51 protein-coding genes, 2 tRNA genes, 1 pseudogene and 1 riboswitch (2 of these 55 cut by a window edge) are annotated in these 56,570 nt (G+C 55.5%); of the genes and pseudogenes, 31 read left to right on the top strand and 23 right to left on the bottom strand.

The window, feature by feature from the left end:
• Positions 1–795: the 3' portion of a pyridoxamine 5'-phosphate oxidase family protein gene (locus tag ACMGG1_RS08370; RefSeq protein WP_409324899.1), read on the top strand. 126 nt of this gene lie to the left of the window's left edge; 795 of the gene's 921 nt are visible here — the last part of the coding sequence; its start codon lies beyond the left edge, outside the window; it ends in the stop codon at positions 793–795.
• 30 nt (positions 796–825) lie between these two features.
• Here ACMGG1_RS08370 and ACMGG1_RS08365 read toward each other — a convergent pair whose 3' ends face one another.
• Complete coding sequence (locus tag ACMGG1_RS08365) at positions 826–1,041, bottom strand: glycogen synthesis protein (RefSeq protein WP_128865337.1); 216 nt, start codon at positions 1,039–1,041, stop codon at positions 826–828.
• A 228-nt stretch (positions 1,042–1,269) separates the two neighbouring features.
• Here ACMGG1_RS08365 and gabD point away from each other — a divergent pair, with 228 nt between their 5' ends.
• Both gabD and ACMGG1_RS08355 read left to right on the top strand, forming a co-directional pair.
• Entirely contained in the window at positions 1,270–2,745 is a 1,476-nt protein-coding gene (gene gabD, locus ACMGG1_RS08360) for an NADP-dependent succinate-semialdehyde dehydrogenase (protein WP_142814943.1), read from the top strand.
• A gap of 75 nt (positions 2,746–2,820) precedes the next feature.
• A pseudogene (locus ACMGG1_RS08355) lies at positions 2,821–3,195 on the top strand (glyoxalase superfamily protein); the annotation flags it as partial.
• A gap of 12 nt (positions 3,196–3,207) precedes the next feature.
• On the opposite strand, the gene ACMGG1_RS08350 reads toward ACMGG1_RS08355, so the two are convergent.
• Positions 3,208–3,618: a cupin domain-containing protein gene (locus ACMGG1_RS08350; RefSeq protein ID WP_046375018.1), complete on the bottom strand. Its 411-nt coding sequence runs from the start codon at positions 3,616–3,618 to the stop codon at positions 3,208–3,210.
• 120 nt (positions 3,619–3,738) lie between these two features.
• Positions 3,739–4,728, bottom strand: coding sequence for an aldo/keto reductase (locus ACMGG1_RS08345; protein ID WP_046373192.1), 990 nt, complete (start codon positions 4,726–4,728; stop codon positions 3,739–3,741).
• A 459-nt stretch (positions 4,729–5,187) separates the two neighbouring features.
• Here ACMGG1_RS08345 and ACMGG1_RS08340 point away from each other — a divergent pair, with 459 nt between their 5' ends.
• Positions 5,188–7,563, top strand: a complete 2,376-nt coding sequence (locus ACMGG1_RS08340) for a glucose/quinate/shikimate family membrane-bound PQQ-dependent dehydrogenase (protein WP_046373191.1) — start codon at positions 5,188–5,190, stop codon at positions 7,561–7,563.
• Between the two features lie 321 nt (positions 7,564–7,884).
• Positions 7,885–8,079 carry a hypothetical protein gene (locus ACMGG1_RS08335; RefSeq protein WP_044552266.1) on the top strand — a complete coding sequence of 65 codons (195 nt, stop codon included), beginning with the start codon at positions 7,885–7,887 and terminating at the stop codon, positions 8,077–8,079.
• Positions 8,080–8,091: 12 nt separating this feature from the next.
• Here ACMGG1_RS08335 and ACMGG1_RS08330 read toward each other — a convergent pair whose 3' ends face one another.
• Both ACMGG1_RS08330 and ACMGG1_RS08325 read right to left on the bottom strand, forming a co-directional pair.
• Entirely contained in the window at positions 8,092–9,348 is a 1,257-nt protein-coding gene (locus ACMGG1_RS08330; protein ID WP_261286806.1) for an MFS transporter, read from the bottom strand.
• Positions 9,349–9,429: 81 nt separating this feature from the next.
• Positions 9,430–10,737 (bottom strand): alpha-glucosidase/alpha-galactosidase, encoded by a 1,308-nt coding sequence (locus tag ACMGG1_RS08325; protein ID WP_020827625.1) that lies wholly within the window; start codon positions 10,735–10,737, stop codon positions 9,430–9,432.
• Between the two features lie 200 nt (positions 10,738–10,937).
• Here ACMGG1_RS08325 and ACMGG1_RS08320 point away from each other — a divergent pair, with 200 nt between their 5' ends.
• Positions 10,938–11,795 carry an AraC family transcriptional regulator gene (locus tag ACMGG1_RS08320; protein WP_048762298.1) on the top strand — a complete coding sequence of 286 codons (858 nt, stop codon included), beginning with the start codon at positions 10,938–10,940 and terminating at the stop codon, positions 11,793–11,795.
• A 3-nt stretch (positions 11,796–11,798) separates the two neighbouring features.
• Here ACMGG1_RS08320 and ACMGG1_RS08315 read toward each other — a convergent pair whose 3' ends face one another.
• The 3 genes from ACMGG1_RS08315 to ACMGG1_RS08305 all read right to left on the bottom strand — a co-directional run bounded on the left by ACMGG1_RS08315 (position 11,799) and on the right by ACMGG1_RS08305 (position 15,123).
• Positions 11,799–13,262 (bottom strand): EmmdR/YeeO family multidrug/toxin efflux MATE transporter, encoded by a 1,464-nt coding sequence (locus tag ACMGG1_RS08315; RefSeq protein WP_020827627.1) that lies wholly within the window; start codon positions 13,260–13,262, stop codon positions 11,799–11,801.
• Between the two features lie 145 nt (positions 13,263–13,407).
• Positions 13,408–13,770: a diacylglycerol kinase gene (locus ACMGG1_RS08310; RefSeq protein ID WP_020827628.1), complete on the bottom strand. Its 363-nt coding sequence runs from the start codon at positions 13,768–13,770 to the stop codon at positions 13,408–13,410.
• A 228-nt stretch (positions 13,771–13,998) separates the two neighbouring features.
• A complete protein-coding gene (locus ACMGG1_RS08305) occupies positions 13,999–15,123 on the bottom strand; it encodes an N-acetyltransferase (protein ID WP_116690213.1) in 1,125 nt (374 codons plus the stop codon).
• Between the two features lie 790 nt (positions 15,124–15,913).
• Here ACMGG1_RS08305 and ACMGG1_RS08300 point away from each other — a divergent pair.
• The 4 genes from ACMGG1_RS08300 to spt are packed head-to-tail and all read left to right on the top strand — an operon-like array spanning position 15,914 to position 20,016.
• Positions 15,914–17,653, top strand: coding sequence for a fatty acyl-AMP ligase (locus ACMGG1_RS08300; RefSeq protein ID WP_185959386.1), 1,740 nt, complete (start codon positions 15,914–15,916; stop codon positions 17,651–17,653).
• Positions 17,650–18,564: an NAD-dependent epimerase/dehydratase family protein gene (locus ACMGG1_RS08295; protein ID WP_176983371.1), complete on the top strand. Its 915-nt coding sequence runs from the start codon at positions 17,650–17,652 to the stop codon at positions 18,562–18,564. Before ACMGG1_RS08300 ends, ACMGG1_RS08295 begins: the two co-directional genes overlap by 4 nt.
• A 32-nt stretch (positions 18,565–18,596) precedes the next feature.
• The gene (locus ACMGG1_RS08290; RefSeq protein ID WP_020827632.1) at positions 18,597–18,857 is read left to right on the top strand and encodes an acyl carrier protein; all 261 of its coding nucleotides are present in this window, start codon (positions 18,597–18,599) and stop codon (positions 18,855–18,857) included.
• Positions 18,844–20,016 (top strand): serine palmitoyltransferase, encoded by a 1,173-nt coding sequence (spt, locus tag ACMGG1_RS08285; protein WP_046373186.1) that lies wholly within the window; start codon positions 18,844–18,846, stop codon positions 20,014–20,016. Before ACMGG1_RS08290 ends, spt begins: the two co-directional genes overlap by 14 nt.
• A gap of 127 nt (positions 20,017–20,143) precedes the next feature.
• Here the strand turns inward: spt and ACMGG1_RS08280 are convergent, their stop codons facing one another.
• Positions 20,144–20,875 carry a thymidylate kinase gene (locus ACMGG1_RS08280; protein WP_414161283.1) on the bottom strand — a complete coding sequence of 244 codons (732 nt, stop codon included), beginning with the start codon at positions 20,873–20,875 and terminating at the stop codon, positions 20,144–20,146.
• A gap of 373 nt (positions 20,876–21,248) precedes the next feature.
• On the opposite strand from ACMGG1_RS08280, the gene ACMGG1_RS08275 reads away from it, so the two are divergent.
• The 7 genes from ACMGG1_RS08275 to lptG all read left to right on the top strand — a co-directional run bounded on the left by ACMGG1_RS08275 (position 21,249) and on the right by lptG (position 28,208).
• A complete protein-coding gene (locus ACMGG1_RS08275; protein ID WP_232807852.1) occupies positions 21,249–21,959 on the top strand; it encodes a hypothetical protein in 711 nt (236 codons plus the stop codon).
• Positions 21,960–21,989: 30 nt separating this feature from the next.
• Complete coding sequence (locus tag ACMGG1_RS08270) at positions 21,990–22,745, top strand: hypothetical protein (RefSeq protein WP_414161282.1); 756 nt, start codon at positions 21,990–21,992, stop codon at positions 22,743–22,745.
• Between the two features lie 445 nt (positions 22,746–23,190).
• Positions 23,191–24,528 carry a lipopolysaccharide biosynthesis protein gene (locus tag ACMGG1_RS08265; protein WP_046375017.1) on the top strand — a complete coding sequence of 446 codons (1,338 nt, stop codon included), beginning with the start codon at positions 23,191–23,193 and terminating at the stop codon, positions 24,526–24,528.
• A complete protein-coding gene (locus ACMGG1_RS08260) occupies positions 24,525–25,361 on the top strand; it encodes a hypothetical protein (protein ID WP_082144857.1) in 837 nt (278 codons plus the stop codon). Before ACMGG1_RS08265 ends, ACMGG1_RS08260 begins: the two co-directional genes overlap by 4 nt.
• Before the next feature lie 63 nt (positions 25,362–25,424).
• On the top strand, positions 25,425–25,991 hold the full coding sequence (locus ACMGG1_RS08255; RefSeq protein ID WP_041414735.1) for a YtfJ family protein: 567 nt from the start codon (positions 25,425–25,427) through the stop codon (positions 25,989–25,991).
• 70 nt (positions 25,992–26,061) lie between these two features.
• A complete protein-coding gene (lptF, locus tag ACMGG1_RS08250; protein ID WP_414161281.1) occupies positions 26,062–27,132 on the top strand; it encodes an LPS export ABC transporter permease LptF in 1,071 nt (356 codons plus the stop codon).
• On the top strand, positions 27,129–28,208 hold the full coding sequence (gene lptG / locus ACMGG1_RS08245) for an LPS export ABC transporter permease LptG (protein WP_149572703.1): 1,080 nt from the start codon (positions 27,129–27,131) through the stop codon (positions 28,206–28,208). The genes lptF and lptG overlap by 4 nt, the downstream gene beginning before the upstream one ends.
• 59 nt (positions 28,209–28,267) lie before the next feature.
• Here the strand turns inward: lptG and ACMGG1_RS08240 are convergent, their stop codons facing one another.
• From ACMGG1_RS08240 to ACMGG1_RS08215, 6 genes are all read right to left on the bottom strand, one after another.
• Positions 28,268–29,137: a MipA/OmpV family protein gene (locus ACMGG1_RS08240; protein WP_414161280.1), complete on the bottom strand. Its 870-nt coding sequence runs from the start codon at positions 29,135–29,137 to the stop codon at positions 28,268–28,270.
• Between the two features lie 436 nt (positions 29,138–29,573).
• Positions 29,574–30,158, bottom strand: coding sequence for a hypothetical protein (locus tag ACMGG1_RS08235; protein ID WP_230090324.1), 585 nt, complete (start codon positions 30,156–30,158; stop codon positions 29,574–29,576).
• Between the two features lie 229 nt (positions 30,159–30,387).
• A complete protein-coding gene (locus ACMGG1_RS08230) occupies positions 30,388–31,215 on the bottom strand; it encodes an acid phosphatase (RefSeq protein WP_130016386.1) in 828 nt (275 codons plus the stop codon).
• A gap of 218 nt (positions 31,216–31,433) precedes the next feature.
• Positions 31,434–32,456, bottom strand: coding sequence for a DUF1254 domain-containing protein (locus ACMGG1_RS08225; protein ID WP_414161279.1), 1,023 nt, complete (start codon positions 32,454–32,456; stop codon positions 31,434–31,436).
• Between the two features lie 331 nt (positions 32,457–32,787).
• A complete protein-coding gene (locus tag ACMGG1_RS08220; protein ID WP_041414736.1) occupies positions 32,788–33,768 on the bottom strand; it encodes an AraC family transcriptional regulator in 981 nt (326 codons plus the stop codon).
• A 270-nt stretch (positions 33,769–34,038) separates the two neighbouring features.
• On the bottom strand, positions 34,039–34,725 hold the full coding sequence (locus tag ACMGG1_RS08215; protein WP_201896244.1) for a cysteine hydrolase family protein: 687 nt from the start codon (positions 34,723–34,725) through the stop codon (positions 34,039–34,041).
• Between the two features lie 162 nt (positions 34,726–34,887).
• On the opposite strand from ACMGG1_RS08215, the gene ACMGG1_RS08210 reads away from it, so the two are divergent.
• Positions 34,888–35,850, top strand: coding sequence for a GlxA family transcriptional regulator (locus ACMGG1_RS08210; protein WP_400826083.1), 963 nt, complete (start codon positions 34,888–34,890; stop codon positions 35,848–35,850).
• A gap of 85 nt (positions 35,851–35,935) precedes the next feature.
• Here ACMGG1_RS08210 and ACMGG1_RS08205 read toward each other — a convergent pair.
• Positions 35,936–36,025: transfer RNA gene (locus tag ACMGG1_RS08205), tRNA-Ser, on the bottom strand.
• Between the two features lie 92 nt (positions 36,026–36,117).
• Here ACMGG1_RS08205 and mtfA point away from each other — a divergent pair.
• A complete protein-coding gene (gene mtfA / locus ACMGG1_RS08200) occupies positions 36,118–36,906 on the top strand; it encodes a DgsA anti-repressor MtfA (RefSeq protein WP_261439359.1) in 789 nt (262 codons plus the stop codon).
• A 101-nt stretch (positions 36,907–37,007) separates the two neighbouring features.
• Positions 37,008–37,083: transfer RNA gene (locus ACMGG1_RS08195), tRNA-Asn, on the top strand.
• 193 nt (positions 37,084–37,276) lie between these two features.
• Here ACMGG1_RS08195 and ACMGG1_RS08190 read toward each other — a convergent pair.
• Entirely contained in the window at positions 37,277–37,894 is a 618-nt protein-coding gene (locus tag ACMGG1_RS08190; protein ID WP_130016390.1) for a dTMP kinase, read from the bottom strand.
• 474 nt (positions 37,895–38,368) lie between these two features.
• Between ACMGG1_RS08190 and ACMGG1_RS08185 the strand changes: the two genes are divergently transcribed.
• The gene (locus ACMGG1_RS08185; RefSeq protein WP_116690198.1) at positions 38,369–38,680 is read left to right on the top strand and encodes a hypothetical protein; all 312 of its coding nucleotides are present in this window, start codon (positions 38,369–38,371) and stop codon (positions 38,678–38,680) included.
• A 247-nt stretch (positions 38,681–38,927) separates the two neighbouring features.
• Here the strand turns inward: ACMGG1_RS08185 and ACMGG1_RS08180 are convergent, their stop codons facing one another.
• Complete coding sequence (locus ACMGG1_RS08180) at positions 38,928–39,332, bottom strand: DUF2251 domain-containing protein (protein ID WP_142814933.1); 405 nt, start codon at positions 39,330–39,332, stop codon at positions 38,928–38,930.
• Positions 39,333–39,607: 275 nt separating this feature from the next.
• Complete coding sequence (locus ACMGG1_RS08175) at positions 39,608–40,648, bottom strand: LacI family DNA-binding transcriptional regulator (RefSeq protein WP_046373171.1); 1,041 nt, start codon at positions 40,646–40,648, stop codon at positions 39,608–39,610.
• Positions 40,649–40,867: 219 nt separating this feature from the next.
• Between ACMGG1_RS08175 and ACMGG1_RS08170 the strand changes: the two genes are divergently transcribed.
• From ACMGG1_RS08170 to ACMGG1_RS08155, 4 genes are all read left to right on the top strand, one after another.
• Positions 40,868–41,896: an ABC transporter substrate-binding protein gene (locus tag ACMGG1_RS08170; protein WP_020827657.1), complete on the top strand. Its 1,029-nt coding sequence runs from the start codon at positions 40,868–40,870 to the stop codon at positions 41,894–41,896.
• Between the two features lie 106 nt (positions 41,897–42,002).
• Positions 42,003–44,231, top strand: a complete 2,229-nt coding sequence (locus tag ACMGG1_RS08165; protein ID WP_201896238.1) for an ABC transporter permease — start codon at positions 42,003–42,005, stop codon at positions 44,229–44,231.
• The gene (locus ACMGG1_RS08160) at positions 44,228–45,289 is read left to right on the top strand and encodes an ABC transporter ATP-binding protein (protein ID WP_198640067.1); all 1,062 of its coding nucleotides are present in this window, start codon (positions 44,228–44,230) and stop codon (positions 45,287–45,289) included. The genes ACMGG1_RS08165 and ACMGG1_RS08160 overlap by 4 nt, the downstream gene beginning before the upstream one ends.
• 24 nt (positions 45,290–45,313) lie before the next feature.
• Positions 45,314–46,102 carry an inositol monophosphatase family protein gene (locus tag ACMGG1_RS08155; RefSeq protein WP_046373168.1) on the top strand — a complete coding sequence of 263 codons (789 nt, stop codon included), beginning with the start codon at positions 45,314–45,316 and terminating at the stop codon, positions 46,100–46,102.
• A gap of 73 nt (positions 46,103–46,175) precedes the next feature.
• On the opposite strand, the gene gap is transcribed toward ACMGG1_RS08155, so the two are convergent.
• From gap to ACMGG1_RS08140, 3 genes are all read right to left on the bottom strand, one after another.
• Complete coding sequence (gap, locus tag ACMGG1_RS08150) at positions 46,176–47,186, bottom strand: type I glyceraldehyde-3-phosphate dehydrogenase (protein WP_044552338.1); 1,011 nt, start codon at positions 47,184–47,186, stop codon at positions 46,176–46,178.
• Between the two features lie 78 nt (positions 47,187–47,264).
• Positions 47,265–48,239, bottom strand: a complete 975-nt coding sequence (locus ACMGG1_RS08145) for a GlxA family transcriptional regulator (RefSeq protein WP_130016397.1) — start codon at positions 48,237–48,239, stop codon at positions 47,265–47,267.
• Between the two features lie 67 nt (positions 48,240–48,306).
• Positions 48,307–49,329 (bottom strand): LLM class flavin-dependent oxidoreductase, encoded by a 1,023-nt coding sequence (locus ACMGG1_RS08140; protein ID WP_400826088.1) that lies wholly within the window; start codon positions 49,327–49,329, stop codon positions 48,307–48,309.
• A 157-nt stretch (positions 49,330–49,486) separates the two neighbouring features.
• Positions 49,487–49,589: riboswitch (TPP riboswitch) on the top strand.
• Positions 49,590–49,654: 65 nt separating this feature from the next.
• Between ACMGG1_RS08140 and tenA the strand changes: the two genes are divergently transcribed.
• The 4 genes from tenA to ACMGG1_RS08120 are packed head-to-tail and all read left to right on the top strand — an operon-like array spanning position 49,655 to position 52,815.
• Positions 49,655–50,335 (top strand): thiaminase II, encoded by a 681-nt coding sequence (gene tenA, locus ACMGG1_RS08135; RefSeq protein ID WP_116690191.1) that lies wholly within the window; start codon positions 49,655–49,657, stop codon positions 50,333–50,335.
• Positions 50,332–51,087, top strand: a complete 756-nt coding sequence (locus tag ACMGG1_RS08130; RefSeq protein WP_115058501.1) for an ABC transporter ATP-binding protein — start codon at positions 50,332–50,334, stop codon at positions 51,085–51,087. The genes tenA and ACMGG1_RS08130 overlap by 4 nt, the downstream gene beginning before the upstream one ends.
• Positions 51,084–51,851, top strand: a complete 768-nt coding sequence (locus ACMGG1_RS08125; protein ID WP_046373164.1) for an ABC transporter permease — start codon at positions 51,084–51,086, stop codon at positions 51,849–51,851. Before ACMGG1_RS08130 ends, ACMGG1_RS08125 begins: the two co-directional genes overlap by 4 nt.
• Positions 51,852–51,879: 28 nt before the next feature.
• A complete protein-coding gene (locus tag ACMGG1_RS08120; protein WP_020827667.1) occupies positions 51,880–52,815 on the top strand; it encodes an ABC transporter substrate-binding protein in 936 nt (311 codons plus the stop codon).
• Between the two features lie 52 nt (positions 52,816–52,867).
• Here the strand turns inward: ACMGG1_RS08120 and ACMGG1_RS08115 are convergent, their stop codons facing one another.
• On the bottom strand, positions 52,868–53,599 hold the full coding sequence (locus tag ACMGG1_RS08115; protein WP_128865313.1) for an ABC transporter substrate-binding protein: 732 nt from the start codon (positions 53,597–53,599) through the stop codon (positions 52,868–52,870).
• Positions 53,600–53,890: 291 nt separating this feature from the next.
• On the opposite strand from ACMGG1_RS08115, the gene opgB reads away from it, so the two are divergent.
• Together opgB and ACMGG1_RS08105 are read left to right on the top strand one after the other, a co-directional pair.
• Complete coding sequence (opgB, locus tag ACMGG1_RS08110) at positions 53,891–56,194, top strand: phosphatidylglycerol--membrane-oligosaccharide glycerophosphotransferase (protein WP_273854385.1); 2,304 nt, start codon at positions 53,891–53,893, stop codon at positions 56,192–56,194.
• Positions 56,195–56,358: 164 nt separating this feature from the next.
• A protein-coding gene (locus ACMGG1_RS08105) for an AMP nucleosidase (protein WP_046373160.1) crosses the window boundary here: on the top strand, positions 56,359–56,570 show its start. Its footprint extends 1,249 nt past the window's final position; only the first 212 of its 1,461 coding nucleotides appear in the window; its start codon is at positions 56,359–56,361; its stop codon lies beyond the right edge, outside the window.

Below are 56,570 nucleotides of genomic sequence, written 5' to 3'. Positions count from 1 at the left end.
TACCTGTTCGTCGCCACCCTGGACGAGCAGGGCTGGCCGGTGGCCACGCTGTTCAACGGCCCCCCTGGATTTTTACGCACGCCGGACAGCAACCACCTGCGCATCAACGCCCCGCGTCGCCAGGACGACCCGGCGCAGGCAGCCTTGCAAACCGGGAGTCTGGTGGGAGCGTTAGGGCTGGACTTCAGCAACCGCCGACGCAACCGAGCCAACGGGCACATTACGCGGACCGATAAAAACCGCCTGGAAATTGCCGTCAGTCAGAGCTTCGGCAATTGTCCGCAGTATATCCAGCAACGCGAGCTGTATCCGGTAGCCACCCATCCCGCGCCGATTGAGCATCTCGCGACGCTGGACGCGGCGGCCCAGGCATTGATTCGCCAGGCGGATACCTGCTTCGTCGCCAGCTGCGCCCACAGCTCACTGGAACAAGGTGGCGTGGATATCTCACACCGGGGTGGCAAACCGGGATTTATCCATCTTCAGGATCGCAGCCTGTGGATACCGGATTTTCGCGGCAACCGCTATATGAACACGCTGGGGAACTTGCTGGCGGAACCCAGGGCTGCGCTGCTGTTTATCGATTTTGAGCGCGGTGATGTTCTGCACTTGCAGGGAGAAACGCAGATCCTCTGGCAGGCGCAAATCGGCCAGGGAGTCACGGGGGCGGAACGTTATTGGCGCTTCGATATCCGCAGCGCGTGGCGTTTTTCACAGGCCCTGCCGTGGCGCGGGCGCAATCTGACGTATTCGCCGGCCACGCTGAGCACCGGCGTGTGGTCACAGCCGGCATAAAAAACCCCGCAGAGGCGGGGTTAGGTAAATTTATACGCTGTGTTCCGCCGCCGCGGCGGCCTGATAAAGCTGGCGGAAATAACTCAGGCGTTCAAAGAACAAGCGGCTTTGCGCTTCGGACATATTGCCCGCCACCTTGCCGGCGTCGATCTCACGCCCCTGCCACTCCATCAGCGCAATGCTGGAAGCCAAAAAATCCATGTTGCTGCTGTAGGCCGCAAGGTGCCGACTCACTGAAGTCATCATGCTGCACACTCCTTTCAGGGTCTTAGGGTCATTTCAAAAAGGGTCATATGCCTGCTGATTTCAGTATCGGCCTGAGCGCGGGCATTTTTTGTACAGAAGGTGCGAATGGCGATAAATTGATCGGTTGCCAAGGATCGGGCAAATGAAGGCGGAAAAATTTGCTAGGGTAAAGGGTAGCCGTTTGGGGTAGGTCAACCCGTGTTGAATTCTGAAAAAGGAAGATAACCGATGAGCACTAACTTCTCCGCCCGCCTGAAAGATCCCACGCTGTTCCGCGAAGCCAACTACATCGATGGACAGTGGTTGGCGGCCAAAGGCGACCAAACTATCAAGATCCACAACCCCGCCACCGGCGAGCTGGTCGGTCAGGTGCCGGCCTTGGGTGCCAAAGAAACCGCGCAGGCGATCGCCGCCGCCAAAAAAGCCCAGCCTGGTTGGCGCGCGCTGACGGCCAAAGAGCGTGCCGGCAAGCTGCGCAAACTGTTCGAACTGATGATGGAAAACCAGGAGGATCTGGCCATTATCATGACCGCCGAGCAAGGCAAGCCGTTGGCAGAAAGCCGGGGCGAAATTGCCTACGCCGCCTCCTTCATCGAGTGGTTCGCCGAAGAAGGCAAGCGGGTTTACGGCGACACCATCCCGCAGAATCTGTCCGGTCGCCGCATTATCGTCCAGAAAGAGCCGATTGGCGTTTTCGCCGCCATTACGCCGTGGAATTTCCCGGCGGCAATGATCACCCGCAAGGCCGGTCCCGGCTGGGCGGCGGGCTGTACCGGGGTGATCCGTCCCGCCAGTCAGACCCCCTTCTCGGCGTTGGCGCTCGCCGTGCTGGCCGAACGTGCAGGTTTACCGGCCGGCGTGTGCAATGTGATCACCGGCCCAAGCCAGGCTATCGGTGGCGAACTGACCGCCAACCCGGACGTACGCAAACTCTCCTTTACCGGCAGCACCGAAGTGGGTGCGCAACTGCTGGCGCAGTGTGCCCCGACCATCAAAAAAACCAGTATGGAACTGGGCGGCAATGCGCCGTTTATCGTGTTTGACGATGCCGATCTGGACGCCGCCGTCGCCGGTGCCGTCGCGTCCAAATATCGCAACGCCGGCCAGACCTGCGTTTGCACCAACCGCTTCCTGGTACAGGACGGCATTTACGACGCCTTTGCCGAAAAGCTGAAGGTGGCAGTGGCCAAGCTGAAAGTCGGTAATGGCATGGATGATGGTGTCACCATCGGCCCGTTGATTAATTCGGCCGCCGTGGAAAAAGTCAGCGAGCATATCGCCGACGCGGTGCAGCACGGCGCCTCGATACTGCTGGGCGGCAAGCCCCATGAGCTGGGCAATAACTTCTTTACGCCGACCATTCTGACCAACGTGCCGCGGCAGGCCAAAATCTTCCATGAAGAAACCTTTGGCCCGGTAGCGCCGCTGATCCGCTTCGACAGCGAAGCCGAAGCCATTGAGTTGGCCAACGATACTCCTTTCGGTCTGGCTTCTTATTTCTACAGTCGCGACATTGGCCGGGTAATGCGGGTTGCCGAAGCGCTGGAATACGGCATCGTAGGCATCAATGAAGGGCTGATTTCCACCGAAGTGGCCCCCTTCGGCGGGGTTAAAAACTCCGGACTGGGGCGTGAAGGATCGAAGTACGGTATCGAAGATTATCTCGAGATAAAGTATCTGTGCCTGGGCGGATTAGGGATCTAGCCCCCGACGCTTTTATGCGGCCCGCTCACGCGGGCCGGTAAAGCCCGATTACCTTTAGCAGCCGATCAAACGAGGTCAACAATGGAGTTATCCCCTGCCGTTCCCATTCTTCGCATCTTTTCGGTTGAAAAGGCCCGGGAGTTTTATCTGGATTTTCTCGGTTTCACGTTGGATTGGGAGCACCGCTTCAGTGAAGATCTGCCGCTGTACATGCAGATCACACGTTCCGGTCTGAGGTTGCATCTCAGTGAGCACTATGGTGACAGCACGCCGGGTTCCGCAGTGTTTATTCCCACCGAGGATATCGACGCGCTGCACCAGGAGCTATCAGCCAGGCAGTACCGCTATGCCCGGCCAGGCGTTGAAACCCTCGACTGGGGGAAAGAGCTTAACCTCACCGACCCCTTTGGCAACCGGCTGCGTTTTTGCCAGCAAATCGGCGACGCCTGACCCTTTTGGCGGCTAGCCGTTCAGGGCAGGCTTGTGGTACTGCGCGTCGCTGACCTTCTCCATCCAGTCTACCGGGCTGCCGTTTAACGATTCGGCGATGGCGATGTGGGTCATGGCGGTGTCCGGCGTCGCACCGTGCCAGTGTTTGACGTCTTCCGGGATCCACACAATATCGCCCTGGTTCATTTCCTGGATCTCTTCACCCCACAGCTGGATCCAACCACGCCCCTGAGTCACGATCAGCGTCTGGCCGAGCGGATGGGTGTGCCAGGCGGTACGGGCTCCGGGCTCAAAGGTCACGGTGGCGCCGCCCACGCGGGCCGGTTCGCTACCGGCAAAAGGCGCATCGATGCGAACTTTGCCGGTAAAGTACTCTTCTGGCCCCGGACGAGAAGGTTGGGAACCGCTGCGTTGAATTTTCACTTGTTTCTCCAGTTCGGCAGAGGCTGCCGACGTTAACATTGACAGGATAATTGTAGAGCGTGCGCGCCTTTTCGCCGGTCGGTGACGGCGGTTCAAAAGCTACCGCGGGCAACGGCCGCATCAACGTCCGACGTTTTGTTGCAAATGCGCCGGATAGCGATCGCCCTGAACCTCAATAACCGCGAGTGCCGCTTCAATGCTGCGCAGTTCTTCCGACGACAATGACAGCGACGCGGCCCCGAGATTTTCCTGCAGGCGATGCTGTTTGGTGGTCCCCGGGATCGGCACAATCCAGGGTTGCTGTGCCAGCAGCCAGGCCAGCGCTATCTGTGCCGGGGTGACCCCTTTTTGCTGAGCTATCTGCCCCAGCACGTCCACCAGCCCCTGGTTGGCTCTGCGCGCCTGCTCGCTGAAACGCGGCACCACATTGCGGAAATCGCTGCTGTCGAAGGTGGTATTTTCGTTGATCGCTCCGGTGAGAAAACCTTTCCCCAACGGGCTGAAAGGAACAAACCCAATGCCTAACTCTTGCAGCGTCGGCAAGATTTCCTGCTCGGGCTCCCGCCACCACAGCGAATATTCACTTTGCAACGCCGTCACCGGCTGCACCGCATGGGCACGGCGCAGCGTCTGTGCCCCCGCCTCGGACAGGCCAAAGTGCTTCACCTTCCCTTCCTGGATCAGCGCCTTCACCGTACCGGCGACGTCTTCAATCGGCACATTGGGATCCACCCGGTGCTGATAAAGCAGATCGATCGTTTCGACGTTAAGACGCTTTAACGACCCTTCCACCGCCTGGCGGATATGTTCCGGCCGGCTGTTGAGCACCTGTTTGCCATCCGGCTGCGGCAGTTCAAAACCAAACTTGGTGGCTATTACCACCCGATCGCGTACCGGCGCCAGCGCCTCGCCCACCAGTGACTCATTGGTGAAGGGGCCATAAACTTCTGCGGTATCGAAAAAGGTCACGCCCTGATCCACAGCGGCTCGGATCAAGCCAATCGCCTGCTGTTTGTCGGTGGCCGGGCCATAGCCAAAGCTAAGCCCCATGCAGCCCAGTCCCAACGCTGATACCTCCAGCCCACTGTTACCCAGCTTACGTTTTTGCATTTTTCCTCCGATGTGTACGAATGGGTCACCGCTTGTGCGGGACGACCAGGTGCGATCACTGTAAGAGGCAACCGGGCAAATAACTACGCGCTGAATATGCATGAGCTTATGAGCTCAATTCATAAACCCGCAAGGCGCTAAAAAAAAAGCACAAGGTATTCAATAAAAGCAGAATAATTAGAGTAACCTAGCCGCGCTTTGGGCGGCGCCGTCACATCCGTGCAACATCATCGAAACGGCTACGCCTGATTCAGCCCGTTTGGGCTTTATCTCTGACGAGAGCGTTTATTCAACGTCCAAAACTGTCCGCCTTATTTTTGATTGCCGCTGCCTTTTAGCCTTGGCAACAGGGGGATATGCCAGACACCGGGGATGGATTTTTGGGGAGAAACCGCGTGTTTTTTTGGATATGGCTTAATCTCTAAATCGGGGACTTTTCATTTTGGTAAGGATAATACTATGCAAAATAAAGCGTCATCATCGCCGCTCATCATCATCACGGCACTGTTCGCCGCGTTGAGTGGGCTCTATCTGCTGGGAGGCGGCATCTGGCTGGCCAAGCTCGGCGGTTCGCTGTACTACATCATCGCCGGCCTGGTACTGCTAATCACCGCCTGGTTACTGGTCCGCCGTCGTGCAACCGCTCTGTTGCTGTACGCGATCTTTTTACTCGGCACCACAATTTGGGCGCTGTGGGAAGTGGGGCCCGACTTCTGGGCACTGACGCCACGTCTGGACGTCACCTTCTTCTTCGGCCTGTGGCTGGTACTGCCTTTTATCTATCGCAAGCTGCACGCCAGGGGCAAGCTGGCCTACAGCGCGTTGAGCCTGGCGCTGGTCGTCACCGTGGTGGCGCTGGCCTATGCGGTGTTTAATGATCCACAAGAGATCAACGGCACCCTCGAACCAGCGCAGGTAAAAGTCGAACCTCAGGCGTCAGACGCCGACTGGCCGGCCTATGGCCGCACCCAGGAAGGCACGCGTTACTCTCCACTGAGCCAAATCAATGATAAGAACGTCGGCAAACTCAAGGAAGCCTGGACTTTCCAGACCGGCGACCTGAAAACCGCCAACGATCCGGGGGAAATCACCAACGAAGTGACCCCGATTAAAATCCGCGACACGCTCTATCTGTGCACCCCGCACCAGAAGCTGTTCGCACTGGACGCCGCCACCGGCAAGCAAAAGTGGCAGTTCGATCCTCAGTTGAAATTTAACCCAACCTTCCAGCACATCACCTGCCGTGGCGTTTCGTATCATGAAATGCCTGCCGCCACAGGTGCAGCCGCAGATGCCTCCCCGGCGCTGTGCGCACGACGCATTATCCTGCCGGTGAATGACGGTCGTTTGTTCGCTCTGGATGCCGATAGCGGCAAGCCTTGCGCCGACTTCGCCAATAACGGCGAGCTCAACCTGCAAAGCAATATGCCGTATGCGACGCCAGGCCATTATGAGCCAACGTCGCCGCCGGTGATCACCGACAAGGTGATTGTGATAGCCGGTGCAGTGACCGACAACTACTCCAACCGCGAGCCTTCGGGCGTGATCCGCGGTTTTGACGTCAACAGCGGCAAGCTGCTGTGGGCCTTCGATCCGGGCGCGAAAGATCCGAACGCCATTCCGGCGGACGAGCACCACTTCACCCCGAACTCCCCTAACTCCTGGGCCCCTTCAGCCTACGATGCCAAGCTGGATATCGTTTACCTGCCGATGGGCGTCACCACGCCGGACATCTGGGGTGGCGATCGCACGCCGGAAATGGAGCGTTATGCCAGCGGCCTGCTGGCGCTGAACGCCACCACCGGCAAACTGGTCTGGTTCTATCAGACGGTGCACCATGACCTGTGGGATATGGACGTACCGGCACAACCGACGCTGGCGGACATTACCGATAAAAACGGTAACAAGGTGCCGGTGATTTATGTGCCGACCAAAACCGGTAACATTTTCGTTCTGAACCGCACCAATGGCGAGTTGGTGGTCCCGGCTCCGGAAAAACCGGTTCCTCAGGGGCCAGCCAAGGGCGACCGTCTGTCACCGACCCAGCCTTTCTCTGAACTGACTTTCCGTCCAGAGAAAAAGCTGACCGGCGCGGACATGTGGGGTGCCACCATTTATGACCAACTGGTTTGCCGGGTGATGTTCCACAGCCTGCGTTACGAAGGCACCTTCACGCCGCCTTCCGAGCAGGGCACGCTGGTGTTCCCGGGTAACCTGGGCATGTTCGAATGGGGTGGTCTGTCTGTAGATACCGACCGTCAGGTGGCTATCGCCAACCCTATCGCCTTGCCGTTTGTTTCCAAACTGATCCCACGCGGTCCGGGCAACCCGATCGAGCCTGACGAAAATGACAAAGGCGGATCCGGCACCGAGTCCGGCGTTCAACCGCAGTATGGCGTACCGTTCGGCGTAACGCTGAATCCGTTCTTGTCGCCGTTTGGCCTGCCGTGCAAACAGCCGGCCTGGGGTTATATTTCCGCCGTGGACTTGAAAACCAACGACATCGTGTGGAAAAAACGTATCGGTACCGTACGCGACAGTTCTCCGCTGCCGTTACCGTTCAAAATGGGCATGCCGATGTTGGGCGGGCCGGTGTCCACCGCCGGTAACGTCTTCTTCATTGGCGCAACCGCGGACAACTATCTGCGCGCCTTCAGCGTGACCAACGGTGAAAAACTGTGGGAAGCGCGGCTGCCGGCCGGTGGCCAGGCAACGCCAATGACCTATGAGGTCAACGGCAAGCAGTACGTGGTGATTTCCGCCGGCGGTCATGGTTCGTTCGGCACCAAGCTGGGTGACTATATTGTCGCTTACGCCTTGCCAGACGAGAAATAATCGCAGAGGATAGTCTTGTGACAGAGCACGCCGGATGGCGTGCTCTGTCACTTTAAAACCACAGTAAAAGCTTTCTCACCGCCCATCCTCATCCTGCAATAAAATTTCACCCCAACCATTGATAATGATTATCATTCGCAATATTATATCTGCGTTGGCCCCGGCAGTGGCCGACAATCATCTTCATATCGCAAGCAGTAACCAGCGGCCGCCTTCGGGCGGCCCTATTTGGAGGCACATGGTCGAGCACAAACACCGGCAAGAAAGCAGCATCGCCCTCCTGCGGGCACCCCCGGTCTACCTCAGCACGGAGACGCCAGAATGAGCCAACAGCCGTTAACCGCCATGCTGATGTTGATTTACGTGCTGCTGATGGTTCCGGCACTGTTCGCCATCGATAGTCGTCTGAGCGCCACCCGCTGGGGCCACAGTCGCCTGATGCGCAAGACGCTGCAGACCGGGTTTATCATTGTTCTGACGCTGCTGTTTTTTAGCCTTATGACGTTGCTGTATTGAGTTGAGCCGGCACTAATTCGCCGCAACCGGCAGTGTGCCCTCCTGCTTGACTACCGTGACCTTACCGCTAAGGGCAAAGGCTGAAATCAACGTGAACAGTAACGCAATGCAGCCGAGGATCAGGTAAGAGGTTTTGAAACCGTAATTGACGTACATCAGGCCTGCCGCATAGGACATACCGATGGCCGAGAGCTGCTTGAAGAAGCAAAAGCCCCACAGGTATATCGACGCCGAAAGGTTAACGTTAAACTGGGTGGTGATGTATTTGAAAATGCCCACCAACAGGAACGGCACCTCAAACATATGCAGGGTTTTGAGAATAATGACCGCGGCGACCGAATCCGCCTGCGATGAACCAATAATCCGCACCGACATAATCACCCCAGCTATCAACAGCGCGTTCTTGCCGCCAATGCGATTAATGATCAACGGCGCAAAGAACATGATGAAAGCGTTAAGAAACTCGCCCAGCGTCGTTACATAACCAAACGCCTGCGTTCCCGCATGTCGGTCGCTGAAAAACGACGTAAAGAAGTTGGCGAACTGCTGATCAAAGACGTCATACACGCAGGCTACGCCCACGATATACATCACCAGACACCAGAATTTGCGCATTTTCAGCAGGTTCAACGCCGCCTTTAACTTGATGGGTTTGTGGTTTAACGCCAAGCCGTCCGCCACCGCCAGCGTGCTGCTCTGATCGGGTTTGAACAAATACAGCAAACCGGCCAGGATCAGCGCAAAGCTGGAGGCCAACCAAAACGCGAACTGGTTGTTGATGGTAAACATATAGCCGACGATCGAGGCGCATATGGCCCAGCCGATACAGCCGAACAACCGGGCGCGGCCATACTCGAACTGACTGCGTCGGCTCACTTTTTCGATATAAGCTTCAATGGCCGGTGAACCGCCGCTGCACACCAGCCCCAGGTAAACCCCGCACAGCAAGGCCCCCCAAACAAAATGGCTTTGCAGCAGCGGCGAAAACACATAAATAAACAGCGGCGCCAGAAACAGCAGCAGGAAGATGATCATCCACAGCAGATGTTTCTTCAGGCCAAATTTGTCGGTGACGAAACCGAAAATCGGCTGAAACACCAGGGCAAACAGCGCCATGCAGGCAAACACCAACCCGGTTTGCTGCTGGTCAAGCTGGTTGACGTCATGCAGCCAGATAGGAAAGAACGGCAGCACCGCCCCCATGATGAAAAAGTAGAAAAAACAGAAGGCCCCAAAGATCCAAAAATTCTTGTTTCTCAAATAAAACATGGCTCACCACCCTATTTTTGATGGCGCAGGAAGCCCCGCGCCTTGTGCGTTTTGAGGAGGAGATACGGTTAAATTCGACGATCAGTGATAGGCAGGGAGCCAACTGCCGTGAGCCTCAATCAGCTCGTCGCACAGCTTACGTATATCATCAATGGAAAGCTCGGCGGAGGTATGTGGGTCCAACAGCGCCGCATGGTAAATCGCGTCGCGTTTGCCGGTCACCGCCGCTTCAATGGTCAATAGCTGGGTATTGATATTGGTGCGGTTCAGCGCCGCCAGTTGCTCGGGTAAATGGCCAACGTAACAAGGGCTGATCCCCTGCCCATCCACCAGACAAGGCACTTCTACGCAGGCCTCTGCCGGCAAGTTGGTGATGAGACCGGTGTTGAGCACGTTGCCGCCAATCTTGTACGGCCGGTCGGTCTCCATCGCTTCGATAATGTACGAGGCATATTCGTGGGTACGGGAATGCGTCAGGTTAGCGTCGTGGGTCAACGCCAGCTTGCGTTGCTGCCACTGGTCGATTTGCTCGATACAACGGCGCGGATACTCGTCGAGAGGAATATTGAAGCGCTCAATCAGCTCCGGGTAATGACGTTTAATCCAATACGGCATGTATTCGGCATTATGCTCGGAAGATTCAGTGACGTAATAACCAAAGGTTTTCATGATTTCATGGCGTACCATGTCGTCATGCTTGCCCTGCAGCGCGTTGGCGCGACGTTTGATTTCCGGGTACAGATCCTCGCCGTGACGGCGAACGTCCAGCAGCCAGGCCATGTGGTTGATGCCGGCAATGTGAAACTGTACGTCGTCGGTAGGCATATCGACGCTTTTCAGCAAGGTCTCCGCACACACCTGAACGCTGTGACATAACCCCACCGTTTTCACCCCGGTATGGCGCAGCATGGCTCCGGTTAAGGCCGCCATTGGGTTGGTGTAGTTCAGCAACCAGGCATCCGGACAGACCGCCTCAATGTCCCGGGCAAAGTCAAACAGCACCGGAATGGTACGCAGCGCGCGGAAGATGCCGCCGATGCCCAGGGTATCGGCAATGGTCTGCTGCAGGCCGTACTTTCTGGCGATGGTGAAATCGGTGATGGTGCAGGGATCGTAGCCGCCGACCTGAATGGCATTTACCACGTAATTAGCGTTTTTCAGTGCCGCCCGGCGGTTTTCTACCCCGAGATAAGGGGTGATCTTCGCCCTGCCCGCATTAATATTGCGGTTGATATTGCTCAGCATGGCGAAAGATTCATTGAGACGAGCGCTGTCAATGTCGTACAGCGCAATATCCACCTCTTTCAGGGCTGGCGTTGCCATGATGTCGCCGAGAACGTTCTTGGCGAAAATGGTGCTGCCTGCTCCCATAAAAGTCACTTTAATCATCGTATTTCTCCGCTGCTGTGGTTTTCGATAAGCTGAAACTACGCGGCAACGCATTCGCAATATAGGGATAAATGTGACCTTGTTATGGCGAAAAATGACGCAGCATGAAAACTGTGAGCCAGGTCTGGATCTGAAGATCGCCCCACCGCCGTGCCACGACTACACTGCTACAGTAAGCGAAAACACAGGGGCCATGACTGATGCATAAGAGTTTTACTCTGAGTCGTACCGACAATATCGAGCTGAACCTGTACCAGTATGGCGAGGAGAACTGTGACAAGGGGCACAGCTTTGGACCGGCGGTACGCCAACACTATTTATTTCATTATGTGATAAGCGGTACCGGAGTACTGAGCAGCGAATATGGCTCTTTTCCGGTGGTGGCCGGAGAAGGTTTTTTGATCCACCCGCACGACGTGACTACCTACCGCGCCGACTCTAAAGATCCCTGGCATTATATGTGGCTGGAAGTCGACGGGCTGGTGGCCGGCAAGATTTTTGAAGAGTGCCGCCTGAGCCGCCAGTTGCCGATTTATCGTCCCCGCCAGAACGAAGACGCCCCTCTGGCGCTGCGCTATCTGCGGCAACTCATTAGCCATGGTGATGAACATCGGTTAAAAACGCTGGGCCTGAGCTATCTGTTTTTTTCTTCGCTGATTGATAACGCTTTGCAAAGTATCGCCGAGCCGCCAAGCGACAAGGCGCAGCATCTGCGCAAGGCGGTAAAACTCATTGAAAACCGCTACCATGAACCCCTCACCATTGAGCGCCTGGCCGCCTACTGCAACATCAACCGCAGTTACCTGTGTCGGCTGTTTAAAGGCACTTACGGCATTGGGCCAAAGGAATATCTGCTGAACTTCCGCATGAGCATCGCCGCCAGCCTGCTGTGCAATAGCCAGACGTCAATCAAGGTGGTGGGAATTTCGGTGGGGTATGAAAACCAACTGCACTTCTCCAAGGCCTTTAAACAGGTCCACGGCCTCTCGCCGGCCAAATGGCGTCTGGAAAATAGTCAGGCATCATCGGTGCCGGGCGAAGTAACAGCGAACGCCTGATGCTTACTCGCCGCTTTTCTCTGCGCGGATATTTTCCGCCAGCGAGTTCGATTTTATGCGCGGGTATTTCCACAGCCACCGTCCGCTGACCATACGCCAGTAGAACAAGACACCGCGTACCGCCCAATCCATAAACATCCCCAGCCAGACGCCAACCACGCCCATGCCCAGCATGATGCCCAGCGTATAACCGGCAACCACGCGGCAACCCCACATGCCCAGCATCGACACCCACATCGCAAAACGGGCGTCGCGCGCGCCCTTCAAACCGGCGGGCAACACCCATGACGCCGCCCAGATAGGCATAAAGGCGGCATTGAGCCAGAGCAACACCTTTACCACCTCCTTCACGTCGTCTTGTTGGGTATAAAACGAGGCGAATACCCCCGCCAGGGGCGCCGTGCCCCAGGCAATCACCGTCAGCCCTATCGTTGCCAGCCAGAAAATGTGGCGCAATTGGCGCTCCGCCTGAGCTATTTGCCCTTTGCCCAGCCGTTTTCCCACAATAATGGTCGACGCCGACCCCAGAGCGTTGCCCGGAAGGTTAATCAACGACGCGACAGAAAAAGCGATGAAATTGCCGGCGATAACGTTGGTGCCCATGCCGGCAACAAACATTTGGGTCAATAACTTGCCGCCGTTGAACAACACCGATTCGATGCTGGCAGGAATACCTATCCCCAGCACTTCCCACAGGATGGTCAGCTTCAACGGGGTAAAGTAACTTTTCAGCGTGATGTGCAGCGCCGGATTAAAGCCGATCATCAGGACATAAACGATCGCGATGGCGCCAATATAGCGGGAAATGGTTAACCCCAGCCCGGCCCCGACAAACCCCAGCCCGTGCCAGCCCAGCATGCCGTAAATCAGTATGCTGCTGATGATGATATTCAGAATATTCATGCCGCCGTTGATCAACAGCGGGATTTTGGTGTTGCCTGCACCGCGCAACGCCCCGCTGCCAATCAACGCAATGGCGGCGGCCGGGTAGCTCCACACCGTGGTTTGCAGATAAGACAGCGCCAACGCCTTTACCTCCGGCGTGGCGGCACCGGCGATCACATCAATAATCTGTTCGCCCGCCAAATGAATGCCGATCGCCAAGGCAAAGGCCACCAGGGTCATTAGCACCAGCGACTGGCGTGCAGCCGCTCGCGCTCTTTTTCTGTCCCGCTTGCCGAGGCTAAAGGCCACCACCACCGTGGTGCCCAGATCCACCGCGGCGAAGAACGAGATGATTACCATGTTGAAGCTGTCCGCCAGCCCCACCCCGGCCATCGCCTCTTTGCCGATCCAGCTCACCAAAAAGGTGCTCAGCACCCCCATCAGCAGAACGCAGGCGTTCTCCATAAAGATCGGCACCGCCAGCGGCGTGATCTCACGCCAAAACAGCACGCGATAGCTTTTGCGTTTTGGGTACCAGGGCGTATTTTCCACGCGCTGGCGCAGGGCGGCGTATAAGTTCAAGATCGGCTCATGAGATAAAAGTGAAACAACATTTCAAATAATGAGCGACAGAACGTTATCCTGCAAAGAATATTTTGCTTCCTTGATGAAGGCAGCCGAAAGCTGGCGTTTCTTCCGGAAAACCTGGGTGCCCCGAGGGTATTAATCAGCCCAACAAGACCACCAGCCAAAGCATTATCGTCATCACCACCGCAACCAACTGCGCAGCGCCGCCCAAATCCTTGGCCCGCTTGGATAAGGGATGTATCTCCAGAGAAATGCGATCGACAACGCTCTCAATGGCAGTATTAAGCAACTCAACAACCAGTAAAATGAAGCTGCTGGCAATCAATAACATCCTTTCTACTTTTGTAATATCTAAAGTAAATGTAACAACCAGTAATATTACGTTAATCACCAGCAATTGACGGAAAGCATCTTCGGTAAAAACGGCATCAACAAGGCCCGCCAGTGAGTTTTTTATGCTACTTATTAAGCGATTTATTCCTTTTTTCTTTTCAAAGGACATGCATCTTACTCTTATAAAAACCGGGTGATTTTTAATACCAATCAATAACGCACAGTAACTTATAACGAAATTGGTTAATGAAATTAAATAATCACCCGTGTGACATTGTTTTTCCGGCAACGTTGAATCGCCAACAACCAAAAGGCAATTTTGGTCATAGGTATTCTCTGAGCGCAGTGCGTTTTACATCCTGTGAAGGGCCGATAAAATCAGCGTCTTGCCGAGGGGTTAGAGTTGTTTTTCATATAAGCGATAACGCTTGTAAGGCACCGCGCCAATTCGCTCCAGAATGGTGCGCATGCCGGTATTCGACTCTAATATCCAGGACATCTCCAGCGCATCAATACCGCGTTTCTCGAAGGGGTCATGTAACGCTTCGATCAGCAGTAGTGCAATAATCGGCCCTATTCGGCTGAATTGATATTCCTGGCGAACGCCCATCAGCGGCACCCTCGCGGTACGCACCCCGCTCACTTTCAAACGCCACAACAGCTTCGCCCAGCCAAAGGGAAATAAACTGCCGTTGAGATCGGCAATTGCCTCGTTGATATTGGGCAAACCGACGATGAAAGCGCAAGGTACTGAATCGACCTCGGCAATATAAATCATGTCATCAGGCACCAGGAACTTCAGCTGATCGCCCATGGTGGCAAACTCATGTTTGGTGAAAGGCACGAATCCCCAGTTATCCTGCCAACCGGAATTGAAAATTTCGCGCAGCACCTGCATTTCCTCGCTAAACCTTTTGCGATTGAGGCGGCGCAGGGTCACTTTTTTACGCACCTGACTCATCATTTTGGCCAGAGAAGGCGAAAAATGCAGGTCCGTGCGCTTCATCCAATAAGCCAACAAATCTATGCCCTGCGTATACCCCTGGCGCTCCAGATTGGCTGCGTAGTAGGGTTTGGCATGCGTCATCAGCGCCGACGGCGGCGTATCAAACCCTTCGACCAACAGGCCACTTTCCTGATTGATATTAAGACTGAAGGGACCGGTGATTTTTAATGCGCCCTTAGACCTCAGCCAAGCTTCTGCCGCGGCAAATAACGCGCTAAAAACCGCCGGATCCTCGATGGCATCGATCATGCCAAAGTGACCGGTATCCTCGCCGTAGCGTTCGCGGTGCAAAGCGTCAATTTGAGCGGTTATCCGCCCGACCACCTTGCCCTCTTTTTTGGCTACCCATGCCTGCCATTCTATATGATCAGTCCCAGGATTCTTCTTAGAGAGATGTTCTTCGCGCTCTAAATACAAAGGGTCAATCCAATTAGGATCGTCACGAAACAGGGAGGAAGGAAAAGCGATAAATGCCTTAAGATCACGCTTATCGAGGACTTGCTCAATATGAATCATAAATAACCTTACAATTTAGTGACATGCTCAAAAAAAGAACGTTATAACGCCAGTGATATTTTCTGAAATGAGATCCGCTCTCGGTTATGACTTATCGCTTTAAGAGATAAGAAAAATCAATTAATACCTATTATCCTGCAGGATGTTACCCGAGCAGAGTTTCCACTGACACGTGCTGTTCTTTATCAAAAGTGATGCCAGACAGAGGCGTGAGTGATCTGAGCAAATTATGCTTTTTATTATTTCGTGCTATTTCCAGCAAAGAAAAACCAATCGTTTTTTAGTTTACTAATTCTGGTCTGGAGACGCATTGGCATATTTTAACATTAAATGCTTTTTCTATCCCTGGGGTTAAATGAGGCTTTCACTTTTGTCCGTCTTCCGGATACTGTTTAGGATATGTTTAAGTACGGAGATAGCCATGCGCAAGATCAGATCATATGAATCGCCGATTATTGCCTTCCGGAAATGTGTCGATAACAGGCACCCGGTCAAGGCTGTCGGGCAAAGGATGGAGATATCAGGAGCTGGCTGTGACAGCACCTATATCCGCCGTTCTTCTGTCATGGTCCTCACGTGAAAAAGACCAGGTAATATCCACGGCTAATCCCTCGCCTTTAGTTCTAAGTAGACATGCTGGTTATTAATTCCAGGGTGATCTGTTTGTGGAATGAAAGAAAATGATTGAATAACAAATATATTCAAAACATTTTCATTGTAAAAACATTAACTCTCTCGCCAATAGTCGTTTATCTCTTTTGGTGATTTTTACTCTATGGCTAATTTGTATATGTCTGAAACAAGCTCCACTCATTCTCTTCCAATGCGTTATGCAGATTTCCCCACTCTGGTGGAGGCATTAGATTATGCAGCGCAGGGCAGTACAGGAATGAACTTTTACGATCGTCGTAATCAGCTCGTGGCCGTACTGGAATATCGCACGCTGAAACAGCGCGCGATAGTGGGTGCGCGGCGCCTGTTATCCCTGAACCTCAATAAAGGCGATCGGGTTGCACTTATCGCGGAAACCAGCGCGGGTTTCGTCGAGGCTTTTTTTGCCTGCCAATATGCCGGTTTGGTTGCCGTGCCCCTGGCCATTCCTATGGGGGTCGGGCAACGGGACTCTTATACCATCAAGCTTCAGGGCCTGATCAACAGCTGTAAACCTGCCGCCATTATCAGCAGCGAAGAATGGGTACCGCTGATCAGCTCTGCGACCCTGGATGCACCGCCAACCCATATTCTCAGCGACGCAGATTTTAACGCTCTGCCTGAGCGGGATGTGGAGCTGCAGGCACCGTCGCCCAACGATATTGCCTATCTCCAATACACGTCGGGCAGCACTCGCTTTCCACGCGGGGTGATCATTACCCAGCGTGCGGTGATGTCTAACCTGCGCGTGATTAGCCATGATGGGATCAAACTGCGCGCGGGCGATCGCTGCGTTTCCTGGCTGCCCTTCTATCACGATATGGGCCTGGTCGGTTTCCTGCTTACCCCAGTGGCGACTCAGCTGTCCGTCGACTATTTGCGTACGCAAGATTTTGCCATGCGTCCAATGCAATGGTTAAAACTGATCGCCAAAAATCGCGGCACCGTGTCGGTCGCTCCGCCGTTTGGCTACGATTTATGCCTGCGCTACAGCAACAACAAAGAGATCACCGAGTTGGATCTCTCCAGTTGGCGCGTGGCTGGCGTAGGGGCTGAACCTATTCCGTCAGATTTACTCTCTCAGTTCGCTGAGCACTTCGGCCATCTTAACTTTGACCGCAAGGCGTTGATGCCCTGCTATGGTTTGGCCGAGAACACCCTGGCAGTCAGTTTCTATGACGAAGCTTCCGGTGCGCCCATCAACCAGGTCGACCGCGACATTTTGGAATACGAAGGTAAGGCGGTAGCACCCGGCAAAAAAACGCGGGTCACATCGACCTTTGTCAATTGCGGCAAGCCACTGCCCGGTCACCGTATCGAAATTCGCAGCGAAACCGGGCTCCCGCTGCCTGAGCGGCAGGTCGGCCGTATTTGTATCTCCGGCCCCAGCCTGATGAATGGCTATTTCCGCGACGATGCGTCTCAACAGCAAATCCAGACAAGCGGCTGGATGGATACCGGTGACCTGGGCTATCTGCTGGACGGCTACCTGTACGTCACCGGCCGCAAGAAAGATTTGATCATCATTCGTGGTCGTAACATTTGGCCGCAGGATATTGAATATGTTGCGGAGTCCGAGCCGGAAATCCGCTCTGGCGACGCCATTGCCTTCGTGACCGAAGAGCACGGTGACGGCGCCAGAATTATTCTGCAAATCCAGTGCCGGGTCAGCTCTGAAGATCGTCGGGAGCAAATCGTCCACACGCTGAGCGCCCGAATTCAAAGCGAGTTCGGCATTGCGGTGGATATTGAGCTGTTGCCGCCCCACAGCATTCCCCGCACCTCCTCGGGGAAACCTGCCCGTGCGGAGGCCAAGAAGCGTTGGCTGACCACCTCCATCTGCCCGCCGATGCAACAACTGGCAGGTTTTGCGCAATGACAGGCACCGTGGCAGTCACTGGCGTAACCGGCTTTATTGGCCGGCATATCGTTCAGAATCTGCTTTCCCGTGGTTTTACCGTGCGCGCCCTCACCCGGCGTGCAGGTCAAATCGCCCCCCCTAACCTGACCTGGATCCAGGGGGCGCTGGAGGATCAGGACTCGCTCATCGAGCTGGTTCGCGGGGCAGAATTCGTGGTGCATTGTGCGGGCCAGGTGCGGGGAGGCACGGAAGAAACCTTCACCCGGTGTAATGTCAGCGGCAGCCAACACCTGATGCAGGCGGCCAGACAAAGCGGCAGCTGCAAGCGCTTCCTGTTTATCTCTTCTCTTGCCGCTCGCCATCCGGAGCTGTCCTGGTATGCCAATTCAAAACACGTTGCTGAACAACGGCTAACCGCTATGGCTGCGGATATTTCACTGGGCATTTTTCGCCCCACCGCGGTTTACGGGCCCGGCGATAAAGAGCTTAAGCCGATATTCAGCTGGCTTCTGCGCGGCGTGCTTCCACGGCTGGGCGCAGCGGAAGCAAAGCTGACGTTCCTTCACGTGAGCGATTTAGCCGAAGCCGTAAGCCAGTGGCTATTGGCCCCTGGCCCGCAGACGCAAACGTATGAACTTTGCGACGGGGTTGCCGGCGGTTATAGCTGGCAGCGATTACGGGAAATAGGGACCACCGTACGCAATGGCCCGGTGAGGCTGGTGGGGATCCCGCTGCCCCTGCTGAAAATTTTGGCCGATGGCAGCATGTTGCTGAGCCGGTTGACCAACAAAGAACCGATGCTGACCCACAACAAAATACGGGAATTAACCTATCCGGACTGGTCTGCAAACAATCGAAGCCTGTCCGAAGATACTCATTGGGTCCCCAAGATTAGTTTGAAGCGCGCACTGCGTGAAGGTTTATTTTAATTATCTAAATTAGAGGTTTGCCAAAAATTTTTATGCGAAATCGCGACGCTGTTATGAATTATATTCTGACTTGCCTGCAAGGTCTGGTCGAAGGCGGATTAGAAATCAAACCTGATAGCGATCTCGTCAACGATCTTGGCCTGGAGTCCATCAGAGTCCTGGATCTGCTGATGATGTTAGAAGACGAATTCGATATTTCTATTCCTATCAATATATTGCTTGATGTCAGAACGCCAGAGCAGCTGCTTGACGCTCTACTCCCTCGCCTGGAGAAAACCAATGGGTCTTTATGATAAATTTTCGCGGCTTACCCAGGATCGTAAGCAATTCCAGGCCGATGGCCTGAACCCCTTTGGCACCTGTATCGATGAGGTTTACTCGGCAACCGAAGGGCGCATTGGCAATCAGAAAATTGTTCTGGCGGGGACCAATAACTACCTGGGCCTGACCTTCGATGCGCAGGCTATTGCCGAGGGTCAGGCGGCATTAGCCGCTCAGGGCACCGGCACAACCGGCTCACGCATGGCGAACGGCAGCTATGGCTCTCACTTGCAGTTGGAGCAAGAGCTGATGGCGTTCTTTGATCGCCCCACCGCCATCGTCTTTTCCACCGGCTATACCGCGAACCTGGCGGTCATCAGTACTCTGGCAACCCCCGGCTCGGTCGTGCTGATCGACGCGGACAGCCACGCCAGTATTTATGATGCCTGCGCCCTGGGCGGCGCTGAAATCATTCGCTTCCGCCACAACGATGCCAAAGATCTGGAACGTCGCATGGTGCGCCTTGGCGAACGTGCCCGAGACGCGATCATCATCGTCGAAGGCATTTACAGCATGCTGGGCGACGTTGCTCCGCTGGTTGAAATCGTCGACATCAAACGGCGGCTCGGCGGTTATTTGCTGGTAGACGAAGCGCATTCATTCGGCGTGATGGGGGCTCACGGACGGGGTCTGGCTGAAGAACTAGGCGTTGAGCAAGATGTTGATATTATTCTGGGCACGTTCAGTAAAAGCCTGGCCTCTATCGGCGGCTTTGCCGTGGGCGGCAAAGATATGGAAGTGCTGCGCTACAGCAGCCGCCCTTATATTTTTACCGCTTCGCCTTCGCCATCCAGTATTGCTTCGGTGCGCGCTTCTTTGAAAAAGATCGCGCAACATCCTGAACTGCGGGAAAAACTCTGGAGCAACGCGCATCGGCTCTATCAGGGACTGGCCAAGCTGGGCTACGAGCTGGGGCCACGCATCAGCCCGGTGGTGCCGGTGATGATTGGTTCGAAAGAAGAGGGTTTGCAATTCTGGCGCGACCTGATCGCCAAAGGTGTTTATGTCAATCTGGTGTTACCTCCGGCAGCACCGGCCGGCATAACGCTCCTGCGATGCAGCGTTAACGCCGCGCACAGTGATGAAGAGATTGATAAGATCATTGGGGCTTTTGCCGCGCTAAAAAAATAATGACGTCCCGCTGCTCATAAAACTCATGGGCAGTGTTCCCATCAAAAACACTCTTCACCTTGCCTGCCAGTGCCGAAAAAGTTATCGGCACTGGAATCAAACTTTCTGACTGCGAGAACTGAAATAATCAGTGGGTCGCTACCGATTCGCCTTCGACTACAAAGCTATATCCCTGCGCTTGCATAAATTCCGCGACGGCTTTTTCAGCGGCGGATAACACTTCATCGAGCGGTTTATTGGCATCGACATCCGCAATTTCCGCACCTTCAAAAGTGAGCAGTGGCGTAACGGCAATCTTTTTGGCTAATGCTTCTTTGCGATGATCGGGTTTACGTGCGCAAGCGACGTCCAGATCCACATTCAACTTGATCACCAGGTCTGGCTTATTATCCGCCATCCATTGAAAAGCTTTGCGTTCGCGCTCCGCCAACCATCTGACAAAATGGCTGCCTTGAGTATTTTCGGGAAATACGGTGCCATCGTAGGCGCCGGGGATTTGTACCTGCGGGAAACGGTCGGTTAATACGATCAGACCTTGTCGACGAAAAGCCAACATCCGGCGAAAACGCAGCAGCCGACGCAAAACGAAAGTGATAATGACCAAACCCGGCAACAGCCCCACCCTGGATTTTTTGGATTTCACTTTTTTAGTGTTGCGTTCGATGGCCTTGCCAACAGAATTTCCCATCAGCGGGAGTTGCGAAACCGCACGCCCGACATTTCCTGCCTGCTTACCCAGATGCACCTTCACTGCAGGACCGTATTTTTTCACATACTCAATGAGATATTCACAAACGGTAGACTTACCCGAGCCATCGCTGCCAATTACCGCAATAAGCGGCGGGGATTTTGAATTCATAATAAGATTCTCTTCTAAGACACCTGTAAAAATGTATCACTTCGAAAACGAAAAGTCGCTTAATGACGTTATCAAAGCCATGGGGAATAAATATTGCCAACCCCAGACCAAAGCACACAAAAGATTAAGAAAACAATGAAGAAACCTGTTCCATTACCCGGTGCGGCAACGCCTAATTAGCATTAAGAGCTATAAGAACAATCCCAGCTGTGGTTAGCACAAAAAAACAAGACGGACTCACCAAAACATAATCACAAATAATAAAGAAATTTGAATGTCACTGAGATAATACTCAATAAATATCTTGAACCCAAGGCTGGTTATAATACAATAGTTTCTTTGAGTTGGACCAATTATTGTGAGTCAACAGACAATGCCCATTGCTAATCATCCCCCCGTGCGCGTAATTGCAATAACGGGTTGTGATGGCTCGGGAAAATCGACCTTGGCTGCCAGTCTGGTCAATCATCTCTCATCGCAAGAACCGACAGAATTACTTTATCTCGGCCAGTCTTCGGGACGTATTGGGGAATGGATCAGCAACTTGCCGATTATTGGCGCACCCTTCGGTCGTTATTTACTGGCGAAGTCCGATCGCGTTCATGAACATCCTTCAACGCCGCCGGGTAATCTGACCACGCTGGTGATCTTTTTGTTGTCATATTGGCGCGTTTATAAGTTTCGCCGCATGCTGGCAAAAAGCCGCAGAGGGCAATTACTGGTCACCGATCGCTATCCGCAAGCGGAAGTGGCGGGTTTTCGTTTTGATGGGCCGCAGCTGGCAAAAACGGATGGCGGTAATCGCTGGGTACGCTGGTTGAGAAAACATGAGCAAAGGCTGTATCAGTGGATGGCATCATATCCGCCTTTCTTATTGATTCGTCTGGATATTGATGAAGAAACCGCATTCTCGCGCAAACCCGATCATAAACTTTCTGCGCTGCGCGAAAAGATTGCCGTCATTCCGCATCTTACTTTTAACGGCGCGAACATACTGGATTTAGATGGGCGAGAGCCGGCGGGTAAAATTCTTGATGAATCGCTGCGTGCCATTCGAACCTCCCTGGCGACACCCAAGGTTTAGTCTGCCGATAACTTATTAATACTGAAAAAAATGCAAACAGATAAATCAAATACCGCCAGCGATGCTTCATCGACCGTGATTACCGGCCTGATTGCGGTCGTGGGCAGTGACGGTACGGGGAAATCCACGCTTACCGCCGATTTGGTCAAAAACCTGCAAAAATACCGGACAACGGAACGGCGTTATTTAGGGCTGATCTCCGGTGAAGATGGCGACAAAATTAAGCGCCTGCCGGTTATTGGTGTCTGGCTTGAACGCCGCCTGGCCGCGAAGTCCGACAAGACTCAGCGCATGAGCAATAAACCGCCGGCACTCTGGGCAGCCCTGATTATGTATGGTTTTTCAGTGTGGCGTGCGGCTAATTTACGCAAAGTACAGCGTCTGGCAGAGAGCGGCGTGCTGGTGATTAGCGACCGTTTTCCGCAGGCCGAGATTTCCGGTTTTTATTATGACGGGCCGGGCATTGGCGTAGAGCGGGCAAAAGGCTGGTTAATGACTCGCTTAGCCGCACGCGAAAAACGTTTATATCAATCAATGGCCTTATGCCGCCCCGAACTTATCATTCGCCTCGATATTGATGTCGATACCGCCTTTTCACGTAAGCCCGATCACAGCTACGAAGAACTGAAGGACAAAATCTCTGCCATGGTTCGGCTGCAATATAATGGTTCCAGAATTATAGAGTTGGATGCTAAAGCGCCTTACGATGAAGTACTGGAAAAAGCGCTGAATGCAATATCCTCCGTCGCAATGATCCCTTCGCTTCCCCAGGCTTCTCTCGGATAGCGAATTCATTCATCTACAGACATGTCGATAATATCGTTCACTATTAAGATTCAGGGGTAAACAACGCTAATGTTTATTACCAAAAAATCAGGAAAACGCACTTTTTGATCATGTTTTAAAATGAATGCCAGTACCGGAAGGATGACTAAACAGCATTGAATGGTAAAATTTTATCAGCCTGGAAAAGTATTATCGGAGAGATTTTCATGATTATATTTCAGGTGTGAAAGTTTTACCCGAGCCTGTCGCTCGCAATGTAAAATAGGGATTGAGCCGCTATCAATCCTGGTGAGAGTGTCGCCAAGCAAAACGGGCGATTCTTTACTTTTCACTCCATGAACGGATACATATCTCTGAGTTTCGTCGTACCGGATATGTATGCAAGGCCAGCTTATGTCCGCTGAGCTATTGATAACCTGAAGTGGTCAGTATGGCTGGTTTTACCATGAAGCATTGGTTTTCCGATGGCGCTTTTCGTTCCATCTTACGTAACGCCGCTTATTTAGGTTCCGGCAGTGTAGCCAGCGCCCTGCTCGGGCTGCTTGCGCTTTCTTGCGCCGGCAAAGGCATGTCGCCTGAAATGTTTGGTGTTCTGGTTGTTATTCAAGCCTATACCAAAGCAGTCAGCGACTTTATCAAGTTTCAGACGTGGCAATTCGTTGTCCAATTTGGGACTCCGGCGCTGGAACGCCAAAACATTCAACGCTTTCGTGACGTCATTTCATTTTCGTTCGGTCTGGATATTGCCAGCGGCACCATTGCGGTACTGGGCGGCATGTTGCTGCTCCCTTTCCTTTCGCACGCCTTAGGGTTGGATACGGAAAGTTTCTGGCTCGCGATCCTTTACTGCACCTTAATCCCGTCGATGACGTCGTCCACCCCTACGGGAATTTTACGCGCGTTTGATCGCTTCGACCTGATTGCCGTTCAGCAGGCCATCAAGCCCTTCCTGCAGGCCGTCGGCAGCGTGCTGTCCTATTATTTTGATTGGGGATTTCCAGGGTTCATCGTCACATGGTATGCCTCCAACTTGATCGGCGGCACGCTATTTTGGTGGTTCGCCGCGCGTGAACTGCACCGCAGAGATATCCATAACGCATTGAAACCACGCCTATTCAAAACCGCACGTCGTATCGAAGGCGCCTGGAATTTCGTCTGGACCACCAATTTTGCCCATACTATTTGGGCTACCCGTAACTCGTGCAGCACGGTGTTAGTCGGCGTCGTTTTGGGGCCGGCAGCCGCCGGGCTGTTCAAAATCGCGATGACCTTCTTTGACGCCACGGGGACCCCGGCCAAGCTGCTGGAAAAAAGCTTCTACCCTGAGATCATGCGTCTGGATCCCCGAACCAGCAAACCCTGGATGCTGGGCCTCAGATCGGCGTTGTTGGCTGGAGGCATAGGTCTCGCCGTGGCGCTGCTGGTCATCGTCGTAGGTAAGCCATTAATTTCCTTTGTGTTCGGCCAGCAGTATTTGCAAGCCTATGATTTAATCCAAATCATGCTGGGCGCCATTATCGTTTCCATGCTGGGCTTCCCGCAGGAATCCTTATTGTTCATGGCGGGCAAACAGCGGGCCTTCTTGATTGTGCAGACTTTTTCTGCGATCGCCTATATAGCGCTGCTGGTGGGCATGTCTCATCTGTTTGGTGTGCAGGGTGCGGCCTTCGCTTATCTGGCAGGCCAATGTTTGGACGTTTTGTTGACGCTCATACCGACGATAGGCGCTTACCGTAATCGCTATTTACTGGGATTCAATGTATCCAGAGAGAGTAATCAATGATGAATAGCAGCAACGGGAAAAAATTCTCTGCTGAAACTACGCAGTTACTGTTTATTGCCGTAGAGACGGATGACATTGTTGATGCAAATATCAGTTTGCCACAACATATTGATTTGCAATGTTCCTATGAGAGCATTCAGGATAATTACGCCCTGTGCCTGCAATTTTGGGAGGACGGTTTCACCCGACGAGAACTCCTGGGCTTAGTGAATGATTTTCTTAAGGATTCAGACTTACCCGCCGCGACGCGCATGCGCTACAAATACATTCGTGCGCGCTATAAACATTTACGCTTTGCCCAGCGTCTTTACAGCAAAAAGCACAGTGCCGGCCGCCTTTTTCACACCACCACCGTGGTGCTCGGCCATTTTCAGGACGCGTTTCGCAATGGCAACCAACAGAACCTGAAATTCTACGGCAATCTTCTCCGGCTGCTGCTCAGCAGGCCGGTCTGGTCGCTGGTGAATTATGCTTTGCGGCATATTCAGTTAGAAACCGAGAGTGACTTTATTGCCTACCGGCAGGAACAAATGCGCGCGCTCCAGGAGCTCATTGTCAACCCAGAGCTCACGGGAAAGCAGTTCCACGACGTGCGGAAAATCGTCAGCCAGCAAGTCTCTTTTTATGACACGCTGAGGTCGATAGATCCAGGTAACCGCGAGGCTCTGCAGATCTCCAGATTCCTGGCCGCGATTAACGGGCTAATGGGAGATCGCCACGATGTGATGGTGGCGGACAAGCTGGCGGGGGGGAAATCCTATGACGAACCCACAATGCTGGATGTCGATATCCGCCAACGCCTGGAGTTACTTCTCGAGCGCTATCCTATGTAACTGTTACTGGGGGGGAATTACCGCTCCCCCAGCCGCAGCCATTGATAAATTAGGGTTATTTTCATGATGCTACGCAGGTTACTGCCCTTGTCACTGCTGCTGTTGCCGCTGATGGCATCCGCGCATAATTTTGTTCAGGGTAAGCCTGTCGTACCGGTTGTCATCGCCGATCGGGGTGAGTTGCTGCTTGAAAATGACACTTTCAGCTATAAGAAATGGGACAGTGCAGAATTGGCAGGCAAAGTGCGGGTGATCCAGTGCATCGCCGGCCGCACCTCGGCCAAAAAGAAGAACTCGATGCTGATTACCGCCGTCAAAGAGGCGAACTTTCCAAACGACCGTTTTCAGCCCACCACCATCGTCAATACTGACGATGCGATCCCCGGTACCGGTTTTTTCGTCCGCGGCAAAATTGAGAAAAACAAAAGGCATTATCCCTGGGCGCAATTTATCGTCGATAGCGATGGGCTGGTACGTCAAGCCTGGCATCTGCCAGAAGAGAGCTCAACCATTTTGGTGCTGGATAAACAAGGCCGCGTCCAATGGGCAAAAGACGGTGCTCTGACCCCTGATGAGGTTAACCAGGTCATCGCCCTGCTGCAAAAGCTGATTAACCATGATCAATCATGATGAAACACAGGCTGAAAGCCGGTCTTCTTCCGCAAAACATGCGTTTGATAATAAGGGACGTCTATAACTTATGGTGTTGATTGAGCGCTATATCATGGTTGAAATCCGCCGATTGGTGATGATCATCGTGGGTTTTCTGATTTTCATGTTTGCCAGTTATTCGGCCCAGCGCTATCTCACCGAGGCCGCCAACGGCACACTGGCGCTGCACATCGTATTCGACGTTGTCTGCTATAAAATATTGATTGCCCTGGAGATGCTGCTGCCGGTAGGCCTCTATGTTTCCGTCGCGGTGGCGCTGGGGCAGCTCTACAGCGATTCCGAAATCACCGCCATTCACGCCTCAGGCGCCAGCCCGTGGCGGCTGTACAAAGCGGTGTTGGTACTCGCCATTCCGCTGGCCCTGTTTGTCACCCTGCTGTCCCTGTATGGCAGACCCTGGGCGTACGGCAACATTTATCAGTTGGAACGCCAGTCGCAATCGGTGCTGGATGTCAGCCATCTGCAGGCGAACAAGTTTAACGTTAATGGCAGCGGCCGAATGATCATGGCCTCACGCATTGACCCGGCCTCAAATCACCTGACGGATGCATTGATTTATTCACGTTCGGCCAATAATACCAGCCTCTATCGGGCTCATTCCGTCGAGGTCATAGATCCTTCGCCTTCAAGCCCCTCCGTGATACTGAAAACGGGCACGGCCTATGTGCTGGAGCGCAAAGGTACCGACGACAACATGCAGAATTACAATAACTTCAAGATATCACTGAAGCCCTTTATCGAAAGCCTGGAAGTGAAGCGTAAATCAGCCTCGCTGGGGGAACTGTCGCGCTCATCGGATCCCGCGGACCGGGCAGAATTACAATGGCGAGAAAGCCGCGGCGTCACCACTTTGCTGATGGTGTTATTGGCGATCCCCTTTAGCCGCATCAAACCTCGTCAGGGGCGTTATGCCACCTTGCTGCCCCTGACCGTGCTGTTTACCGCCATTTTTTATGGTGGGAATATCTGTCGGACATTGGTCGCTAACGGGACCCTCCCCACCACGCCGGGCGTCTGGCTGGTGCCGATAATCATGCTGGCTGGGATGCTAATCCTGATTGCGCGCGATTTTTCCCTGCTGAGGAAGCCCTTGCGATGAACATCTTCAGCCGTTATTTGATCCGTAATCTTTTTATCGGCTTTGCCGCCGCGGCCGGATTGTTAATCCCGTTGTTTACCACCTTCAATCTGATCAATGAACTCGAGGACGTCACCCCTAACGGCTACCATTGGAACCAGGCATTACTGGTAGTGTTGATGACATTGCCCCGAAGCCTGGTGGATCTGGGGCCTTTTATCGCGCTGCTTGGCGGCATCATCGGGCTGGGCCAAATGTCGAAAAGCCTGGAATTAACGGCAATCCGCACCGCCGGTTTTTCAATTTTCCGCATTGCTCTGGTAACGCTCTACGCCGGCCTGTTTATCAACCTGTCGTTAGGCGCACTCGATGAATGGGTCGCTTCCCCTCTGCAACAACACGCATTGCAGCTTAAAGACGGCGCCCTGGCAAAAACCGGCAATGCCACAGATGCGGGTAACGCCCTGTGGGCCCGAAAGGGCAATGAATTTGTTACCGTGAAATCTCTGGACGAGCATAGCCAACCCGTCGGGATTGAGATATTCCGCTACCAAGACGACCTCACGCTGGAGTCTTATGTGTATGCGGAGACGGCCATCACGGCCGATAACGGACAGTGGACGCTGCATAAAGTTATGCAGAAAAAATGGGACAACAAAAAAGAGAGCGTACAAACCCAGGATACTTTGCTCTGGCAATCCCTTTTTGCCGGAATGAACCTCAAAGGGCTGACCTTGCCTGCCGACAGCTTCTCCATCAAACAGCTGAAACAGTACATCACCTACCTGCAAAGTTCGCAGCAACCCAGCACCGAGTACCGGATCGCGTTATGGCAAAAATTGGGCCGCCCCCTGTTGGTCCTGGCGATGATTTTATTGGCCATCCCCTTCACCTTCAGTATTCCTCGCGCACCCGGGCTAGGCAGCCGTTTAGCCGTAGGGGTGATCGTGGGGTTGCTGACCTACATTATCTACCAGATTATCCTCAACCTCGGGCTGCTGTTTTCGCTCAATGTCCCACTCACGACGCTGGCCCCACCGCTGTTGCTGCTGCTGATAGCTTTAGCCTTGGTTTACCGCTTCGATAAACAACACTAGGGCCTGTCCCCCAGCCCACCCTGAAGGTGGCGAGGGACAGGATTCAACCAGCGACAGAATCAGAATTGATACAGGGCATTCAGGTAAAAGCCTGCGCCGACGCTGTTATCGGTCAACGGGCTGCGGCGTGCCCCTGCGGTCAGGGCATAGAGCTTCATCCCGCCCTGCAACGCCAGCTGAGGCTGCAGTTGCCAGGTCAGACCGGTTTTGAGCGTCACATCCCGCATGCCCCCACCGGTGTGATACTCACGAAAATCGGTACGTGCCGCCTGTTCGCCTGTCACCCCGAAGTGAGCCATCATGTCGTCCTTATCACCCCAGGTGCCGTATAGCGCGGAGTCCAGCGTCAGCGCAGAAGACAGCGGCAATGCGCTGGAGGCCCCCGCTTCAAGATACGCCGTGTGCCCCAGATCCTCGCCACCGTATTCACGGCTGCGGGTCGCTTGCCAGCCGCGAACAAACAATCGACTGGCGGAGAGCCCCCAGTAGGCTTCCGCCCCCACCATCGCTGAGTTGTCCAGATCCCCCATCCCCTTCAGGTAATTGTTGTGCCCCCCCAGGGTACGGATTTTTTCCTTACGGCCAGGATCATAACCCACCAACAGCGCTACGCCGAACGTCGACAGGTTCGGCAGATCCCACCGCAGTCCTTCAGGAAATGCAGCCGTAAACGTGCCCCAGTTCTCCGTCGGCATCACGGCTTTCGCCACCAGTGAAGGGAAAACCGCGTAACGCGAGGAGCCTTCATACAGCGGGCTGACCACCACCCCGGCCCCCAACGCAAAGGTAGGGATCGCCTCGCTTGCAGCCGAATGTGGCGCAACAGAGGTACTGACCGCCTGCTCCACCGGCGCAGCTGCCTTTGCACACAGCGGTAGCGCAGCCATCAACCAAAAAGCATGGACCCGCTTTCTTTTGCTAATTGCCATAATGTCATTCTTCCTTAAATACTCGTCTGTTTCGCGGTCTGGTCGCCCTCTATTCCGGCAAGCGAAAATAAGCGCCGGACACGCCTCATCCGGTTATTGTTTTAAAAGTGGAAAATTAAAATCCGAGTTTACCCAACCCCATTAATAATGGTTTTCACCTTGCTAGCAGTTTCTTAAATACCCCCACTTATTATCTACCTGTAAATAGAAGCCAGCCCAAAAGCCACTAAACATGTGAAAGTGGTTTGCAAAACAATTCAATGATAAAAAATCACTCAAGCTGTTAATTTAAAATCACAACGTAATTCACGCTGCCAGTGGCACAGTGATATTATTTTTAAATTAAGGTTTTTTATTCCACTCTCTGAGCAGTATTAATTATTTTTGGCGGCACGCAGACTGACAAGCCTTTAGAGAGATCGTTATATTTCCCCTGTTAAAATCTGCCGCTCACCCCCAATATTGGCCCCTGTTGCACCACGTCATACACGAAGCCGTCATGACGATAGTCGACCCCCATCGCCCGGTAACCGGCCACCGCAGAGAAACCCGACATAAATTCCCACCCCACCAATCCTGCCACATCCCAGTCCAATCGGGACTGCCCGCCCCCGGCCAATCCCCAGGCCGACAGCCAGACTGTCGGCGTCAGCGCATAGTGCCCGCGCAATCCCGCGACCGCATCTATCCAGGTCGCTCGATCGCTACCCGATATCCCGCCGGCATCTCCCCCCTGGAAAGTTAACCGGGTGCTGCTGTACCAGACCCTGGCACCGCCCGCGGCATCAAGACGGCCACCGCCTTTTTCCAGCAGGGTATATCCCCCGCCCAGGAACCCTGACACCGTCCTGTTATCCACTTTCAGGCGATCTGCCGGCGCGCCATCGGGTAAATCGTTACGGGTCGTGGTATCGATGTACATCAAGTCCACCAGCAGGCTGTAACGCCCTTTACGCGCCTCCCCCATGCCCATCACCGCCACATCGAGATCGCGGGCGATGTCGGAGAAATCGGTTTTCATAAACTGCGTTCCGGTCGACCGGTGGCCAATATCTCCCCGGATCCCTGCGGCCCATACATAGGGCGCGAATGTGAACTGCCATTCGTCCGCCGCCTGGTAGCCCGCAGATAACGGTTGAACCGCCTCCGCCGGGAAGCTGATAACGCCAAAAGCTAATAACGCAGCGGGCAGGAAGCGTCCGGCACACCTGTTTGATCGATTGTCACCGTTCATCATGACCATGGCCCTCTCAATGCATACTCAGGGAGAGCGCAACACGTTCAGCCGCGCAGGATTCGGTAGGTTTCAGGCTCGCCCTGGTTGCCTCCTGCACCTCGCGCTTCGCGGCAGCCAAATCTGCCATAAAAGCGGGATTGCCATGCAGAACGGCTACCGTGGCGGCGCCCATGATGCGGCCCGCGTCCACGTCACTTTGCCAATGCGCATCACAAATCACACGGCTTTGGCCAAAGGCCAAACCACGGGCCAACAGCTCTGTCGCCCGTGCCGGCTGGATTTCGGCCAACACCAATCCCCACGCCCAGCCTGCCGCCGAGTGCCCGGACGGCCAGGAACCGTCATTTTTCAACAGGGGCTCCATGTCCTTGCGGCAGGTTCCCTCGTTGTGCTGTACAAACGGGCGAGTACGGTTATAGGCGTTCTTTCCGGCATAGGTTGAGCCACCGGCATCCGTCAATACGCGCTGCATCATAGAGTAGAGGTGCGGGGTATTTTTCTGGTTGATATCAGTGCCCAGCGCGCACGAAAACGCCTGAGCCGGGGCCGGGAACGTCAACTCGGCATCCGTCGCGGCCAGCTTTTCACGAGCGCTGCCGCGTAAAGCCAATGCGGCCCGCCTGGCTTCTTCATCGCGTGCGAAAGCCGCAGAGTCCGGTTTTGGCGGTGCCCCCAGCAAGGCTAAATGCACCGGTAGGCTGGCGGGTTCCAGGTAGCCTGGCGCCAGCTTAAAATGAGGGTCCGTAATCACCGGGCCCGTGTCATTCGCCGCCGCAATGCCGGAATACAACAGACCGGCTAACGGCGCGATCAGATATAAGGGATGACATGATTTTTTCATTGTTGCCTCCAGATTCGGTTTATGCCGCAGGGGGAATGGCACTCTCATTGCCTCGCAGTAATTCCCCCACCGTGTTATTCGGTTCAGGACGGAATTCTCTGCCGCGCCAAAACAGCCAAATCATGAATATTTGCCACCGGCCACGTTATAAATCCACCGCTACCGGGGGCGATTATTTTCAGCCATGCAAGCTGGTCGCCTCGACTAAATAAAATGGATCACTGCGGCTGTGGGAAATGCCATTTACCGTTAAGAATTTCGTTACCAGGCTGATAAAGCCTGACGGTATAATTCCAGCCTGGCATTGTCGGCAAACAGTTGGCAATCTTGCCGTCGCAGCCCCCAAATTGGATCATAATCGAGCCATCATCACTTTTTTTAGCGGTGAGGTTATTTAACGAATAAGCATCATAGGGGTTCTTTTCAAAATAACCGGCGGCGTTATAAACGCTCACGGACCAGAAACTTTTAACCGGAACCTGCCCGACCTTGAGCCGATAAACGGTTTTCCCATCATTTTTCGGCATCACGCCGCCGAGATAGATGGCGTCCTTGCTCGGATTGCCGCCCCAGCCGGAAGCTGTGGCAATCAAATGCTGAATAGGATCAACCGAGCTCTTGGTACCAAAAGCCTGGTTATAGTTAGGGAGCGTAGCGCCGAGTACCAATAGGGCATCGCGCATCTTTTTCTGACTCACCGGATCCCATTTCGGTACGACGAATTCCCCTGCCCGTGCCTGACTGACCTTGATGGCATCCTGCAGTACATGTACCTGCTCAAGGTCTTTGCGATCGGAGGGATCGACCAGCGTACGGATCGCGACAAAAACATAGCGAGTGCCGACCGCATCTTTGGTTAAAGTACGGCTGCCGGCGCCGTAAAAGACGGCGGGTACGTAGTGATCTTCATTGACCACCAGCATCGACATGAATCTTTTACCCGCTTCAGGCAAGCTGATGGTGACCGGGCCGGCATCAAGATCGAATACCGCACTCGAATAAAGCGTATCCCGATTCATGCGGATGACACTTTGCGCGTCAATGGCAACGGGTTCGCGACTATGCACAAACCGTCCAAGGCCGCCCTCCTTCACCATATTGCCCATATAGAGATCGGACTCGGCACGGATAAAATTATCGACGCCCACCGGCATCATTTCGCCCGCGACGGATTGAGCGTTCGCACTTGCCAATGTTGCCAATGTGAGTGCGACCACGCTGGCCGTGGATAGATAAGTCATGTAACCCCCCTGATGGTATGAATTAATACAGTTTCCCAATGCCAATCCTTTCTTATTTTGCGATCTCTGAACGCATCGCCAGCGACGCTAGGAATTGTCTTAGCGGACTGTATAAGAACGCCTCGAAAGAGACTTGCCATTTGACGCCAAAGATAAAGCCGGCAGGCATAAGGGACGCAAAATACAGGGGAGATGGGCTTTATTGTTGCTGAGCGTTATCGATTGGGAGAAATTGCTGGTGACGCAAAGCACCCAGAGTCGGATGACCCCAGGAGGCATTAAAATGGGGGAGAAATCTTTGGCGTGTTTGTGGCTGCGAGGAAGTTGACGCTCAGCCTTTCTTTGAGGCTGAGCGGTAAAACGACGGCGTGCTTCCGGTCCAGCGTTTAAAAGCGCGAGTAAAGTGCGCCTGATCGCTGTAACCGACCATATAGGCAATTTCCGTCGCCGAGTATTTGCCGCTGGCCATGAGCTGCAGAGCTTCGCAGCGACGGGTTTCATCACGCAGGGCTTCGAATTCGACACCGCAATACTTGAGACGACGCTGCAGGGTTCTCGGGGACAGCCTGATGCTTTTGGAAATAACGGTAAGTTTAGGCTGCTCCGGATCGGCGATCCGTTTGATTAACGCGCCTGCCGTTTCAACCGTCGTCCGCAAGGCTTCAGTGGTTTTCCAAGCCTCATCACGGATATTTTTCAGCGGGATCTCGAGCAAATCGCGGTCGAACTCAATCATGTTGTAGTTCGAATTCATCACCAGATTCGGCCCCAGGCACTCTTCAAGCGCGTCGTCCCCTCTTTCCCTCGAGGACTTGATGTGAACACGGATGGAAGAAGGCTCGCCGGACATCAGCGGAACTTTTCTGAGCACCGCCAAACTGCCGAGGATAAATTGCCGCGGATCGGCTTCATATTGCCCGGTGAATTGGTGGATGAGTTTCGTCGTACGGCCTTCGGTGACAATGTTTACTTCTCCCCCCTGATGCAGCATGGCCGCGTGGGTTGCCGCCAGCGCACAGGCCTGGGCGATATTCGTTGAGTTCATGATCATTTCGCCCCAAACGCCAAGCGAACGAATTTCGGTCAGGTGCCCCACATAGGCGCCACCAAAAGGATCCTGCGTGATGGCAGCCATTTCATTGGCAATACGAAAACAGGCCGAGCGCGGGATCCAGATATCGGGGTTTTGGAAAATGTTTGGGGAAATGCCAAGGCGTTGAAAGAACTCCAACGACGATACCCCTCGCATGGCCAGATAAGGGGCCATCTGGAGAAAACTTCTCAGCTTGATGGAAGGCGTAATATTCGTCATCGGCGTTCGCACCTGTTATTAAGGCCTACGAAGAGAAACTGTTTGAGCGCACAGAGCAGCGTCGGAGCAAAAACATTGCCCAACCCAAGCTTCTGATCGCGGCGTTATGTACGACGGATAACCAATTTTGAGGAGTATATCTGACCTTGGAGAAAAAACTATATCTTCGCGTAACGCGTTTCATTCGTAGTCCCCCAGCTCCATTCCCCTCCCACGCAGAAGCCGCAATGCCGCTGTCTGTTTGAGCACAGCGGCACTCCATTAAGCCGCTCAATTCACCGGCAGCGCCAATACCTGATCGGTAGTTTTGATTTCGGCAAACACATCGGCTACCCCGGCCAGCGCGGCACGTTGCAGCACGGCGTGGTCGACAATTTGGTTGTCCCAGGTAGCCAGATCGCGGGTGGCGGTGGCATCTTCAGGAATAATCACCGTATACCCCAGCGGTACCGCATCGCGCGCCGTTGATGAAACACACATATGGGTCATCAAACCGCTGATCACCAGCTGCTTGATACCGGCCTGCTTAAGTTGACGATCCAGATCGGTACCGACAAACGAGCTGGGGGTGGCTTTGGTAATAACACGATCGCTGCCAGAGGGTTGCAGGTCAGGATGGAATTCGGCGAACTTGCTCCCTTCGGCAAACAGAGGGCCATTCGCCGGGCCAAGATGACGCACAAAAAACACCGGCATCTTATGCTGATGGGCGAAACTGACTAAGCGCTGCGTATTTTTCAACGCCTTAACGCCGTCGGGGATCGGCATTTTGCCTATAAAATATTCATTTTGATAATCAATCACTAACAGCGCCGTGGCATTGGCTGATAAGGATTGCGTTGGCTGGGCACCACTCAGGGTACGAATGGTCGTTGCGGCTGGCGTGTCGGCGGAAAAAGCCAGGCTGGAAGCCACCATCGAGAGCGTCAATGCGCTGCAAGCCATCAGTTTTTTCATTCTCATTTATCCTTGTTAGAGCAGAAAACAGCAGGCAATATCCTGCCAGGGTCGGGATAAATTCTGTGGGTTTTGGGGGCGTGATAACAGATAGCGCAACACCCAAAAGCGATACCATCAGGCCAGATTTCCTGCCGGCGTTTAACCATCAAAGGAAGCCGTATGTCGCCACTTAAAGTGGGTATCGTGGTTTTTAACAATATCATCCCGTTTCACCTTTCGGTCCCCTGCGCGGTCTTTGAGAAGGCGTTAAACGGCAAGGGCGAACCGGCGTATCAATTATTGATTTGCGCCACCGAGCCTGGGCCATTGAAAACCAACGCCGGCTTCTCGATTATCGCGGAATATGGGCTGGCGGCGCTGGCACAAGCCGATATGGTGATAGTGCCGAGCTGGAGCGATCCCGAAGTCCTGCCACCGACACCGTTAATCGATGCCTTGCTCAGTGCCCATGCGCGCGGAGCCACTCTGGTCGGGTTGTGCATGGGGGCATTTGTTCTGGCGGCAGCCGGGCTGCTCAATGGACGACCGGCAACCACCCATTGGCGGTGGATGTCGGACTTCCTGCAGCGCTATCCGCAGGTCTCCGTAGACAAGAACGTGCTGTACGTGGATAACGACGATATCGTCACTTCGGCAGGAACCGCCGCCAGCATCGACTGCTGCCTGCATCTGGTACGCAAGCGTTGTGGCGCAGAGACAGCCAATGCGGTAGCCCGGCAGTTGGTGGTGCCGCCGCATAGACAAGGGGGCCAGGCGCAGTTTATCGAGCAGCCGGTGTATAACACCGCCGGAGGGGACAGATTTATGCAAACGCTGAATTGGGCGACAGAAAATCTGCAGCAGCCGCTGACGCTGGACCAACTGGCGGAAAGAGCCTGCATGAGCCGCCGCAGCTTTACCCGCCGTTTTCAGCAAACCACCGGTACCAGCGTGATGCAGTGGCTGTTGAACCAACGACTGGCGATGGCGCAGCGCTTCCTGGAGAAAACTGACCAGCCGGTTGAACGCATCGCACAGGCTGCAGGTTTCGCCACTGCGCTGTCAATGCGCAGGTATTTTCAACGGCAGTTCAAAACGTCCCCGTCCTTATATCGCAAAGAGTTTCGGGTAACGGATCATTAAGAATAACGGCAGCGGTGTTTTTTTATCGCGTGAGGACGGGTGAGGCGTGGATCACAGACAAAATCATCTGTAAGTGATTGAATAATGGCGGAGAGAGGGGGATTTGAACCCCCGGTAGAGTTGCCCCTACTCCAGTTTTCGAGACTGGTCCGTTCAGCCGCTCCGGCATCTCTCCTTCAAGTGCTTGCTATCATGCCCCTTTTTGCGGCATTTTTACAGAGTTAGCCTCCAGCCGAATGTTCAAGTGACGATTTTACGAGCAACGCGATGATTAAATGGCCGTGGAAAACGCAACAACCGCAGGCGGAAACGCTTGCCCAGTGGCAAGACGCGCTGGCAATCCCTCTGCTTTCTCCTTTGGATGAGCAGGAACAACAGCGGCTGATTGCCGTTGCCGGGCAGATTTTACAGCAAAAAAGCATCGTCCCCTTGCAGGGGCTGCAGTTGACGTCACAGATGCAGGCACGCATCGCCCTGCTGTTCGCCCTGCCGGTGCTTGAGCTGGGTGCCGAATGCCTCGACGGTTTCAATGAGATCCTGCTCTACCCGACGCCCTTTGTGGTAGAGGACGAATGGCAGGACGACTTCGGCCTGGTGCACACCGGGCCGGTGGTGCAGTCCGGTCAAAGCTGGGAACAGGGGCCGATCGTGCTTAACTGGCAGGACGTGCAGGACTCGTTCGATCTTTCCGGCTTTAACCTGGTGATCCACGAAGCCGTCCACAAGCTGGATATGCGCAACGGCGGCAGCGCCACCGGTGTGCCCCCTCTTCCGCTGCGCGACATTGCCGCCTGGGAACATGACTTGCACGCAGCAATGGAAAATCTGCAGGACGAGATCGACATGGTGGGCGAAGAAGCCGCCAGCATGGACGCTTACGCCGCCACCGATCCGGCCGAGTGCTTCGCCGTACTGTCGGAGTATTTTTTCAGCGCACCCGAGCTGTTGGCCAACCGCTTTCCGGCGCTGTATCAACATTTCACCCGCTTCTATAAGCAGGATCCGCTGGCGCGTTTACAACGGCTTCAGGCCGATAGCGGTACGGAACTGCCTTAAGTCGGCCACATTGCTCAGATGCTGAGCAGTCACACCGAATCGGCGAATTTAGCGTTGACACACTCCAGGTGGCTGGATATGATGCGCCCCGTTCAGACAATTCCTCTGTAGTTCAGTCGGTAGAACGGCGGACTGTTAATCCGTATGTCACTGGTTCGAGTCCAGTCAGAGGAGCCATATTAGAGAAGCCCGCTTAAGGAAACTTAAGCGGGCTTTTTGCTGTTCGGGTTTGCTGAATCTTTGACAGAATCCGATGTTATCCATAACGATGCCGCGTTAACGGTGTTCAGTGCTTTCGGCCAGGAAGCACTATAGCTTTTCTGAGGCTCACACAGAGTTGAAGAGTGGCGCAAGCTCTGCCCACCGATGACTATGGGCATCCAGACACTTTGTAGATCTCGGCAATCACCTGCATCGTTGCGTCTTCGAGCAGGCCTTCATTACGGCATAAAAACCAGCCGTGGTTTGCAATTTCTCTCTCGAACGCATGGGTACAAGCAACGTGCTCTTCCAGCTTATGAATCACCGTACTGCTTAGCCCACGCGGCCGAGCCGCGGCCCTCGCCCATGAGATCTCAGGCGCAGTAACAACCCCGACATGCAGGTCTGGCGCTCGCACGTTTCGTTCAATGTTGAGCTGTAAAATCTCGGCAAATGGAAGCATCCGACGAAACGCGGCATCCGAGGGATACCAGCGATCCATCAAGATAATGCTGTCCGGTGGCTGTCTAGTCAGTACATGCTGGGAAATCCATGCACGGCTATCCGCAAAACGCGCACAGACCTCCAGTTCCAAATCCAGAGTGGGATTTCTGGCGAGTTTGTTAACAAGGGCCATGGTTTCCGCCCTGTAGGGATCGCTTTTTTTCTCACAAAGTCGGATCACCTTCTTGTGGTCTGCCCTTAGTCTTTTCGTAATGGCTTCCAACAGTGTGGTTTTACCGGCGCCCTTGGGCCCATCCAGAGCAACAAACAGCTGACGACTCATTCTGCAAATGACGATTGATATACGGTTTTTGTAAAGCTTGAATCTGGCAAAAACATCTTACTTCCTTGGTATGAATAGCTGCCCTCCCTCTTGGTTCGTCGGGGCACCTGGCGCGTCAGCGCGAATCGGATCGAGGGATTTTATCAACAGACACCGATGAACATTCCGGCAATGGCGCTAACTCACCCGTTTAAAAACCCAGAATTACGGCCGTGCATGGTCATAGCCCATAGGTTGTGACCTGCGCGAGGTAGTTTAAGGGATCCGCTGACAAAACGGAAAGCATCCCCCGCCAAGCCTGTTTTTAAAGCAGACCGGCGTTGATGGGCAGCTTTGAGGAAGGAGCAGAATGATAAACCGGAGTGAGGAGTGTTCGATAACATTCATTCACGAGGGAATACTCTTCGTGAATTACACCAAGAAGTACCTTCCAGTGGTATGGTTATATTTTTACCATCACAAGAGGGAAAGCTAATGATTGTAAGGACCTGGCACGGTTGTGTTCCACTTGAACATGCAGAAAGCTTTGCAAAGCACCTTGAGAAAACAGGAATAGAACATTCAAGGAGCATATCAGGGAACAAAGGCGCGTTCGTTCGCAGGGAAACTCAGGGGGGCTGGGAACATTTTTTTCTGGCTACTTACTGGCAGGATCTAAAGTCGGTGAAGGCATTTGCCGGAGAAAACTATCATGTGGCGGTCACCTACCCGGACGACGAAGAATTTGAACTACTTTCTGACCCTTACGTTTTCCAGCATGTTGTTGAAGCCTTCGTACCGCTTTAATCTCATTTCCGGGGCAACCTATCGGGAACCCGGAATTGCCATAACACAAGTATTAATTCAGAGAATCAACTCCCGCTTCTGGTACGAAGCTGTCAGACCAGTTGGCTGTCAGGTCCGCTATGAGCGAGAAGCGGACATTCTGAATACATAGTTTATCTCCTGAAAGTCCAGGAAATCGTCCGCCCCCTTCAGAGTGACATTTTCAATATGGATAGATAATAACGGCAGGCGTTAAGCCCGCCGTAACTCACCGGAAAAAGTCATCCACCGAATCGCTCCACTCATGGCCGGACACAGACCATACCTTGTTTATCGGGGGAGGAAATCCACTTCTGCAGTACCCATTTTTCCCAACGAAATCGAACGCTCCATGCGGATATCCGTTGATAAGGAGCACGCACTTCTGACTGTCTTCTGACCAGCCGATTTTAACGTCAGAAGGAATGTGGCCGTCTGAAATATCCTCGACATTGTAGATATACACTGCATCCTGAATCGGGTTTCCTTCAACGGACTCATCAAGCGCGTAGAAATACCCGGTCTGGCCGTCGTCTTCAAATACGGCGGCCAGCATACCCTCAGGAGCCAGGCTTTTTATCACCTGCGCTTCTCCAACAATGAGTTGAGCCTGTATCGTCACTAAAATCGTCATACCGATTACTCTCCTTTCCCTGGTTGTTTGATTAGGCTGCATTCAAACTGACAAGCAATTTACCATAACATCCCTGCGATGAAATAAGCCCGTGACCTGCGCCCACTTTGTTGACACACAATTGCTTTAGAAAGGTCTGCTTCTGGCACAAAGCAGACTGTCAGAGCCCTTTGAATACGATCCCACTCCGCGCATCGTTCTAGCTACCCTTCGCTTGCAGAGAACATTGTAGAACGATCGGCAGATGACAAGCCCGAATGGGTAACGGGTTTGTGTCAGGCACCGCGAATGGTGCCGCGCCAGACGAAATCGGCATGATACAGCCGGGTTTCACCCGGTATCTCCTGGCCCAGCGTCGGCATCGTATTCTCTTCCTTCTGCTCTTCCGCCATCAGCCAGGAAACCGCATCCTGAGCAAATAACGCCACCGGCTGGGTAAAGGTGGTGAGGTTATAAGAGGACCACGCCGCCTGCGGAATATCGTCGTAGCCCGCGACGCATAGATCTTCCGGAATGCGTAGCCCAAAACGATGGCGCGCCTCGTCCATAAAACCGCAGGCCAGCAAATCGGTGACGCAGAATACCGCATCAGGGCGTTCACGCCGGGTCAGCAAACGGTGCGCCAGGATCTGGCCGCTCTCATAAGAGGTGGTGCCAAAACGCTCGACGCTCACCTCCAGCCCCGCAGCTTCCGCCGCCTGCAGAAAACCGCGCTCACGCGCCATCAGGCTTGGCGTACCGGCCAATGAGTTGGCGAATGCAATGCGTCGGCAGCCCGCACGGGCAAACGCCATCACCACCCTGCCAGCCGCCTCTTCGTTATCCAGCCGGATGCTGAGCGAGCCGGGCAAGGTATCGTTACGGTTGATCAGCACCAGCCGCTGTCCGTGTTTGTGGCACAGGCGGGCGATGCCGCTGTCCGGCATGCCGGAGAGCACAAAAGAAGCATCTGCGCGGAAGTTAATCGCCTGCTGTAATGCCTGGGACACGCTGTCATCGGAGCGATCGGTGTTAATCAACATGGCGATTTTTCCCGCATCCTGCAGATGCTGGGTCAGCAATCGCACCAGGCTGGCCCGATAAGGCGTCGCCAGCTCCGAAACGATCAGGCAGACAATGCCGCTGCGGTTGCGCACCAGTCCCCGTGCCAAATGGTTAACGTGATAACCCAGCTCTTCGGCCGCTCGCATCACCCTTTCGCGGGTTGTCGCCGACACGCTTGCGCCGGGCGTATAAGTCCGCGAGACCGCCGAACGGGAGACCCCGGCCAGTTCCGCTACGTCTTTCGCACTGATCATCGCCTTGTCCATCGCCATCTTCACTTCCATCCGTTACGCGCTCTGAGAAAAGTTTGCCGCATTTTGCAAAGCTGTGCAAATTTTTAGCGGTCAATTTGTTTCATTTTTGTGACGAGTAGGTTGAATTGTTTCATCACGCGATTGACAGCGCAATTTTTATCCTCTAGTTATTTGCACACACGTGCAAAAAGAATGGGCGACAACGTATCGCCACCCTACACAACCAAGGAGAACACCATGCAACGCGTTACTCTGATGGCGGTCCTCGCCGCCGGCACAGCACTCTCTGCCCTGCCAGCTCAGGCTGCCGGGAAACTGAATATGATCTGCTCCGCCGACGTGGTGGTCTGTGAGCAAATGACCAATCTGTTTGAGAAACAGCACCCGGATATCAAAGTCAGTATGGTGCGCCTCTCCGCCGGGGAAGCCTATGCACGTATTCGCACCGAAGCCCGCAACCCGCGCACCGATATTTGGTGGGCAGGCACCGGTGATCCGCATATGCAGGCCGCCGACGAGGGGTTAACCCAGCCTTATCAGTCACCGCTGCTGGATCAGCAGCACGACTGGGCGCGCAAACAGGCCGAAAGTGCCGGCTACCGTACCGTTGGCGTCTACGCCGGGGCACTGGGCTGGGGCTACAACACCAAACTGCTGGCAGAGAAAAAACTCAAGGTGCCCGCCTGCTGGAGCGATCTGCTGGATCCGGCTTACAAAGGCGAAATCCAAATGGCCAACCCGAACTCTTCCGGCACTGCGTACAACACCCTCGCCACGCTGGTGCAAATCATGGGGGAAGAGCCGGCCTTCGATTACCTGAAAAAGCTTAACGCCAACATTTCGCAGTACACCAAATCCGGCTCGGCACCGGTAAAAGCGGCGGCACGCGGCGAAACCACCGTCGGCATCGTCTTTATGCACGATGCCGTCGCGATGCAGGTCGATGGCTTCCCGATCAAGGCGGTTGCACCTTGCGAAGGGACCGGGTTTGAAATTGGCTCCATGTCGATCGTGAAAGGCGCGCGCAACCTCAAGGAAGCCAAGGTGTGGTACGACTGGGCGCTCAGCGCTGACGCCCAATCGCACATGAAAGACGCTAAATCCTTCCAGTTGCCGTCAAATCGCAACGCGGCAATTTCCGAATACGCACCGCGCTTCGAAAACATCAAGCTGATCGACTACGACTTTAAAACCTACGGTGCGACAGAAAAACGCAAGGCCCTGCTCAGCCGTTGGGATAAAGAGATCGGCGCCAGCGCCCAGTAATTCAAGCCCTTCCCTCCCGCATGCGATGCGCTCTGTAATAAACCGGGCGAGGTCACGCTCGCCCATGCAGGACGCGGTGAAGGACATATGAACTCTCGAGGTTAAGATGAATGCTCAAAACCGCCGCCTTGACGGGGCCCTCGTGCTGGGCGCACTGGCACTGTTGTTGCTGCCCTGGTACAGCCAGGAAGCCGGGTTCTTCGACTTTGGCTGGCTAACTACGCTGTGGCAGGATCAGGCGAGTGCACCCGCTCTGTGGCAAATACTGACGTTTCAACGCCCCTGGCTGGCGATTGCCCTGCTGATGCTGCTGGTTTGCGCACTGGCTCGCCTGCTGAAAATTGGCCGTTTTCGCTCGCAGTTGCTGATCGCTGCCAGCCTGGTCGGCGTGGTCTTTCTGCTGTTTGAAGGCCATGCCATTGGTTACAGCGGCTGGAACTGGCAGTGGAGCGAACACCTGTTCGGCGCACTCAGCGACGGCCAGCCCGCTTTTGGCGCCGGCGCTATTTTACTGATCACCACATTTTTGCTGCTGTTCTCTTTCGCGCTGGCCGAACGCGGCGTGCTGAAGGGCGATGCCTTTGTGGTCGCCGCCATTGTGCTGCTGGTCGCGCTGGTCACCACTTTCGTGCTTTACCCGGTGCTGAGCATGTTTGTCGCCTCGGTGCAGGACGTGGACGGATCGTTCAAGCCCGACGGCCTGATCGCCAATATGCAGGATCCGGCCATTTGGAGCCTGAGCTGCCTGAAGGGCGGCAGCTGCGGTACCGCCTGGCGCACCCTGACGCTGGCGCTGATGACCGCCAGCGGATCCACGCTGCTCGGCCTGGCTTTTGCCCTGGCTGCCACTCGCACGCCACTGCCGTTCAAAAAAGGGCTGCGCATGTTGACGGTGCTGCCGATCATTACGCCGCCGTTCGTGATCGGCCTGGCGTTGATGCTGCTGTTTGGCCGTGCCGGGGTGGTGACCGAGCTGCTCGCCGGGGTGTTCGGCATTGAACCCGGCCGCTGGCTTTATGGCCTGACCGGTATCTGGATTGCTCAGGTGCTCTCCTTTACCCCGATTGCCTTTCTGGTGTTGATTGGCGTGGTGGAAGGCGTCAGCCCCTCGCTGGAAGAAGCTTCGCAAACGCTGCGCGCCAACCGCTGGCGCACTTTCCGCTACGTTTCCCTGCCGCTGATGGCGCCCGGGTTGGCCAACGCCTTCCTGATCAGCTTTATCGAAAGCATGGCGGACTTCGGTAACCCGATGGTGCTGGGCGGCAGCCACGGCGTGCTGTCGACCGAAATCTTCTTCTCGGTGGTCGGCGCGCAAAACGATCCGAGCCGCGCCGCCGTGCTGGCGATTATCCTGCTGTGCTTTACCCTCAGCGCCTTTATTTTGCAGCGCCTGTGGTTGGCAGGGAAAAGCTTCGCCACCGTTACCGGCAAAGGGGATTCCGGCACCCACTGTGGATTGCCGCGGGGCTTGCGCTACGGCGTGTACGCGTTGGTGATCCCCTGGGGCCTGTTCACGCTGGTTATCTACGGCATGATCCTGATCGGCGGCTTCGTGCAGTCATGGGGACTCGACAGCAGCCTGACGCTGGGCCATTACGCTCGCGCCTTCGGTTTCCACTGGAACAGCGGCCAGATCGTCTGGACCGGCGTCGCCTGGAACTCGTTCTGGACCACGTTGGAAATCGCGCTGATCGCCGCCCCGCTCACGGCCATCGTCGGCTTGCTCACCGCCTGGCTGATCGTGCGGCAGAAGTTTGCCGGCCGCCAGACCTTCGAGTTTATGTTGATGCTCAGCTTTGCCATCCCCGGCACGGTGATCGGCGTCAGTTACATCATGGCCTACAACCTGCCGCCGCTGGAAATCACCGGCACCGCCCTGATCCTGGTCGCCTGCTTTGTGTTCCGCAATATGCCGGTCGGCGTTCGGGGTGGGATCGCCGCCATGAGTCAGTTGGATCGCAGCCTGGATGAAGCCTCGCTGACCCTGCGCGCCAGCAGTTTGCGCACCCTGCGCAAAGTGATCCTGCCGCTGTTGAAACCGGCCATCAGCGCGGCACTGGTTTACGCCTTTGTGCGCGCGATCACCTCCATCAGCGCGGTGATTTTCCTGGTCAGCGCCCAGTACAACATGGCCACCTCCTACATCGTCGGGCTGGTCGAAAACGGGGAATACGGCGTGGCCATCGCCTACTCCTCCGTGCTTATCGTGGTGATGCTGGCGGTGATCCTCACTTTCCAACTGCTGGTGGGCGAACGTCGCCTGCGCCGTGCCATCCGTATTACCACACCGCCGGTGACGCCACCACCGGCCTTACATCAGGAGAATGCCGTATGACTGCCATTCGTTCCGGCTCGGTGGTGTTTGAGAACGTCACCAAACAGTTTGCCGATTTCACCGCCTTGCCCGGGCTTTCACTCACCGTCGAGCCCGGCACGCTGGTGACGCTGCTTGGTCCTTCCGGCTGCGGCAAGACCACTACCCTGCGCCTGCTGGCCGGTCTGGAACATCCGACCTCAGGCCGTATTCTGATTGGCGGCAAGGAGGTCACGCATCTGCCCGCCAACGAGCGCGACGTCGCGATGGTGTTTCAATCCTACGCGCTGTTCCCGCACATGAACTCGCTGGATAACGTGATGTACGGCCTGCTCGCCAGCGGCCTGTCGCGCAAAGAGGCACAGGATCGGGCACGTGAAGGGCTGAAATTGGTCGGTCTGGAAAGCATGGGCCAACGCCTGCCCTCTGAGCTCTCCGGCGGCCAGCAACAGCGCATCGCCGTGGCGCGTGCCCTGGTGTTGGAACCGCAGGTGCTGCTGCTCGACGAACCCTTATCCAACCTCGACGAGCGGCTGCGTCGCCGCGTCCGCACCGAGATCCGCGATTTGCAGCAGCGCCTCGGCTTCACGGCGGTCTATGTGACCCACGATCAGGAAGAAGCCCTGGCGGTCTCCGATAAGATTATCGTCATGAAAGAAGGGCATATTGCCCAACAGGGCGCGCCGCAGGAGCTTTACCATTCGCCGGCGTCGGTGTTTATCGCCGACTTTATGGGCGAGGCCAATATCCTGCCCTGTGACATAGAACAAGTGGTCGGCGGCGAAGCGCTGATCACCCTCGGCAGCCGCCAGTACCGGGTACCGGGTGCCAGCGCCCGCCCCGGTGCTGCTCAGCTTTCGGTACGCCCGCAGTTTATCACCCTACTGCCGGAGCAAAGCGGCGCCTTGAACGGCGAAGTCACCCATAGCACCTGGCTTGGGGACCATATCGAATATGAAGTAAAAACCGATCTCGGCGCGCTGTTTATTGTCGATGTGCAGATGGAACGCCAATTGGCACCGACCACCCGCGTGGCCATTGACTTCAAAACTCAGGGTCTGGCACTGATTGCCCAGTGATCCTAACAACGTTAAGGAATGAAGATGAACGAACAGATTACTCAGCGCCTGACGCTGGCAGAACAGGCGGCCCGCGAAGCCGGAGCCAAGGCGCTGGATTATTTTAACCGCCGCGAGAGCCTGGTGATTGAAACCAAACGCGATGCGCAAGACGTGGTTTCGATTGCCGATCGCGAGGTTGAACTGCTGATCCGTGAACACATCGCCCGCCAATTCCCGCAAGACGGTTTTCTGGGCGAAGAGTTTGGCCTGCAACCCGGCGATTCCGGTTACACCTGGGTGGTGGATCCGATCGACGGCACCAGCCCATTCGTTAACGGCATGCCGAACTGGTGCGTGTCCGTGGCGGTGATCCATCAGGGCGAGCCGGTGATCGGCGTAATTGTTGCCCCCTGCCAGCAGGAGTGTTTTAAGGCCGCGCGCGGCGCGGGGGCTACCCTCAACGGCAAACCACTGCGGGTGGATCCCAAGCGCACCATGCAAAACCACGTCACCGGTTTTGGTGCCAACAGCTATGTTAAACCGGAACGCGTCGGCGAAATTGCCGCCGCAATCACCGCCGTGGGCGGCAGTTTCTTCCGCAACGGTTCCGGCGCCATGATGTTGGCCTGGGTGGCGGCAGGACGGCTGGTGGGCTATTACGAACCCTACATGCACGCCTGGGACTGTCTGGCAGGTTACTGTCTGGTGAACGAAGCCGGTGGCTGGACCCACCCGTTCAATACCGAAGGAGAACGTTTACTGCGCGGCGGGCCGGTGCTGGCGGTGGCCCCTGGGGCGAAAGAAGAGTTAATGCGTATTGCACAGCTCTGAATTGACGTTGAATAGCCCCCTGATGGGGGCTATTGCCTGAGTGAAAGGACGAACATATTCGACCGCGAGGTATTTACAACCCGCGTTTTTCCATCAGCACCGCCAGATCGACCAGGCGGTTAGAGAACCCCCACTCGTTGTCGTACCAGGCAAGCACCTTGACCAACTTGCCGCCGATCACCAGCGTGGAAAGCCCATCAATAATCGACGAGCGCGGATCGCCTTTATAATCGCTCGACACCAAAGGCTCATCGCTGTAACCGAGAATGCCCTTCAGTGGCCCTGACTCCGCAGCCTGGCGGAAAGCGGCGTTGATTTCTTCGCTGGTCACTTCGCGTTTCAGCGTGACCGTCAGGTCGACGATAGAGACCACCGGCACCGGCACTCGTAGCGAATAACCGGTCAGGCGGCCATCCAGGCTCGGGATCACCTTGCCGAGCGCTTTCGCCGCACCGCTGGAGTAAGGCACAATCGACTCCGCGGCAGCACGGGCGCCCCGTAAATCTTTTTCCGGCTGATCGTGCAGCGCCTGGCTGTTGGTGTAGGCATGGGTGGTATTCATCAGGCCGTACTCAATACCAAAGGCTTGATGCAGCACCTGCGCGGCGGGCGCCAAACCGTTGGTGGTACAACTGCCGTTGCTGACCACCCGATGCTTGGCCGGATCGTACTGATCCTGGTTAACGCCCATCACTATCGTAATATCGTCGTCTTTTGCCGGCGCAGAGATAATCACTCGCTTGGCGCCGCCACGGGTGATGTGCACTTCCGCCTTGGCTTTGTCGGCAAAAAAACCGGTCGCTTCGATCACCACGTCTACGCCCACGCTTTTCCATGGAATAGCGCCCGGATCTCTTTCAGAGAAGACATGAATTGGCCTGCCGTCAAGCAGCAGCTGGTTTTCACCGGCCTCGACGCTGGCCGCCAGCCGGCCCGAGAGCGAATCGTATTTCAGCAGATGCGCCAGGGTTTTGCTGTCGGTCAAATCATTGATCGCCACAACTTCAAAGTCGCTGCGACCTAACGCAGCGCGCAAAACATTCCTGCCGATTCTGCCGAATCCATTAATGCCTACTTTGACCATGATCTACTCCTTCGTTATTGGCTCTGGTGTAAATTTAAGCCGCAGGGAGCATGTCGTAAATGACGTTTGTAGATCAATTTACGCCAAAGTGCGTGAATGGAAGCGATCGCGGTATTCGGTTGGGGTCAGTTGCAGATGCCGTTCGAAAACGCGGCGCAGATTGAGCGCATTGCCGAAACCGCTGCTGGTGGCGATTTGTTCAATGCCTTGTGAGCTCTGTTCCAGACGCTGACGGGCGATGTACAAGCGCCCTTCTTCGACAAATTTGGCGGGTGAAATGCCGGTTTCGCGCGTGAACACGCGCGTAAAGTTGCGCGGACTCATGGCAACCCGTTCGGCCAGTTTCTCAACGGAAAGATCCTCGGCCAGATTCTCCAGGATCCAGCTCTGCAGATCGCGGATAGGGCCCGGTGTTTTGGCCTGATTCAGTGGGTAACGGCTGAACTGCGCCTGCCCGCCGGGGCGGCGTAAAAACATCACCAGATCCTGCGCCACTTCGCGGGCCTGCACGAAACCGTAATCGTCCTCCACCAGCGCCAGTGTGAGATCAAACCCGGAGCTGACGCCGCCAGAGGTCCAGACCGCACCATCCTGTACGTAGATCGGCCCATTTTCGACCTTCACTTTGGGGAAGCGGGCCTGCAAGGTTTCCAGCAGCCGCCAATGGGTGGTCGCCCGGCGGCCGTCCAGCAGACCGGCCTCGGCCAGCAGCATCGCCCCACCGCAAACGGAGGCCACGCGCCGCGCTTTGGGGGCCGCACGGCGGAGCCAATCCACCACAAAGGCGCTTTCTTCCTCGGTCGCCCCTTTGCCGGTAACGATAATGGTATCGCGTGCCACCTCAGGGTCGAGATCCGCCAGGCGATGATCGGCCAACAGATTCAAACCGGACGAGCCATGCACCACCCGGTGAGTTTGCGTGGTGACTATCGCCATCTGGTAGAGCGGCGCGTCATCGGGCCGCAAGCGGTTGGCCTGCATCAGGATGTCGGCGATCCCCGCCGATTCGAACAGCATGCCCCCTTCGGGGACGATAATCAGAAATGTATGCATGGCCTTAAAATACAAAATCGACAAAATAAGTCAATAACGCCTCCCGGTTTGAGAAGCGTTTCTCTCATCAGCGCCAGCCCAGCGCCGGGGCGACATGAGTCAGGATCGACTCAATCACGTGGGCGTTGTAGTCAACGCCTAGCTGGTTGGGCACGGTCAGCAGCAAGGTATCGGCTTCGGCAATCGCTTCGTCCTGCGCCAACTGCTTGATCAGCAGTTCCGGCTCGGCGGCATAGCTACGGCCGAATACCGCGCGAGTCTGCTGATCGATATACCCCACCTGATCGCTGTCCTGGCCGCTGTTGCCGAAATAGCTGCGATCCTGCTGGTTCATCAGCGCAAAGATGCTGCGGCTGACCGACACTCGCGGCTGGCGTGCATGACCTGCGGCCTTCCAGGCATCGCGATAAGCGCGGATCTGCTTGGCCTGCTGCACGTGGAAAGGTTCGCCGGTTTCGTCGTTTTTCAGCGTTGAGCTTTGCAGATTCATGCCCTGCTTCGCCGCCCAGATCGCCGTGGCGTTTGAGCTGGCGCCCCACCAGATGCGATCGCGCAGCCCGGCGGAGAAAGGTTCTACCCGCAGCAAGCCCGGCGGGTTCGGGAACATCGGTTGCGGGTTAGGTTCAGCAAAGCCTTCGCCACGCAGCGCCTCCAACAGGACGTCGGTATGGCGGCGCGCCATATCGGCTTCGGTCTCGCCTTCGGCAGGCGTATAACCAAAATAACGCCAGCCATCAATCACCTGTTCGGGAGAACCGCGGCTGATGCCCAGTTGCAGCCGCCCGCCGGAAATCAGGTCGGCGGCGCAGGCATCTTCGACCATATAAAGCGGATTTTCATAGCGCATGTCGATCACGCCGGTGCCGATCTCAATACGCTGGGTTTTGGCGCCGATGGCTGCCAGCAGCGGGAATGGCGAGGCAAGCTGGCGGGCAAAGTGGTGTACGCGAAAATAAGCCCCATCCGCCCCCAGCTCTTCTGCCGCCACGGCAAGATCAATGGATTGCAGCAGCGCATCTGCCGCCGAACGGGTGCCCGACTGCGACGAAGGCGTCCAGTGGCCGAAAGAAAGGAAGCCGATTTTCTTCATGGGGTGATCCTTAGATTCATTAATGACCGGATTACAGTGACAAAAATCGCCCCCTTCCGGCCAGAAATATCGTGGCCGATCGCACTAAACGGATCCTTTTACGCCACGACGCCACACTGCCTGAGCATTGTAATCAAAAAGTAAATATCGTATAACAGGCTCCTCCGAGGGGTGTCCTGTTACGGGCTGAGATGGCGTAAGCCGAACCCTTTGAACCTGATCTGGGTCATGCCAGCGAAGGGACGGTCGGCAATCCCCTCACGGCGGTTGCCTGTTCATACCTCACCTCAGCGCGCCCGGATCTCCACTCACTTTTGGAGGTCCCATGTTTACTCCCTTATTCGATAACGGTCTTTACGGAAAGCTGCGCCAACAGGCCGGCGGTCACTGGCAGGACTATGTGGCACACCCCTTTATTCAGCAACTGGCCGCCGGTACGCTGCCGGAACCCGCTTTTCGCCGCTACCTGACGCAGGATTATCTGTTCCTGATCCACTTTGCCCGCGCCTATGCCCTGCTGGTCAGCAAACTGCGTACCCTGCCGGAAATGCGTGCCGCTACCGCTTCGCTCAATGCGATTGTCGCCGAACTGCCCCTGCACCTGGCCTATTGTGCCGACTGGGGATTGAGCGAACCGCAGATAGCCGCCGCACCAGAAGCGCCGGAAACCCTCAATTACACCCGCTATGTGCTCGATATCGGCCACGCCGGAGATGCTCTGGATCTGCTGGCAGCGTTAATGCCCTGCGTCGCCGGCTATGCCGAAATCGGCCTGCGCCTGCTCAACGATCCCAACACCGTGATGGAAGGCAATCCCTATGCCTCGTGGATCCGCAACTATGGTGATCCCGCCTATCTGAGCGGCGTACAAGCCTCCCTCGACCTGCTGGAAAACGTTGGCCTCCAGCGGGGTGCCCCAAGCCGTCTGAACGAACTGTCGGCGATTTTCACCACCGCCACCCGCCTGGAATCCGCCTTCTGGCAGATGGGGTTGAATGCCCAATGAGCCTCGGCGACACGCAGCACGGCAATGCCCGGCCCGGTATTCAGGTACGGGATCTGACCCTGCGCTTTGGTCAGCAGGTGATTTTCGATGGTCTGAATTTCGATATCGCCGGCGGCAGCTTCGTTGCCCTGCTCGGCGCCAGCGGCGCGGGGAAGACCAGCCTGCTGAAGATCATCGCCGGGCTGGCGAAACCCACCTCCGGTACGGTTATCGGCAGCGACGGCCTGCCGATAACCGGACGTATCGCCTATATGGGGCAAAAGGATCTGCTCTATCCCTGGCTGACAATTGACGAGAATATTAGCCTTGGCGCGCGGCTGCGCGGCGAAAAGGTCGACCTCGCCTGGGCGGAACATCTGCGGGAACGCGTGGGCTTGAACGGCTATGGCCGCAGCTTGCCTGCCGCGCTGTCCGGTGGCATGCGTCAACGTGCCGCTATTGCCCGCACGCTGTATGAGCGCCAGCCGATTGTGTTGATGGATGAACCCTTCTCCGCGCTGGATACCATCACCCGCGCCATGATCCAGCAACTGGCCGCCGAACTGCTGGCGCAGCATACCGTGCTGCTGATCACCCACGACCCCATGGAGGCCTGCCGCCTTAGCCACCGCCTGCTGGTGCTGTCCCGTTATCCGGCGGGGCTGGATGACAGTCATGTTATCGAGGGCTTACCGCCGCGAGCGCCGGACAATCCTCAGCTGCTGAAAAGCCAGAGCGAGTTGCTGCTGCAACTGGTGAGGGCCGCCGGATGAAAACCCTCCCTGAAAGCCGTCTGTCGCGGATGCGTCGCAGCCTGACGGTGTTCGCCGGCCTGTTGCTGCTGTGGGCACTGGTCACGCTGGGCGATATCCCCGCCTTCCTGTTGCCCTCCCCCTCGGCGGTGGCACAGGCGCTGTGGGACAACCGGGCGTACCTCGCTTATCACACGCTGATCACCGCCTCGGAGATCGCCTGCGGTTTGCTGGCCGGGGTTTTGCTCGGTGCCACGCTGGCGCTGTGCATGATCTTTTCGCCGCGCCTGCAGCGCTGGTTGATGCCGTTGGTGCTGACCAGCCAGGCGATCCCGGTGTTTGCGCTGGCGCCGCTGTTGGTGCTGTGGTTCGGCTTTGGCATGAGCGCCAAAGTGGTAATGGCGGTGCTGGTGATTTTCTTCCCGGTGACTTCCGCCTTCTTCGATGGGCTACGCCGGGTCAATAACGATTATCTCGATCTGGCCCGTACCCTACGTGCTTCTCCCTGGGCCCAACTGCGTCACGTGCGGCTGATGGCAGCGCTACCGGCTTTCGGTTCCGGACTGCGGATGGCCGCCGCCGTCGCCCCTATCGGCGCCATCATCGGCGAATGGGTTGGCTCGGCGGAAGGCCTGGGTTACGTCATGCTTAACGCCAACGCGCGCATGCAGACCGACATCTGCTTTGCCGCGCTGTTTATTTTGGTGCTGATGACCGTCTTGCTATGGGTGACGGTAGACGCGCTATTGCTGCGCCTGATCGACTGGGCACCGGAAAATGATTGATCGCCTCACAACAACAAGGGTAACAACCATGCTTAAAAATACCGTCTGCGGGCTGCTGCTCGGCGCCACGCTGGCAAGCCAGGCCAATGCCGCGGAAAAACTGACGCTGGTGCTCGACTGGTATATTAACCCCGACCACGCGCCCATCATGGTGGCCGAGCAGATCGGCGCCTTCAAGGCCGAAGGGTTGGACGTCAAGATTGTGCCCCCTTCCGACCCGGCGCTGCCGCCGCGCCTGGTGGCAGCAAAACAGGCCGATTTGGCCATCACCTACCAGCCGCAGCTGCACTTTTTTGCCGATCAGGGCCTGCCGCTGGTGCGCGTAGGCACCCTGATTAACTCACCGCTCAATACCGTGATGACGCTGGATAAAAGCATCACCACCCCGGCAGGACTTAAGGGTAAAAAAATCGGCTATTCGGTCAGCGGCATCGAACAAGCCACCTTGGCGACCATGCTTGAGCATGAACACCTCAACCCCAATGAAACCAAACTGATTAACGTTAATTTCCAACTGACCAGCGCCCTGCTGGCGGGCCAGGTCGATGCGGTAATCGGCGGCTATCGCAACATTGAAGCGCTGGAGCTGAAACTGCAGGGCAAAGATCCGGTGGTGTTTAACGTGGAAGACTACGGTGTGCCGAGCTACGACGAGCTGATTATCGTCGCCAATCGCGATTCGCTGGCCGAGCCGAAAATCAAAAAATTCCTCGCGGCGCTGAAAAAAGGCAGCGACTATCTGCACGCCCATCCGCAGGAAAGCTGGCTGGCGTTCGCCAAAGCCCATCCGGAACTCAATACCGAGCTGAACAAACAGGCCTGGCAAGCCAGCCTGCCGCTGTTCGCAACCGATCCGGCGAAGCTGGATAAAGCGCGCTATCAAGCCTACGAACAATTCCTGTTCGACAACAAGCTGATCAAAAAAATCACGCCGGTGGAGCAATACGCGGTGGAGCTGAATTAAAGGTTATTCGCTTTATCAGGGGCGCAGTATGCCGCGCCCCTGCCATTCCCCCTCAGGCAGAAGGCGCGACGGTAACGTCACCCTGACCGCTGCGCTGCAAAGCCTGCAGCACCAGGCCACTCGCCTTGCACCGCTCCACAAAATCACGCACATAGGCTGCCCCCGACGCTTTTTGTCGCGGAACCGCCATGGCCTGCTGGATGGCAGTGAAATGCCCGGCCAGCACCCGATACCCCGGGTTTTGCGCTGCGGCAGCCAGCAACGGTTGACGCACGCCCGCAGCCGCATCCAACCCCTGTTCGAGGAACAAGGCGATCGCGTCGGCGGAGGTATCGGCACGCACCAGTTGCGCCTGCTTTAAGGTTCGCGACAGATACAGGTCGTAAGCCGCTCCCTGGCCTACGGCAATGCGCACCTCGGGCCGGTCAAGTTCGGCAACCTGTTGCCAGGGAGACGCCTGGGCCACCAGGTAGGTCCCCTCAATGATCGCATAAGGCGCACTGAACGCGATCTGCGCCGCCCGCACCGGTTCGATGGCCATAAAGGCGATGTTCCAGTCTCCGGTTTCCAACGCGGCAAAAACCTTGCCTGCGGCATCATAGGTCACCAACTCCAGCGCCACGCCCAACTCGCGGGCCAGCGCGCCGGCCAGCGTCACGGATACCCCCTGAGGTTCGCCGTCTGGCCCCCTCTGCGCCAACACCGGATTGCCCAGATTGATGGCCGCACGCAGGATCCCCTGCGGGGCCAAATCATCGAGTACGGCGGCGGGAATGCTATGCATGGCTTTCTCCTGAAAAAAGGGTGTAGGTGTTTCGTCAACGCTCTCCGTTAAGGCTAGAGCCAAACCTCGGATGAGCAACATTCAGCCGCTTTTCGCCTCGCTGGCGTGATTCATGTCACACTATTGTCACAAAAACGACCGATCGCACTCTGCCACGCCAGGGCAGCGCAAACACGCATTGACCCTGGCGCTTTCAATGCGCTATACCCTTCCTCTTTCGCGTCGTGCTTGGGTCGGCGGCGTTTGCCAGGGCAGTTAAGATTTCCTTTTTAATCAGACAGGGTACGGTGGATGGTTTCAGCATTAATCTCGTTTGCACTTTTTTTAGCCTCAATTTTAATCTACCGCACCCGTGCCGCCGCCAACCGCTGGTGGCTGGCCACCCTGTTGACGCTGCTGGGCAGCTATCTGATCCTCAACGTGGTGCTGATCGCCAGCAACTACTTTACCGGTGACGGCATTACCGATGCGGTGATCTACACCCTCACCAGCAGCCTGAAGGGCGCCGGCGTCGGCAAATACCTGCTGCCGTTTGTCGGCCTGCTGGCGGTGCTGGCGCTGATCTTCACCCTGCTGACCTGGAGTCTGGTACGGCGCAAGGCGAAAAGCAGCAGCGTGGTTTACAGCGTGCTCGCCGTGCTGCTGGCGCTGTTTTCCGTCGGCACTACTCCCGCCTTTCAGGACATCTCGCTGTTGGTGAAGAGCCAGATTAGCGGCGATACCGCCGACTTTGACACCTATTACAAAGCGCCGAAGAAAACCGTACAGGGCAAAGCGCCGAACCTGGTGTATATCTATGCTGAAAGCCTGGAGAGAACCTACTTCGACCAACAAACCTTCCCCGGCCTGACCGACGAACTGAACCAGCACCGCGAAAACAGCATCGACTTCAGCAATACCCAACAGCTGCCCGGCACCGGTTACACCATCGCCGGTATGGTGTCCTCACAGTGCGGTATCCCATTGTTTGCCCCCTTTGACGGCAACGCCTCCAGCGCGGTATCCACCTTTTACCCGGAAAACGTCTGCCTGGGCGACGTGCTGAAATCCGCCGGGTACGACAACTACTTTTATCAGGGCGCCGAGCTGGCCTTCGCCGGCAAAGACACCTTCCTGAAATCGCACGGTTTTGACCATGCCTACGGCTTTAAGGAATTACGCGGACAGGTCAGCGACCCGGGCTACAAAAATGACTGGGGCTGGTACGACGATACCGTGCTGGACGTGGTGTTCGACAAGTTCGTCGAGCTGTCGAAGCAGAACAAAAAGTTCTCGCTGTTCGCCTTGACCGTGGACACCCATCACCCGGACGGCTTTATCTCCGCCAGCTGCAGCAAAAAGTCGTTCCGTTGGCAGAATAAAGAGAATCGGTCGCTGAGCGCAGTGGCCTGCAGCCAACAGCATATCGCCGCGCTGATCGACAAAATCAAGGCGTCCGACTACTTCAAAAATACCGTTATCGTGGTGTCTTCTGACCATCTGGCGATGAACAATACCGCCTATGACATCCTGACCAAGCAGAAACGCCGCAACCTGTTCTTTATTATCGACGGCACCCGCCCGCAGACCGCGCTGCATAACGAGAAGCGCAGCACGCTGGACAACGGCGCTACCGTGCTGGACGTGATGGGTGGCGATAACTACATTGGCCTCGGTCGCAGCAGCCTGTCCAGCCCAACGCTGGCGACGTTGTTTTTGAATATCGACGAAAAAATCAACGCCTGGAAACCAGCGGTGGTCAAGCAATGGGGCTTCCCGAACAGCATCACAAACTACAGTCTCGACGATCGGGGCAACCGCTTTACCTTCTCCGGCATCACCTTTAAGGTGCCGTTTATTCTGAAGGTGACGGACAACAAAATTGAGCCGATGTTTAACGTCTACCTGTCCACGCCGCTGAAAAAACAGCTTGCCGGACTGGGGGCGGGCGAGAAATTCGTCTGGGTCGACAAGTGTTATGAAATCGGTCGGGTGTGGTCGCCAGAACTGGCGTTGAGCACCGACACCTGCATCGCGTCGGGCAGCCTGGCCGCCCCACCGCACATCGTGCAGGCCAAAGGGGGCAGCTATCGCGGCAAAATAGACTTTGAGCGTCCGCCAAACGATAGCATCGCCACCTACCAAAGCGCCGTCGACAAGCTGAAAGTCGACGACGCCGCCGTTAAATACCACGCGGACGCCATCGCCTTTATGCTGCCGGGCATGCCGGAACAGGTGAAGGCGATCACCGGCGTTTCCAGCGTCGAAGACTGGGGCCGTTGGTCAGACGCCAACCTGGCGCCGACGGTGAATATTGATTACGTCGATCCCCTGCCATCAGCATTCGATCTGGTGCTGCGCGCCCGCGCCTACGGTAAAAACGTCGGCGAACCTATCTCGGTGCGCGTCGGCAATCAGGAACAGTTTGTGACGCTCAGCGAACAGGACACCACCGTGACGCTGCGCTTCGACAACCCTGCCGGAGCCAGAAACATCAGCATCACGCCGCCGGCCCCCACGGAGCCACAAGAAGGTGCCAGCGGCGGTTTTGTACCGAAGAAACTGGGTATTGGCCTGGTCTCGCTGAAAGTGGAACAGGCTGCCCCCGCTTCCTGATCATCGCGCTGCATGCGGCGTCCGCGTTATTCGGGGCGAATTTATTCGCCCCCTGCCGTTTCTCCAAAGCTTTTGCGCCCATCTTCGGCTAACCTGTTGCTGTGAATTGATATCGGCATCCGTATGCCTCCCCGCCGCATAGCCGGGAGAACCAAGGAGAGAGTATGAGCAGTCAGCAATCCGGCACCGGCCTCACCCCCGCTCAGGCAGTCGAACAACTGGAAGCGCTGTATGTCGCCTCGGTTGAGGCGCTGCGCCAGGCGGTCGGTGACTTTATCAGCCATGGCAGTCTGCCCGACGCGCAGACCCGCGCGGCAGGGCTATTTGTTTACCCTGAGCTGCGCGTCAGCTGGGACGGAAAATCGCCCGGTCAAAC

It is taken from the genome of Serratia sp. BNK-12 (assembly GCF_047456085.1).
Classification (GTDB): Bacteria; Pseudomonadota; Gammaproteobacteria; order Enterobacterales; family Enterobacteriaceae; genus Serratia; species Serratia liquefaciens.
The sequence above is the reverse complement of the archived record's forward strand: the minus strand, read 5'-3'. Positions and strand labels throughout refer to the sequence as shown.

Excerpts from the sequence above, each read along its gene's own strand:
- ACMGG1_RS08130 (WP_115058501.1), top strand. The coding sequence starts at position 50,332 with ATGAGCCTCGGCGACACGCAGCACGGCAATGCCCGGCCCGGTATTCAG.
- ACMGG1_RS08255 (WP_041414735.1), top strand. The coding sequence starts at position 25,425 with ATGATGCTACGCAGGTTACTGCCCTTGTCACTGCTGCTGTTGCCGCTG.
- ACMGG1_RS08275 (WP_232807852.1), top strand. The coding sequence starts at position 21,249 with ATGCCCATTGCTAATCATCCCCCCGTGCGCGTAATTGCAATAACGGGT.
- ACMGG1_RS08330 (WP_261286806.1), bottom strand. The coding sequence starts at position 9,348 with ATGTTTTATTTGAGAAACAAGAATTTTTGGATCTTTGGGGCCTTCTGT.
- ACMGG1_RS08155 (WP_046373168.1), top strand. The coding sequence starts at position 45,314 with ATGAACGAACAGATTACTCAGCGCCTGACGCTGGCAGAACAGGCGGCC.
- gap (WP_044552338.1), bottom strand. The coding sequence starts at position 47,186 with ATGGTCAAAGTAGGCATTAATGGATTCGGCAGAATCGGCAGGAATGTT.
- ACMGG1_RS08280 (WP_414161283.1), bottom strand. The coding sequence starts at position 20,875 with ATGAATTCAAAATCCCCGCCGCTTATTGCGGTAATTGGCAGCGATGGC.
- ACMGG1_RS08120 (WP_020827667.1), top strand. The coding sequence starts at position 51,880 with ATGCTTAAAAATACCGTCTGCGGGCTGCTGCTCGGCGCCACGCTGGCA.
- ACMGG1_RS08290 (WP_020827632.1), top strand. The coding sequence starts at position 18,597 with ATGCGAAATCGCGACGCTGTTATGAATTATATTCTGACTTGCCTGCAA.
- opgB (WP_273854385.1), top strand. The coding sequence starts at position 53,891 with ATGGTTTCAGCATTAATCTCGTTTGCACTTTTTTTAGCCTCAATTTTA.
- ACMGG1_RS08325 (WP_020827625.1), bottom strand. The coding sequence starts at position 10,737 with ATGATTAAAGTGACTTTTATGGGAGCAGGCAGCACCATTTTCGCCAAG.
- ACMGG1_RS08295 (WP_176983371.1), top strand. The coding sequence starts at position 17,650 with ATGACAGGCACCGTGGCAGTCACTGGCGTAACCGGCTTTATTGGCCGG.
- ACMGG1_RS08265 (WP_046375017.1), top strand. The coding sequence starts at position 23,191 with ATGAAGCATTGGTTTTCCGATGGCGCTTTTCGTTCCATCTTACGTAAC.
- ACMGG1_RS08170 (WP_020827657.1), top strand. The coding sequence starts at position 40,868 with ATGCAACGCGTTACTCTGATGGCGGTCCTCGCCGCCGGCACAGCACTC.
- ACMGG1_RS08270 (WP_414161282.1), top strand. The coding sequence starts at position 21,990 with ATGCAAACAGATAAATCAAATACCGCCAGCGATGCTTCATCGACCGTG.
- tenA (WP_116690191.1), top strand. The coding sequence starts at position 49,655 with ATGTTTACTCCCTTATTCGATAACGGTCTTTACGGAAAGCTGCGCCAA.
- ACMGG1_RS08145 (WP_130016397.1), bottom strand. The coding sequence starts at position 48,239 with ATGCATACATTTCTGATTATCGTCCCCGAAGGGGGCATGCTGTTCGAA.
- ACMGG1_RS08235 (WP_230090324.1), bottom strand. The coding sequence starts at position 30,158 with ATGAAAACCGATTTCTCCGACATCGCCCGCGATCTCGATGTGGCGGTG.
- gabD (WP_142814943.1), top strand. The coding sequence starts at position 1,270 with ATGAGCACTAACTTCTCCGCCCGCCTGAAAGATCCCACGCTGTTCCGC.
- lptF (WP_414161281.1), top strand. The coding sequence starts at position 26,062 with ATGGTGTTGATTGAGCGCTATATCATGGTTGAAATCCGCCGATTGGTG.
- ACMGG1_RS08125 (WP_046373164.1), top strand. The coding sequence starts at position 51,084 with ATGAAAACCCTCCCTGAAAGCCGTCTGTCGCGGATGCGTCGCAGCCTG.
- ACMGG1_RS08345 (WP_046373192.1), bottom strand. The coding sequence starts at position 4,728 with ATGCAAAAACGTAAGCTGGGTAACAGTGGGCTGGAGGTATCAGCGTTG.
- mtfA (WP_261439359.1), top strand. The coding sequence starts at position 36,118 with ATGATTAAATGGCCGTGGAAAACGCAACAACCGCAGGCGGAAACGCTT.
- ACMGG1_RS08230 (WP_130016386.1), bottom strand. The coding sequence starts at position 31,215 with ATGAAAAAATCATGTCATCCCTTATATCTGATCGCGCCGTTAGCCGGT.
- ACMGG1_RS08320 (WP_048762298.1), top strand. The coding sequence starts at position 10,938 with ATGCATAAGAGTTTTACTCTGAGTCGTACCGACAATATCGAGCTGAAC.
- ACMGG1_RS08160 (WP_198640067.1), top strand. The coding sequence starts at position 44,228 with ATGACTGCCATTCGTTCCGGCTCGGTGGTGTTTGAGAACGTCACCAAA.
- ACMGG1_RS08210 (WP_400826083.1), top strand. The coding sequence starts at position 34,888 with ATGTCGCCACTTAAAGTGGGTATCGTGGTTTTTAACAATATCATCCCG.
- ACMGG1_RS08225 (WP_414161279.1), bottom strand. The coding sequence starts at position 32,456 with ATGACTTATCTATCCACGGCCAGCGTGGTCGCACTCACATTGGCAACA.
- ACMGG1_RS08305 (WP_116690213.1), bottom strand. The coding sequence starts at position 15,123 with ATGATTCATATTGAGCAAGTCCTCGATAAGCGTGATCTTAAGGCATTT.
- ACMGG1_RS08310 (WP_020827628.1), bottom strand. The coding sequence starts at position 13,770 with ATGTCCTTTGAAAAGAAAAAAGGAATAAATCGCTTAATAAGTAGCATA.
- spt (WP_046373186.1), top strand. The coding sequence starts at position 18,844 with ATGGGTCTTTATGATAAATTTTCGCGGCTTACCCAGGATCGTAAGCAA.
- lptG (WP_149572703.1), top strand. The coding sequence starts at position 27,129 with ATGAACATCTTCAGCCGTTATTTGATCCGTAATCTTTTTATCGGCTTT.
- ACMGG1_RS08240 (WP_414161280.1), bottom strand. The coding sequence starts at position 29,137 with ATGGCAATTAGCAAAAGAAAGCGGGTCCATGCTTTTTGGTTGATGGCT.
- ACMGG1_RS08165 (WP_201896238.1), top strand. The coding sequence starts at position 42,003 with ATGAATGCTCAAAACCGCCGCCTTGACGGGGCCCTCGTGCTGGGCGCA.
- ACMGG1_RS08140 (WP_400826088.1), bottom strand. The coding sequence starts at position 49,329 with ATGAAGAAAATCGGCTTCCTTTCTTTCGGCCACTGGACGCCTTCGTCG.
- ACMGG1_RS08185 (WP_116690198.1), top strand. The coding sequence starts at position 38,369 with ATGATTGTAAGGACCTGGCACGGTTGTGTTCCACTTGAACATGCAGAA.
- ACMGG1_RS08115 (WP_128865313.1), bottom strand. The coding sequence starts at position 53,599 with ATGCATAGCATTCCCGCCGCCGTACTCGATGATTTGGCCCCGCAGGGG.
- ACMGG1_RS08340 (WP_046373191.1), top strand. The coding sequence starts at position 5,188 with ATGCAAAATAAAGCGTCATCATCGCCGCTCATCATCATCACGGCACTG.
- ACMGG1_RS08335 (WP_044552266.1), top strand. The coding sequence starts at position 7,885 with ATGAGCCAACAGCCGTTAACCGCCATGCTGATGTTGATTTACGTGCTG.
- ACMGG1_RS08365 (WP_128865337.1), bottom strand. The coding sequence starts at position 1,041 with ATGATGACTTCAGTGAGTCGGCACCTTGCGGCCTACAGCAGCAACATG.
- ACMGG1_RS08180 (WP_142814933.1), bottom strand. The coding sequence starts at position 39,332 with ATGACGATTTTAGTGACGATACAGGCTCAACTCATTGTTGGAGAAGCG.
- ACMGG1_RS08215 (WP_201896244.1), bottom strand. The coding sequence starts at position 34,725 with ATGAAAAAACTGATGGCTTGCAGCGCATTGACGCTCTCGATGGTGGCT.
- ACMGG1_RS08260 (WP_082144857.1), top strand. The coding sequence starts at position 24,525 with ATGATGAATAGCAGCAACGGGAAAAAATTCTCTGCTGAAACTACGCAG.
- ACMGG1_RS08300 (WP_185959386.1), top strand. The coding sequence starts at position 15,914 with ATGTCTGAAACAAGCTCCACTCATTCTCTTCCAATGCGTTATGCAGAT.
- ACMGG1_RS08175 (WP_046373171.1), bottom strand. The coding sequence starts at position 40,648 with ATGGCGATGGACAAGGCGATGATCAGTGCGAAAGACGTAGCGGAACTG.
- ACMGG1_RS08190 (WP_130016390.1), bottom strand. The coding sequence starts at position 37,894 with ATGAGTCGTCAGCTGTTTGTTGCTCTGGATGGGCCCAAGGGCGCCGGT.
- ACMGG1_RS08220 (WP_041414736.1), bottom strand. The coding sequence starts at position 33,768 with ATGACGAATATTACGCCTTCCATCAAGCTGAGAAGTTTTCTCCAGATG.